The 55751-nt window shown below is 69.6% G+C and carries 56 protein-coding genes and 1 pseudogene (2 of these 57 cut by a window edge); 27 read left to right on the forward strand and 30 right to left on the reverse strand.

Annotated features, from left to right (window positions below; translation table 11 throughout):
- Positions 1-425 carry the 3' portion of a PH domain-containing protein gene (locus tag QSK31_RS14395; RefSeq protein ID WP_285684226.1) on the forward strand. Its footprint begins 163 nt before the window's first position, so only the last 425 of its 588 coding nucleotides appear in the window; the start codon falls outside the window, past its left edge; its stop codon occupies positions 423-425.
- Here QSK31_RS14395 and QSK31_RS14400 read toward each other — a convergent pair.
- The 3 genes from QSK31_RS14400 to QSK31_RS14410 all read right to left on the reverse strand — a co-directional run bounded on the left by QSK31_RS14400 (position 355) and on the right by QSK31_RS14410 (position 2332).
- The gene (locus QSK31_RS14400) at positions 355-945 is read right to left on the reverse strand and encodes a GtrA family protein (protein WP_285684228.1); all 591 of its coding nucleotides are present in this window, start codon (positions 943-945) and stop codon (positions 355-357) included. The two genes, QSK31_RS14395 and QSK31_RS14400, sit on opposite strands and share 71 nt — an antisense overlap.
- Positions 946-1008: 63 nt before the next feature.
- Positions 1009-1518 carry a GtrA family protein gene (locus QSK31_RS14405; protein ID WP_285684231.1) on the reverse strand — a complete coding sequence of 170 codons (510 nt, stop codon included), beginning with the start codon at positions 1516-1518 and terminating at the stop codon, positions 1009-1011.
- Positions 1519-1570: 52 nt separating this feature from the next.
- Positions 1571-2332, reverse strand: coding sequence for a sigma-70 family RNA polymerase sigma factor (locus QSK31_RS14410; protein ID WP_285684233.1), 762 nt, complete (start codon positions 2330-2332; stop codon positions 1571-1573).
- Positions 2333-2616: 284 nt separating this feature from the next.
- On the opposite strand from QSK31_RS14410, the gene QSK31_RS14415 reads away from it, so the two are divergent.
- Together QSK31_RS14415 and QSK31_RS14420 are read left to right on the forward strand one after the other, a co-directional pair.
- The gene (locus QSK31_RS14415) at positions 2617-4434 is read left to right on the forward strand and encodes a phosphoenolpyruvate carboxykinase (GTP) (RefSeq protein ID WP_285684234.1); all 1818 of its coding nucleotides are present in this window, start codon (positions 2617-2619) and stop codon (positions 4432-4434) included.
- A 71-nt stretch (positions 4435-4505) separates the two neighbouring features.
- Positions 4506-5336, forward strand: a complete 831-nt coding sequence (locus QSK31_RS14420) for a hypothetical protein (RefSeq protein ID WP_285684236.1) — start codon at positions 4506-4508, stop codon at positions 5334-5336.
- On the opposite strand, the gene QSK31_RS14425 is transcribed toward QSK31_RS14420, so the two are convergent.
- Positions 5326-6930, reverse strand: coding sequence for a methyl-accepting chemotaxis protein (locus QSK31_RS14425; RefSeq protein ID WP_285684238.1), 1605 nt, complete (start codon positions 6928-6930; stop codon positions 5326-5328). The genes QSK31_RS14420 and QSK31_RS14425 overlap by 11 nt on opposite strands.
- A 59-nt stretch (positions 6931-6989) precedes the next feature.
- Here QSK31_RS14425 and QSK31_RS14430 point away from each other — a divergent pair, with 59 nt between their 5' ends.
- Together QSK31_RS14430 and QSK31_RS14435 are read left to right on the forward strand one after the other, a co-directional pair.
- Positions 6990-8090: an NAD(P)/FAD-dependent oxidoreductase gene (locus QSK31_RS14430; protein WP_285684241.1), complete on the forward strand. Its 1101-nt coding sequence runs from the start codon at positions 6990-6992 to the stop codon at positions 8088-8090.
- 32 nt (positions 8091-8122) lie between these two features.
- Positions 8123-8893 carry an isoprenyl transferase gene (locus tag QSK31_RS14435; protein ID WP_285684243.1) on the forward strand — a complete coding sequence of 257 codons (771 nt, stop codon included), beginning with the start codon at positions 8123-8125 and terminating at the stop codon, positions 8891-8893.
- Positions 8894-8981: 88 nt separating this feature from the next.
- Here the strand turns inward: QSK31_RS14435 and otsB are convergent, their stop codons facing one another.
- A complete protein-coding gene (gene otsB, locus QSK31_RS14440) occupies positions 8982-9788 on the reverse strand; it encodes a trehalose-phosphatase (protein ID WP_285684244.1) in 807 nt (268 codons plus the stop codon).
- Between the two features lie 273 nt (positions 9789-10061).
- Between otsB and phoH2 the strand changes: the two genes are divergently transcribed.
- The 5 genes from phoH2 (at position 10062) to QSK31_RS14465 (ending at position 15590) form a co-directional block, all read left to right on the forward strand.
- Positions 10062-11477 carry an RNA 5'-3' helicase PhoH2 gene (gene phoH2, locus QSK31_RS14445; protein ID WP_285684245.1) on the forward strand — a complete coding sequence of 472 codons (1416 nt, stop codon included), beginning with the start codon at positions 10062-10064 and terminating at the stop codon, positions 11475-11477.
- Between the two features lie 292 nt (positions 11478-11769).
- Positions 11770-12492 carry an aggregation-promoting factor C-terminal-like domain-containing protein gene (locus QSK31_RS14450; RefSeq protein ID WP_285684246.1) on the forward strand — a complete coding sequence of 241 codons (723 nt, stop codon included), beginning with the start codon at positions 11770-11772 and terminating at the stop codon, positions 12490-12492.
- A gap of 74 nt (positions 12493-12566) precedes the next feature.
- Positions 12567-13322 (forward strand): serine protease, encoded by a 756-nt coding sequence (locus QSK31_RS14455; RefSeq protein ID WP_285684247.1) that lies wholly within the window; start codon positions 12567-12569, stop codon positions 13320-13322.
- A 40-nt stretch (positions 13323-13362) separates the two neighbouring features.
- Positions 13363-14028 carry a rhomboid family intramembrane serine protease gene (locus QSK31_RS14460; RefSeq protein WP_285684249.1) on the forward strand — a complete coding sequence of 222 codons (666 nt, stop codon included), beginning with the start codon at positions 13363-13365 and terminating at the stop codon, positions 14026-14028.
- Positions 14029-14081: 53 nt separating this feature from the next.
- Positions 14082-15590 carry a hypothetical protein gene (locus QSK31_RS14465; RefSeq protein ID WP_285684251.1) on the forward strand — a complete coding sequence of 503 codons (1509 nt, stop codon included), beginning with the start codon at positions 14082-14084 and terminating at the stop codon, positions 15588-15590.
- A 179-nt stretch (positions 15591-15769) separates the two neighbouring features.
- Here the strand turns inward: QSK31_RS14465 and QSK31_RS14470 are convergent, their stop codons facing one another.
- Complete coding sequence (locus QSK31_RS14470; protein ID WP_285684252.1) at positions 15770-16387, reverse strand: DUF4245 domain-containing protein; 618 nt, start codon at positions 16385-16387, stop codon at positions 15770-15772.
- Between the two features lie 100 nt (positions 16388-16487).
- Between QSK31_RS14470 and glpX the strand changes: the two genes are divergently transcribed.
- Entirely contained in the window at positions 16488-17534 is a 1047-nt protein-coding gene (glpX, locus tag QSK31_RS14475) for a class II fructose-bisphosphatase (RefSeq protein WP_285684254.1), read from the forward strand.
- Between the two features lie 254 nt (positions 17535-17788).
- Here glpX and QSK31_RS14480 read toward each other — a convergent pair whose 3' ends face one another.
- On the reverse strand, positions 17789-18001 hold the full coding sequence (locus QSK31_RS14480; RefSeq protein ID WP_285684256.1) for an exodeoxyribonuclease VII small subunit: 213 nt from the start codon (positions 17999-18001) through the stop codon (positions 17789-17791).
- Positions 17998-19218 (reverse strand): exodeoxyribonuclease VII large subunit, encoded by a 1221-nt coding sequence (xseA, locus tag QSK31_RS14485; RefSeq protein WP_285684257.1) that lies wholly within the window; start codon positions 19216-19218, stop codon positions 17998-18000. The genes QSK31_RS14480 and xseA overlap by 4 nt, the downstream gene beginning before the upstream one ends.
- Positions 19219-19293: 75 nt before the next feature.
- Here xseA and QSK31_RS14490 point away from each other — a divergent pair, with 75 nt between their 5' ends.
- From QSK31_RS14490 to QSK31_RS14500, 3 genes are read left to right on the forward strand one after another with little or no spacing between them, the layout of a single operon-like run.
- Positions 19294-19824, forward strand: coding sequence for a hypothetical protein (locus QSK31_RS14490; RefSeq protein WP_285684259.1), 531 nt, complete (start codon positions 19294-19296; stop codon positions 19822-19824).
- A 46-nt stretch (positions 19825-19870) separates the two neighbouring features.
- Positions 19871-20521, forward strand: coding sequence for a hypothetical protein (locus QSK31_RS14495; protein ID WP_285684260.1), 651 nt, complete (start codon positions 19871-19873; stop codon positions 20519-20521).
- A 52-nt stretch (positions 20522-20573) separates the two neighbouring features.
- Entirely contained in the window at positions 20574-21566 is a 993-nt protein-coding gene (locus QSK31_RS14500; protein WP_285684262.1) for a 4-hydroxy-3-methylbut-2-enyl diphosphate reductase, read from the forward strand.
- A gap of 81 nt (positions 21567-21647) precedes the next feature.
- On the opposite strand, the gene QSK31_RS14505 is transcribed toward QSK31_RS14500, so the two are convergent.
- Positions 21648-22754: a nucleotide disphospho-sugar-binding domain-containing protein gene (locus QSK31_RS14505; RefSeq protein ID WP_285684263.1), complete on the reverse strand. Its 1107-nt coding sequence runs from the start codon at positions 22752-22754 to the stop codon at positions 21648-21650.
- A 13-nt stretch (positions 22755-22767) separates the two neighbouring features.
- Entirely contained in the window at positions 22768-23946 is a 1179-nt protein-coding gene (locus QSK31_RS14510; RefSeq protein ID WP_285684265.1) for a DNA recombination protein RmuC, read from the reverse strand.
- A gap of 55 nt (positions 23947-24001) precedes the next feature.
- Between QSK31_RS14510 and QSK31_RS14515 the strand changes: the two genes are divergently transcribed.
- Positions 24002-24724 carry a hypothetical protein gene (locus tag QSK31_RS14515; protein ID WP_285684267.1) on the forward strand — a complete coding sequence of 241 codons (723 nt, stop codon included), beginning with the start codon at positions 24002-24004 and terminating at the stop codon, positions 24722-24724.
- A gap of 23 nt (positions 24725-24747) precedes the next feature.
- A complete protein-coding gene (locus QSK31_RS14520; RefSeq protein ID WP_285684269.1) occupies positions 24748-25284 on the forward strand; it encodes a hypothetical protein in 537 nt (178 codons plus the stop codon).
- A 38-nt stretch (positions 25285-25322) separates the two neighbouring features.
- Here the strand turns inward: QSK31_RS14520 and valS are convergent, their stop codons facing one another.
- Positions 25323-27848 (reverse strand): valine--tRNA ligase, encoded by a 2526-nt coding sequence (valS, locus tag QSK31_RS14525; RefSeq protein WP_285684271.1) that lies wholly within the window; start codon positions 27846-27848, stop codon positions 25323-25325.
- A 131-nt stretch (positions 27849-27979) separates the two neighbouring features.
- On the opposite strand from valS, the gene QSK31_RS14530 reads away from it, so the two are divergent.
- Positions 27980-28522: an RNA ligase 1 family protein gene (locus QSK31_RS14530; protein WP_285684272.1), complete on the forward strand. Its 543-nt coding sequence runs from the start codon at positions 27980-27982 to the stop codon at positions 28520-28522.
- Between the two features lie 64 nt (positions 28523-28586).
- On the opposite strand, the gene QSK31_RS14535 is transcribed toward QSK31_RS14530, so the two are convergent.
- From QSK31_RS14535 to QSK31_RS14545, 3 genes are all read right to left on the reverse strand, one after another.
- Positions 28587-29096: a hypothetical protein gene (locus tag QSK31_RS14535; RefSeq protein ID WP_285684273.1), complete on the reverse strand. Its 510-nt coding sequence runs from the start codon at positions 29094-29096 to the stop codon at positions 28587-28589.
- 266 nt (positions 29097-29362) lie between these two features.
- Positions 29363-29860, reverse strand: coding sequence for a methylated-DNA--[protein]-cysteine S-methyltransferase (locus tag QSK31_RS14540; RefSeq protein ID WP_285684274.1), 498 nt, complete (start codon positions 29858-29860; stop codon positions 29363-29365).
- A gap of 14 nt (positions 29861-29874) precedes the next feature.
- Complete coding sequence (locus tag QSK31_RS14545; protein WP_285684275.1) at positions 29875-31398, reverse strand: DNA-3-methyladenine glycosylase 2 family protein; 1524 nt, start codon at positions 31396-31398, stop codon at positions 29875-29877.
- Positions 31399-31601: 203 nt separating this feature from the next.
- Between QSK31_RS14545 and ychF the strand changes: the two genes are divergently transcribed.
- Positions 31602-32687 (forward strand): redox-regulated ATPase YchF, encoded by a 1086-nt coding sequence (ychF, locus tag QSK31_RS14550; protein WP_285684276.1) that lies wholly within the window; start codon positions 31602-31604, stop codon positions 32685-32687.
- Positions 32688-32689: 2 nt separating this feature from the next.
- Here the strand turns inward: ychF and QSK31_RS14555 are convergent, their stop codons facing one another.
- Positions 32690-33364: a PaeR7I family type II restriction endonuclease gene (locus QSK31_RS14555; protein ID WP_285684278.1), complete on the reverse strand. Its 675-nt coding sequence runs from the start codon at positions 33362-33364 to the stop codon at positions 32690-32692.
- Positions 33365-33754: 390 nt separating this feature from the next.
- Between QSK31_RS14555 and QSK31_RS14560 the strand changes: the two genes are divergently transcribed.
- Complete coding sequence (locus tag QSK31_RS14560; protein WP_285684280.1) at positions 33755-34615, forward strand: PaeR7I family type II restriction endonuclease; 861 nt, start codon at positions 33755-33757, stop codon at positions 34613-34615.
- 1 nt (position 34616) lies between these two features.
- Here QSK31_RS14560 and QSK31_RS14565 read toward each other — a convergent pair whose 3' ends face one another.
- Genes QSK31_RS14565 through QSK31_RS14580 form a run of 4 tightly spaced genes read right to left on the reverse strand, consistent with a single transcriptional unit; the run spans position 34617 to position 39318 of the window.
- Positions 34617-36374: an Eco57I restriction-modification methylase domain-containing protein gene (locus QSK31_RS14565; RefSeq protein WP_285684283.1), complete on the reverse strand. Its 1758-nt coding sequence runs from the start codon at positions 36372-36374 to the stop codon at positions 34617-34619.
- Positions 36375-36425: 51 nt separating this feature from the next.
- Positions 36426-37190, reverse strand: coding sequence for a carbohydrate ABC transporter permease (locus QSK31_RS14570; RefSeq protein WP_285684285.1), 765 nt, complete (start codon positions 37188-37190; stop codon positions 36426-36428).
- Positions 37187-38062, reverse strand: coding sequence for a carbohydrate ABC transporter permease (locus QSK31_RS14575; protein ID WP_285684287.1), 876 nt, complete (start codon positions 38060-38062; stop codon positions 37187-37189). The genes QSK31_RS14570 and QSK31_RS14575 overlap by 4 nt, the downstream gene beginning before the upstream one ends.
- On the reverse strand, positions 38059-39318 hold the full coding sequence (locus tag QSK31_RS14580) for an extracellular solute-binding protein (RefSeq protein ID WP_285684289.1): 1260 nt from the start codon (positions 39316-39318) through the stop codon (positions 38059-38061). Before QSK31_RS14580 ends, QSK31_RS14575 begins: the two co-directional genes overlap by 4 nt.
- Positions 39319-39435: 117 nt before the next feature.
- Between QSK31_RS14580 and QSK31_RS14585 the strand changes: the two genes are divergently transcribed.
- Positions 39436-40719 (forward strand): transcriptional regulator, encoded by a 1284-nt coding sequence (locus QSK31_RS14585; protein ID WP_285684292.1) that lies wholly within the window; start codon positions 39436-39438, stop codon positions 40717-40719.
- Between the two features lie 383 nt (positions 40720-41102).
- Here the strand turns inward: QSK31_RS14585 and QSK31_RS14590 are convergent, their stop codons facing one another.
- Together QSK31_RS14590 and QSK31_RS14595 are read right to left on the reverse strand one after the other, a co-directional pair.
- The gene (locus tag QSK31_RS14590) at positions 41103-41396 is read right to left on the reverse strand and encodes a DUF1905 domain-containing protein (protein ID WP_285684294.1); all 294 of its coding nucleotides are present in this window, start codon (positions 41394-41396) and stop codon (positions 41103-41105) included.
- Positions 41397-41445: 49 nt separating this feature from the next.
- Positions 41446-42132 carry a hypothetical protein gene (locus tag QSK31_RS14595; protein ID WP_285684295.1) on the reverse strand — a complete coding sequence of 229 codons (687 nt, stop codon included), beginning with the start codon at positions 42130-42132 and terminating at the stop codon, positions 41446-41448.
- A 351-nt stretch (positions 42133-42483) separates the two neighbouring features.
- Here QSK31_RS14595 and QSK31_RS14600 point away from each other — a divergent pair, with 351 nt between their 5' ends.
- A complete protein-coding gene (locus QSK31_RS14600) occupies positions 42484-42831 on the forward strand; it encodes an ArsR/SmtB family transcription factor (RefSeq protein ID WP_285684296.1) in 348 nt (115 codons plus the stop codon).
- On the forward strand, positions 42815-43309 hold the full coding sequence (locus tag QSK31_RS14605; protein ID WP_285684297.1) for an SRPBCC family protein: 495 nt from the start codon (positions 42815-42817) through the stop codon (positions 43307-43309). Before QSK31_RS14600 ends, QSK31_RS14605 begins: the two co-directional genes overlap by 17 nt.
- Here QSK31_RS14605 and QSK31_RS14610 read toward each other — a convergent pair.
- Both QSK31_RS14610 and QSK31_RS14615 read right to left on the reverse strand, forming a co-directional pair.
- On the reverse strand, positions 43276-44727 hold the full coding sequence (locus tag QSK31_RS14610; protein ID WP_285684298.1) for an MFS transporter: 1452 nt from the start codon (positions 44725-44727) through the stop codon (positions 43276-43278). The two genes, QSK31_RS14605 and QSK31_RS14610, sit on opposite strands and share 34 nt — an antisense overlap.
- 17 nt (positions 44728-44744) lie before the next feature.
- The gene (locus QSK31_RS14615) at positions 44745-45221 is read right to left on the reverse strand and encodes a hypothetical protein (protein WP_285684299.1); all 477 of its coding nucleotides are present in this window, start codon (positions 45219-45221) and stop codon (positions 44745-44747) included.
- Between the two features lie 68 nt (positions 45222-45289).
- On the opposite strand from QSK31_RS14615, the gene QSK31_RS14620 reads away from it, so the two are divergent.
- Together QSK31_RS14620 and QSK31_RS14625 are read left to right on the forward strand one after the other, a co-directional pair.
- Positions 45290-45487 (forward strand): MerR family DNA-binding transcriptional regulator, encoded by a 198-nt coding sequence (locus tag QSK31_RS14620; protein WP_285684300.1) that lies wholly within the window; start codon positions 45290-45292, stop codon positions 45485-45487.
- A gap of 58 nt (positions 45488-45545) precedes the next feature.
- Positions 45546-45677: pseudogene (locus tag QSK31_RS14625) on the forward strand (VOC family protein); the annotation flags it as partial.
- Here the strand turns inward: QSK31_RS14625 and QSK31_RS14630 are convergent.
- Complete coding sequence (locus QSK31_RS14630) at positions 45666-46115, reverse strand: MarR family winged helix-turn-helix transcriptional regulator (protein ID WP_285684301.1); 450 nt, start codon at positions 46113-46115, stop codon at positions 45666-45668. The pseudogene QSK31_RS14625 and the gene QSK31_RS14630 overlap by 12 nt on opposite strands.
- Before the next feature lie 233 nt (positions 46116-46348).
- Here QSK31_RS14630 and QSK31_RS14635 point away from each other — a divergent pair, with 233 nt between their 5' ends.
- Together QSK31_RS14635 and QSK31_RS14640 are read left to right on the forward strand one after the other, a co-directional pair.
- Complete coding sequence (locus tag QSK31_RS14635; protein WP_285684302.1) at positions 46349-47131, forward strand: G5 domain-containing protein; 783 nt, start codon at positions 46349-46351, stop codon at positions 47129-47131.
- Positions 47132-47139: 8 nt separating this feature from the next.
- Positions 47140-47904, forward strand: coding sequence for a Type 1 glutamine amidotransferase-like domain-containing protein (locus tag QSK31_RS14640; protein WP_285684303.1), 765 nt, complete (start codon positions 47140-47142; stop codon positions 47902-47904).
- A gap of 81 nt (positions 47905-47985) precedes the next feature.
- Here the strand turns inward: QSK31_RS14640 and QSK31_RS14645 are convergent, their stop codons facing one another.
- The 4 genes from QSK31_RS14645 to QSK31_RS14660 all read right to left on the reverse strand — a co-directional run bounded on the left by QSK31_RS14645 (position 47986) and on the right by QSK31_RS14660 (position 53328).
- Positions 47986-49665, reverse strand: a complete 1680-nt coding sequence (locus tag QSK31_RS14645) for a ThuA domain-containing protein (protein WP_285684304.1) — start codon at positions 49663-49665, stop codon at positions 47986-47988.
- Positions 49662-52475 carry a PQQ-dependent sugar dehydrogenase gene (locus QSK31_RS14650; protein ID WP_285684305.1) on the reverse strand — a complete coding sequence of 938 codons (2814 nt, stop codon included), beginning with the start codon at positions 52473-52475 and terminating at the stop codon, positions 49662-49664. Before QSK31_RS14650 ends, QSK31_RS14645 begins: the two co-directional genes overlap by 4 nt.
- A gap of 103 nt (positions 52476-52578) precedes the next feature.
- Positions 52579-52941 carry a PH domain-containing protein gene (locus QSK31_RS14655; RefSeq protein WP_285684306.1) on the reverse strand — a complete coding sequence of 121 codons (363 nt, stop codon included), beginning with the start codon at positions 52939-52941 and terminating at the stop codon, positions 52579-52581.
- 66 nt (positions 52942-53007) lie between these two features.
- On the reverse strand, positions 53008-53328 hold the full coding sequence (locus tag QSK31_RS14660) for a 4a-hydroxytetrahydrobiopterin dehydratase (protein WP_285684307.1): 321 nt from the start codon (positions 53326-53328) through the stop codon (positions 53008-53010).
- 225 nt (positions 53329-53553) lie between these two features.
- On the opposite strand from QSK31_RS14660, the gene QSK31_RS14665 reads away from it, so the two are divergent.
- Positions 53554-53949, forward strand: coding sequence for a (deoxy)nucleoside triphosphate pyrophosphohydrolase (locus QSK31_RS14665; protein WP_285684308.1), 396 nt, complete (start codon positions 53554-53556; stop codon positions 53947-53949).
- Here the strand turns inward: QSK31_RS14665 and QSK31_RS14670 are convergent.
- Together QSK31_RS14670 and QSK31_RS14675 are read right to left on the reverse strand one after the other, a co-directional pair.
- Positions 53926-55419: a long-chain-fatty-acid--CoA ligase gene (locus QSK31_RS14670; protein WP_285684310.1), complete on the reverse strand. Its 1494-nt coding sequence runs from the start codon at positions 55417-55419 to the stop codon at positions 53926-53928. The two genes, QSK31_RS14665 and QSK31_RS14670, sit on opposite strands and share 24 nt — an antisense overlap.
- An 85-nt stretch (positions 55420-55504) precedes the next feature.
- On the reverse strand, positions 55505-55751 hold the 3' end of the coding sequence (locus QSK31_RS14675) for an acyl-CoA dehydrogenase family protein (RefSeq protein ID WP_285684312.1). 926 nt of this gene lie beyond the right edge of the window; the window shows 247 of its 1173 coding nt (coding positions 927-1173); the start codon falls outside the window, past its right edge; it ends in the stop codon at positions 55505-55507.

The raw sequence follows: 55751 nt of genomic DNA on the forward strand, positions 1-55751 counted from the left end.
GGGTGTGCGTGGTCGGCGCGCTGGCGCTGTTCTTCGGGCTGACCCGGGGCGTGGCGCCGCTGGTGGTCTGGCGCTGCACGCACTACGTCTTCACCGACGAGCGGGTGCTGACGCAGGAGGGCGTGCTGACCCGGCTGCGGCGGGACGTGCCGCTGGCCCGGGTGAACGATCACTCGGTGCGGCAGTCGCTGTGGGACCGGATGTTCGGCTGCGGCACGATGACCGTCGACTCGATCGGCGACACCGCGCTGGTGCTGGCGTCGGTGCCCCGGGTCCAGGAGTTGCAGACCACCCTTTACCAGCTGATCGAGGACGATCACCTGAAGGAGGACGAGGAAGAGGAGAGCGAGGAGCTCAGCGACGCTCCGCCCGCTCCTTCTCCTCCAGCTCAGAAAGTTCCGCCTCGAAGGATCCTCCGGCGTTGAGCTCCGCGTCGAGGGATGCCTCGGCGCTGAGCTCGGCCAGGCCGGCCGCCACGTCCATCTCGGCGACCGCGGCCTCGTGACCGTCGACCGGCGGCTTCAGGAAGACGAAGGTGCGGTACGCCCAGAACCGGAACAGCGTCGCGACCCCTGCGGCGAACAGCGTCACGCCCATGATCAGCATCCGGTGGTCGGTCTCGGTCAGCCCGAAGCCGTACTTGGCGACCGCCACGGAGCCGGACTGGATGACCATGCCGACCAGATTGAAGCCGAAGAACAGCGTGTACTCCCGGCGCAGTGCCGTCTTCGTGTGGTTCCGGTAGGTCCAGTACCGGTTCGCGAAGTACGCCAGCGTCGTGGTCACCACGGTCGCGATGACGGTCGCCTTGACGGCGCCGATCGGCATCGCGACATAGGTGATGGCCAGGTACAGGGCGGCGTTGGCCGCGCCGATGATCCCGAAAGCGAAGGCTTCCGGAGCGAGACGGCGCAAGCGTTCCGTCAGCGTGCGGGCTGAAGGCATTCGGCAACCTTACGGGGAAGAGGGTGTGGGAGCGGGGTCACGAGAGGGCGAGTGACACCGACGTCACATCCTGGGAACGGGCTCCTGGGCGGCGGGTGCGGGCTCCGAGGCGTCATCCGCGGGGAAAACGAACCGGCGGTAGGACCAGAAACGGAACAACGTGCCCAGGGCGGTGCCGATCAGCTGGCCGGAGATGTTGTCGGCGGCCTGGGTCCGCAGCACCGGCCAGACGTCGCCGAGCAGGTTGTGGCTGATCGTGAGGCAGGCCAGGCTGATGCCCAGGCCGACGCCGTTGATGACGAAGAACAGGGTGTACTGCCGGGCCATGTGGGTGTGCCGGCTGTGCCGCCACGTCCAGAAGCGGTTGCCGAGGAAGGCGATGGTGGTCGCGATCACCATCGAGATCGTCTTGGCGACCCGGCTCTCCGTCCCGGTGCCGAGCAGGATGTTGAAGATCGCGAGGTCGACGAGGAACGCAACACCGCCAACAGCGCCGAACTTGCCCACCTCGCGGACCAGGGCGGACAGCCGTTGCCGCAGCGTGGGGTGCGGCTGCGGCGAGGTGTCAGGCACGGATCCGAGAGTACCGGCGCCCGTCACGGGTCGCCGTTCTCGTGCGCGACTCTTAACAGGTCGGTGCTGAATGGTGACGTTGCCTATACGTGGGGTAGCGGACCGTGTCCACCTCAGTCAGCTCGGCCGCCTTCGATCGGCACGTCGCGCAGCCGCTCAGATGCGCCGAAACGCGGACGGCGTCGCGGGGGGAGAGCCGGCCGCGGACGTGCCCGCTGAGCCGTTCGCCGGTGAACCGGCACTGCGGCTGATCCGTCACCGCGACGTGTTGTTGCAGGTAGAGGCTGCGTAAGCCTTCACGGGCCCGATGCGCGAGGACGGCCACCGCGTTCGGGGTCAGGCCCAGCCGGGGCGCGATCTCGGCCGGCCCGGCGCCCTCCACCTCGGTCATCCAGAGCACATCCCGCCAGCGTGCGGGGAGTTGCTGGAAGGCCCGGGCGGCGAAGGTGCGCTCCAGCCGCTCCAGGGTCGGGTCGAGGAACGGTTCGCCGGCGTCGTACCGGCTCAGGTCGTCGGTGAACTCGAGGCGGCGGTCGCGTCGGGCGCGGTGGTAGGAGACGTGCCGCAGGGTGGTGGCCAGGTAGGCGCGGAAGGCGGCGAGCGGGCCCCGGCCGGCGCGAAGGGTGGCGAACACCCGGGCGAAGGTCTCGGCGACCAGGTCGTCCGCCTCGGCCGGGTCGCGGGTCAGGGAGAAGGCGAGCTGCCGGGCCGCGGCGCGGTGGCGTTGATAGAGCGTCCCGTACGCCGCGGTGTCCCCGCTCCGCACCGCGGCGAGCAGATCGGAGTCGGTGTCGTCCACGCCCGCGATCGTCATTCCTGCCTCCTGAGCCGGGAGTGAGAGGAAAGCCCGATTACGGGACAGCTTAGGGTGTTAAGTCCTATTTGTGAAAGTAGCGAAAAGTCGGTGCGGTGCGCAGATCTGCAGCGTCCGGCGAAGGATCGATCGCCAATGCGCAGAGCGGCCGTAGATTGTGCGGTTATCCACAGCAACAGCCGATGAACTGAACGTGTTCGCGGCTTAGTCTGACGTGACTCCACTGACACGGCCGCCCACACGGCCTGTTTGGTCATTGGTCAGAGCCGACCGAAGGAGATCACATGCCCTCCGCGTCCGACGAGAAGCCGACCGCCCACAAACGACTCCTGAGCTGGATCGATGAGGTAGCCGCGAGAACCACCCCGGACCGCGTGGTCTGGTGCGACGGTTCCGACGCGGAATGGACCCGGATCACCGACGAGCTGGTCGAGAGCGGCGCGCTGGTGCGTCTCGACCCGGAGAAGCGCCCGCGGTCCTTCTGGGCGCGCACCGATCCCGGGGATGTCGCCCGGGTCGAGGAGCGCACGTTCATCTGCTCGGCCGACGAGGCGGACGCCGGACCCACCAACAACTGGATGGCGCCGGCCGAGATGAAGTCGGTCATGACCGAGCTCTACACCGGCTGCATGACGGGCCGGACGATGTACGTCGTCCCGTTCTGCATGGGCCCGCTGGACGCGCCGAACCCGATGTTCGGCGTCGAGCTCACCGACAGCCCGTACGTGGTCGCCTCGATGAAGATCATGACCCGGATGGGCAGCGCTGTGCTGGCGGCGATGGGCGACGACGCACCCTTCGTCCCGGCGCTGCACTCGGTCGGCGCGCCGTTGTCGGAGAACGACGAGGACGTGCCCTGGCCGTGCAACGAGACGAAGTACATCTCGCACTTCCCGGAGACCCGGGAGATCTGGTCGTACGGCTCCGGCTACGGCGGGAACTCGCTGCTCGGCAAGAAGTGCTATGCGTTGCGGATCGCCAGCGTGGCGGCCCGGGACGAGGGCTGGCTCGCCGAGCACATGCTGATCATGAAGCTGACCTCGCCCGAGGGCCGGGTCCGGTACATCGCGGGCGCGTTCCCGTCGGCGTGCGGCAAGACCAACCTGGCCATGCTCGAGCCGACGCTGCCGGGCTGGAAGGTGGAGACGGTCGGCGACGACATCGCCTGGATGCGGTTCGGCTCCGACGGCAGGCTGTGGGCCACCAACCCGGAGTACGGCCTGTTCGGCGTCGCCCCGGGCACCGATTTCCACACCAACCCGAACGCGATGCGGACGCTCGCCCAGGGCAACTCGGTCTTCACCAACGTCGCCCTGACCGACGACGGCGACGTCTGGTGGGAGGGCATGGGCGACCCGCCGGCGCACCTGACCGACTGGCGGGGCGAGGACTGGACGCCCGCCTCGGACACCCCGTCCAGCCACCCGAACAGCCGCTTCTGCACGCCCATCGAGCAGTGCCCGATCCTCGCGCCGGAGTACGACGATCCGCGTGGCGTACCCATCGACGCGATCCTTTTCGGCGGCCGCCGGCGCACCACGATCCCGCTGGTCAGCGAGGCTCGCGACTGGACGCACGGCGTCTATCTCGGTGCCACGCTCTCCTCCGAGACGACGGCCGCCGCGGTGGGGAAGACCGGGGTGGTTCGCCGCGACCCGATGGCCATGCTGCCGTTCATCGGCTACCACGCCGGCGACTACTTCCAGCACTGGCTGGACATGGCCAAGGGAGCGTCCGGCGACGAGGCGAAGCTGCCGAAGGTCTTCTACGTGAACTGGTTCCGGCGCGGCGACGACGGCCGTTTCCTGTGGCCCGGCTTCGGCGAGAACGCACGCGTCCTGAAGTGGATCTGCGAGCGGCTGGACGGCGGCGGCGAGGCGGTCGAGACCGCGGTCGGCCACGTGCCCACGCCCGAGGCGCTCGACCTCACCGGCCTGGACATCTCGCGCGCGGACGTGGCCGCCGTCCTGTCGGTCGACCGGGCCGAGTGGGAGGCCGAGCTGCCGCAGATCACCGAGTGGTTCGAGCGCTTCGGCGACAAGCTCCCGGCCGTCCTCTGGTCCGAGCTGGACGCGTTGCGCGCCCGGCTGGGAAGTGGATGAGCCAGTGGTAGGCCAGAGCGGTATTTGCTCCCGAGATGCCGCCGCGGTCTACCACTAAATACGCTGGCGGCATGACGACGGTCGAGAGCGGGGTGCGGCCGGTCGCGGTGCGTGCGCTGACCTTGCTGCTGGCCGCGACGGCGGCGGCCACGGTCGTGGTCGAGCTGCTCAATTACGTGTACGCCCCGGAGCCCGGCGCCGGGCTCTGGGTGCGTACCGGGTGGGCGCTGCTGCGTACCCTCGGATGGTTGATCTTGATCTCCCAGGTCCGCCGGGGACGTGCCGGCGCGCGGCCGGTCGGGCTGATCCTGGCCGTCACGACCGTCTTCGCGGTGGGCCGGCTGATCGTGCCGCAGAGTGGCGCACCCGCGATGGCCGGCGTCATCGGGTTCGGCGTCCTCGTGGTGCTCTGCACGAGCGTGGTCGTGCTGCTCTACCGGCACCCCGCGATCGGCGAGCATCTGGTGCGGCATCCGCGCCGGATCGGACTCGGCCCGGACGGCATCACCTTCCAGGAGACCGCGCCCAAGCGGGAGGTCGGCGTCTGGCTGATGACCGCGCGGGTGTCCGCGTTCACCTACAGCCCGCTGATGCTGGTGCCCTGCCTGATCTCGGTGGGCGAGCTCGGCGACAAGCCGGAGTACCTGCTGGCCGTGATCTTCTGGTTCGTGGCCGGGTTCGGTGTCAGCTACGTCGTGCTGCTGAGCACGTTCTTCCTGCTGCGCGGCAAGGCGTTCGCCCGGGTGCTGCTCGGCTGGATCGGGCTCGGCGTCCTGCTGATCGACCTGCCGCTCTGCTACCTGCTGCTGGGCGTGGACGGGCTGATCCGCGACGGCGCGCCGCTGGTCGTGGCGGTCGCGCTCACGTCGTACGCCCTGCTGAGGGCGCGCCCTAAACGCTGAACCGGCCGACCAGGGCCTGCAGGTCGTTGGACATCCGGGCCAGGTCCTCGGCGGCGGTCTGCGCCCCGGCGACGTTCTCCGTGGTGACCCGGGTCGTGGTGGCCAGGGTGTCGATGCCGGCGGCGATGTCGCCGACGCTGCCGGCCGCCTCGCCGACACCGCGGTTCATCTCGGCGGTCGTCGCGGTCTGTTCCTCCACCGCCGCCGCGATCGTGGTCTGGTAGTCGCTGATCTTCATGATCACCATGTCGATCTCGCCGATGGCGGTGATCGCGGTGCCGGTGTCCGCCTGGATCGCGTTGACCCGGGCGCCGATGTCCTCGGTCGCCCGCGCCGTCTCCTGAGCCAGATCCTTGACCTCCGACGCCACCACCGCGAACCCCTTACCCGCGTCACCCGCCCGAGCCGCCTCGATGGTCGCGTTCAGGGCCAGCAGGTTGGTCTGCTCGGCGATCGACGTGATCAACTTGATCACGTTGCCGATCTCGGCCGACGACTCACCTAGCTTGGTGACGGTCTGGTTGGTGGACTGCGCCATCTGCACGGCCTGACCGGCGATCGCGGCGGCCTGGTTGGCGTTCTCCGAGATCTCCCGGATCGACGCGCCCATCTCCTCGGCCCCGGTGGACACCGTGTCGACGTTGCGCCGGATCTCCTCGGCCGCCGTCGCGATCCGGGAGGCCTGGTCGCTGGACTGGTTCGCGCCACCGGCGATCTCGTTGTTCGAGGCGGAGAGCTGGGTCGCCGCGGCGGCCAGCGACTGCGACGCGGTGCCGAGGGTCTGCATCGCCTCCCGCATGCTGCCCGTGGCCCGGTTCAGTGAGCCCGCCATGGCACCCACCTCGTCGGTGGATTGCACGTCGACGGTGCCGGTCAGGTCGCCGTCGGCCACCCGCGCCAGGGTCTCGCTGACCTGCCCCAGCGGGCCGACGATGCGGCGGACGGTCAGCCAGCCGAGGGCGGCCGCGAGCACCAGGCCGACGATCAGGGCGGTGATCAGCAGGGTCCGGTTGGCGACGTAGGTCGAGTGGGCACCGCCGGCGGCCGAGGCGGCATTCTCGGCCTCGATCTTCCGGAGGTCGTCGAAGGCGTTGTTCGCGGCGTCCACCAGCGGCGCGGCGTTACCGTAGGCCTTCTCGAAACGCGCGTTGTCGCTGCCCAGGGCGGCCGGGAGGAGCTGGTCGTCGCGCTCCTGGCCGAAGGCTTCCAGCGCCAGCTTCAGCCGGTTGGCCGCGGACTGCTGCGCGGGCGTCATGCCGAGGCCCTCGTACCGCGCGATGCCGCTGTCCACCTCCTCGGCCGCGGCGTGGGCGGCGTCGCGGTACCGGCCGGTCGCCGCCGTGCTGCCCGCGATGTCGGCCATGGTCAGGGCGAACAGCTCGTCGTCGAAGTCGCCCTGCACGTCGGCGAGCTGCGACCCGGGCACCAGATTCTCCTGGAAGATGGCCGTCGCTCTGGTGTCGAGCTGGTTCAGCCCTAGGATGCCGAACGTCGTGGCGGTGAGCGCGGCCAGCAGCGCGACGCCCAGCGCCATGGTGATCTTGACTCCGACCCGGAGATTGCCGAACCAGCGAGCGCCAGTGAAAGAAGCCACCGATCCACTATCAGACAGATGCCGGGCGCGACGCGGCGATATCGGGGTATCCCGTGCGGGTGGACTTCGATGTGGTCGTGGTGGGTGGCGGGCCGGCCGGTTCCAGCGCCGCGCTCGCCGCCCGGCGGGCGGGCGGCCGCGTTCTCCTCCTGGACAAGGCGCGGTTCCCCCGCGACAAGCCGTGCGGCGACGGCATCGCGGCGGAGGCGCTCGACGTGCTCGCGGGCCTGGGCGTCACCGGCGTCACCGACGGCTACCCGCCGGTCGAGCGGCTGCGACTGGTCGGACCGGGCGGTGCGGCGATGGACCGGCCGTTGGCGCGGCCGGCGCACACCGTGCCGCGACGCGTGTTCGACGCCCGTCTGCTCGACGCGGCCCTGGCGGCGGGCGTCGAGTTCCGCCACCACACCGTGCGTTCGCTGCGCCACGGCGCCGAGCAGGTGACGATCGACGGACAGATCACGGCCGGCACGGTGATCGGGGCCGACGGCGCGGGCTCGATTGTCCGCCGGCTGAGCGGGCGCCGGCCCAACCCGTCCGGGCATGTGGCGATCGCGATCCGCGGGTACGCCGCCGCGACCGGCGCCGAGCAGCTGATCGTGACGACGAAGGCGCGCTGGCCGGCATACGCGTGGTCCTTCCCGATCGGGGACGGTACGGCCAACGTCGGGTACGGCGAAGTGCTGCGCGGGGCGCCGCTCAGCCGGGCGTACCTCCTGGATCGGATGGACCGGATGCTGAGCGCGACCGAACCGCGCGGCCTGCGTGCCCACCACCTGCCGTTGTCGACCCACCGGCCGCCGCCGGCGGCCGGCCGGGTGCTGCTCGCCGGCGACGCGCTCTCGCTGATCAACCCGCTGACCGGCGAGGGCATCTTCTACGCCGTGCTCTCCGGCGCGCTCGCCGGCGCGTCCGCGATGACCGCCGACCCGGGCGCGACCTACACCCGGGCGCTGCGGGGACGGCTCGGCCGGCACCTGCGCCATTCCGGCTTCGCGACCTTTCTCACACGACGGCCGTCGATGGTCGACGCGGCGGTGCGGGCGGCCGCGAGAGATCAGCCCGTTTTCGACCGCATGGCCGCTCTGGGCCTCGCTGACGGAATCTTCGACTTTCGCACGATCGGCCGCATCGGTCGCGAACTGTACCGCCGCTCTTGAGCGCTGGCGGGGGATGACTAGGCTTCAGGGCGATGAGTCTGCGGTCCCTGGTCTATCGGCTGTACGAGCGGCGGCTCGCCGGAAAACTGGTCGGCAAGCCGGTGCCCCAGCATGTCGGCGTCATTGTCGACGGCAACCGGCGCTGGGCGCGTGAGATGGGTTACGTCGACCCCAACGACGGCCACCGGGTCGGCGCCGCGCGGATCAAAGAGCTGCTGGCGTGGTGTGACCAGGCCGGCATCGGGCACGTGACGCTCTACCTGCTGGCCACCGACAACCTGCAACGCCCGGCGGCCGAGCTCGACCCGCTGCTGGCCATCATCGAGGACCTCGCCACAGAGCTCGCCGAGGAGGGCAACCCCTGGCGGCTGCGCATGGTCGGCGCGCTCGACCTGCTGCCCGCCGCCACGGCCACGGCGATGAAGGCGGCGCAGGAGAAGACTCGGGGCCGCACCGGTGGCGTCGAGGTGAACATGGCGGTCGGTTACGGCGGCCGGCGTGAGATCGCCGACGCCGTGCGGTCGTTGCTGCACGAGCAGGCGGCGGCCGGCCGGACCATCGAGGAGATGGCCGAGATCCTCGACGTCGAGCACATCGCCGAGCACCTCTACACCCGCGGTCAGCCCGACCCCGACCTGGTCATCCGGACCAGCGGCGAGCAGCGGCTCTCCGGTTTCCTGCTCTGGCAGTCGGCGCACTCGGAGTTCTACTTCCACGACGCCAACTGGCCCGATTTCCGCCGCATCGACTTCCTGCGGGCGCTGCGGTCGTACGGCAGCCGACAGCGCCGTTACGGCGCCTAAGGCCTGTCTCGTGGATCACCCAAGTGCGAGGCGGGCTCTGGACCCCTCCGCGGCCCTGGGCGATCCACGAGTCAGGACTGAGAGCTCCCTAGAAGTTCCGCAGCCCGTCGCGCAGGAAGTCGGACACCGCGGCTGGTGACTCCAGCGTCAGGTCGGCCGCGCTGGACACCTCGGCGCCGGTCTCCGGGTTGGCCACCGCCACACACATGCCGAAGAAGCCGGGATCGACCGCCTCGCGGGCGCGCAGCGCGTCGAAGGCCTTGATGTCGCTCATGTCGTCGCCGAAGTACCAGGCGCAGCCGGCCGATTTCACGCCCTCGCTGATCACCATGCCCTTGTCCTGGTCGACCGGCGGTTTCAGCTCGGACACCATGCGCCCGCCCTGAGTCCGCAGGCCCAGCGCCTCAGCCTGTTCGTGCGCCCAGCGCCCGACCGCGTCGGCCAGCTGCGGCGCGGTGCGGTAGTGCAGGGCGACCGAGAGTCGCTTGTACTCCACCAGGATCTGGGCGGGCAGCTCGGCGCGGGCGCGCTCGGCCAGGTCGGACATGGCCGGCACCCAGGGCAGCGCGGCGGGCTCGGTCACCACCTCGCCCTCGTGCCACACCTCCAGCCCGTACAGGCCGTAGAGGTCGACCTTGGCCAGCCGCTCGAAGCGGGACCTCAGGAAGCTCACCGGACGGGCGGACACGATCGCCACCCGGGACACCACGCCGGCCAGCTCGTCGAGCACCTCCAGAACGGAGGGCACCGGCTGGGAGGCGTCGGGGTCGTCGGTGACAGGGGAGAGGACACCGTCGAAGTCGAAGAAGAAGGTGGTGTCCTTGGCGCGCTCGGCGGTGAAGCGCCACGCTGCATCGGGGGCCGGTGGGTGAGAGGGGCGTGCGGTCTCTGCCACGAGCCTCAGATTACCCGTATCGGCGGGCAGTTCATGCACGGGAAGTTCTCAACCATCACCGAGCGGTGCGGCGTGTGACCGTGCCACTACCGCGCATGGCGGATGAACGCTAGCGTTTGTCGTATGGCCGGGGGTCAACCCCAGCCAGCCGGCCGCCCGGACCTGCGACAGAGAGCGCCACGGGGCCCGCATCCCGACCCCGTGCATTGGCGATGGGCGCCGGAGGTGGCGGACCGCGGGCGTACCGGGTTGCACGCTCGCTGGAGCAGGCCTGTGACATCTAGCCGATCTGACGCCGGGGCCCCTTCACCAGACCCGGCCGCCAAAGTCTCCAGCACTCGAGCCGCAGCGGGCCGTCGCCGGTCCCGCGATCGGCACACCGATCAGGAACCCGCCCCGGCCGGGCGGGTTTTTGTGCTGGACACCTCGGTCCTGCTGTCCGACCCGGCGGCGTTCCGCCGGTTCACGGACCACGAGGTGATCGTCCCCCTCGTGGTGATCTCCGAACTGGAGGGCAAACGCCACCATCCCGAGCTCGGCTGGTTCGCCCGGCAGGCGCTGCGCATGCTCGACGAGCTGCGCATCAAGCACGGCCGGCTGGACCAGCCGGTGCTCTGCAACGACGAGGGCGGCACGGTGCGGGTGGAGCTGAACCACGCCGACCAGAGCGTTCTCCCGCAGGGCTTCCGGAACGACTCGAACGACACCCGGATCCTCTCGGTGGCGCTCGGCCTGGCCGCGGAGGGCCGCGAGGTCACCCTGGTCAGCAAGGACATGCCGCTGCGGGTGAAGGCCGCCTCGGTGGGCCTGACCGCGGACGAGTACCTGCACGGCCAGGCCAGCGACCCGACCTGGACGGGCATGGCCGACCTGACGCTCTCCGAGGAGGAGGTCAGCCGGCTCTACGCGGGCGAGGAGCTCGAGCTGGAGGAGGCCGGAAGCCTCCCGAGCCATACCGGTCTGGTCATCCACTCGCCCAAGGGATCGGCGCTCGGGCGGGTCAACCCCGACAAGACCGTCAAATTGGTACGCGGGGACCGCGACGCGTTCGGCCTTCGTGGCCGTAGCGCCGAGCAGCGGGTGGCTCTGGACCTGCTGCTCGACGAGTCGATCGGGATCGTGTCGCTCGGCGGCCGGGCCGGCACCGGCAAGTCCGCGCTGGCGCTCTGCGCCGGCCTGGAGGCGACGATGGAGCGCAACCGCCACAAGAAGGTGGTCGTGTTCCGCCCCCTGTACGCAGTCGGCGGCCAGGAACTCGGCTACCTGCCCGGCAGCGAGGCCGAGAAGATGTCGCCCTGGGCGCAGGCGGTCTTCGACACGCTGGGCGCGGTGGTGCACGCGAACGTCATGGAGGAGGTCATGGGGCGCGGGCTGCTGGAGGTGCTGCCCCTGACCCACATCCGCGGCCGGAGCCTGCACGACGCCTTCGTGATCGTGGACGAGGCGCAGTCGCTCGAACGGAACGTCCTGCTGACCGTGTTGTCCCGGATCGGCCAAGGGTCACGCGTTGTGCTCACCCACGACGTCGCGCAGCGGGACAACCTCCGGGTCGGCCGGCACGACGGTGTGACCGCGGTCATCGAGGCGCTGAAGGGGCACCCGATCTTCGCCCACGTGACGCTGACCCGGTCCGAGCGATCTCCGATCGCCGAGGTGGTCACCGACCTGTTGGAGGAGATCCCACTGTAGGGGGCACCCGGTCGGGGGAATTCGACCGGGTTTGAGGCGAAAGGCCATGTGAGCTATTTCACAACAGCGTGCCGTCGTTTCACAACGACTTCACGTTGCGCAATGGTGTCTGGCGAGCGCCATCGCGTGGCCCACCTGGTTGAGATCGACTTCGTGGCCACCGCCTCGATCGAATCCGGTCGAGGCGACGGCCCCGGAGGGGGTCGCGGTGCTCGCGGCACGGTCCGCCACCGACGTGTTCAGTTGGTGACTCTCCGTGTCGCGTCATTGCCCCCTACGAAGGGATCACTTCGTGAATCGGCTCTGGAGCCGGGTCGGAGTTCGCGTCACCTCGGTCGGACTGCTCGTACTGGGCATCGTCGGTGGCGTTTACCTCGGACAAAGCCGGGCGACCCAGCAGCAGGGTGCCGAAGCGAAACTCGTCGTCCAGGCGGACGCTGATGAGCTGCAACTGCTGAAACAACGTCAGTCCCTGCACGCCGCCGCCCGCGCGTGGCAGCGCCAGGCGGAGAGCGACGCGGCCGCGAAGGCCGCCGCCGAGGCCAAGGCCGCCGCCGGCAAAGCGCGGACGCTGGAGAAGAAGGCGATCGACAAGAAGGTCGCCGACAAGAAGGCCGCCGAGGCCAAGGCGAAGGAGAAGGCCGAGGAGTCCTCCTCCGGCGGCGGTGCCGACGTGCCGTTCACCGGCGACATCCCGGCGTCCTGCGACGAGTTCTCCGGCAACCGCGCGATCGGCTGCGCCATCATGCTCGACAAGGGCTTCAAGATCGACCAGTTCCCCTGCCTGAACAAGCTGTTCGACAAGGAGAGCAGCTGGAGCACCAAGGCGGAGAACAAGTCCTCCGGTGCGTACGGCATCCCGCAGGCTCTGCCGGGCAGCAAGATGGCATCCGAGGGATCCGACTGGAAGACCAACCCGGCCACCCAGATCAAGTGGGGCATCGGCTACATCAAGGGCCGGTACAGCACGCCGTGCGGCGCCTGGTCGCACTCGCAGAACACCGGCTGGTACTAGCAAGCACACGGCGAGGGGGGTACGCCCGGCGCGTACCTCCCTTTTTCGTATCCGAGCGGTGGTCAAATGTCCACATGGTCCGGAAAGCAAGCTTGCTCCTCATCGCCGCGGTCCTCGTGCTCACCGCGCTCCCCGCGCGAGCTGCCGACGTCGTGGTCGGCGGCGACCTCGCCCCGCAGGGCACCTTCCCCTGGCTCGTCCGGCTCTCCATGGGCTGCGGCGGCACCCTGATCGCGCCGAAGGTGGTGCTGACCGCCGGGCACTGCGTCAAGGGAACCGGCCGCGACAAGAGCATCGAGGTCACCGCCGGCGTGACCGACCTCAAGTCGGCCGAGAAGATCACCGCCCGTTCGGTGAAGGTGATCCGGGCCGCCGACTTCGTGGGCGAGACCAAAGGCGACGACTGGGCCGTGGTGAAGCTGGACCAGAAACTGGACCTGCCGACGCTCGAGCTGGCCGGCGAAACGGTGCCGGACGGCCCGTACACCATCATGGGTTGGGGTTTGACCAGCGAATATGCCGAGAAGCAAGAGCGGCGGCTGCGCTATGCGACCGTGCCCGTCGTCGCGGACGCGGTCTGCGCCAAGGCCTACGAGAAGGCCGACGTCGAGCTGGTCGAGGACGAGTCGATCTGTGCCGGCCGCAAGGGCGTGGACACCTGTCAGGGTGACTCCGGCGGGCCGATGGTCGCCGAGGCCGACGGCGAATGGGTGCAGGTGGGCATCGTCAGCTGGGGCCTCGGCTGCGCCCGGGAGAACTATCCGGGCGTCTACACGCAGGTCGGGACCTTCCGAGAGGCGATCCAGAAGGCCGTCCACAAGCTGACCTGAGCGGTGGCCGGTCGTGCACCGGCCTGTCACCATGGGTTGCATGGCTATCGGTTTCGGCGACACGACGGACGACACCGCCGCGACCAGGTTCGGCACCGTGCCGTTCTACGCGTCGCTGGGCCGCGCGTTCGTCACCATGTGCGCGGTGATTCCCGTCCTCTTTCTCGTCGAGGTGCTGGACATCGGCGTCGACGGCCGGCTCGACGTGGCCGGCGGCATCATCCCGCACCGCATCGACGGCCTCGACGGCGTGCTGTTCAGCCCGTTCCTGCACGCCGGCTGGGACCACCTCTACGGCAACGCGGTCCCGCTCATCCTGGTCGGCACGTTCGCCCTGGCCGGCGGCGCCAAACGGTTCATCTGGTCGACCTTCCTGATCATGCTGATCAGCGGCCTGGGCGTCTGGCTCATCGGCGACCCCGACAGCGTGGTGGTCGGCGCCAGCGGCGTGATCTTCGGCTACCTCGGCCTGCTCGTCGCCCGCGGCTTCGTCGAGCGCAGCTGGTGGAACCTCGGCGTGGCCGCGTTCATCGGCCTGCTGTACTGGTACCAGCTCTACAACGTGCTGCCCACCGACCAGCCGATCTCCTGGCAAGGCCACCTGCTCGGCCTGCTCGCCGGCGCGATCGCCGCGATCATCTTCCGCCGCCGTCGCCCCCGCGCGCAGCAGCCCCTGATCGGCGGCCCCAACCTCTACGGCGACTGACTCTCCACAGTCCCGCGATCATCGTGTGATCTGACACACGGATCGTGAGCGCTGTGAATACACGGGGGAATCGTCTCGGAGCGTGGCTGGGTCATCCGGCGACGCTGATCGCGCTGCTGGTCCTGGTGGTCAACGACCACGTCCTCAAATCTCTCTGGCCCGGCCCGGTCACCGGCAAGCTCAGCGACGCCGCCGGCCTGGTCCTGGCGCCGCCGCTGCTCGCGGTGCTGATCCGGCGCCCCGCCGCCGCGCTGTGGTCCGTCGGGGTGGGCTTCTTCCTGGTCAAGGCTTTCCCGTACGCAGCCGAGCTCGCCTCCGCGGCCTGGAGCGTCGTGCACGGCCCGTCCCTCATCCGCGCGGACCCCACCGACCTGCTGATGCTGCCGTTCCTGGCCGTGGCCTGGTGGGCGTCCATTTCCACGACTTTCGCCGCCGCCCCGCGCTGGCTGCGCGCCCTCCGCATGGCGGTCGTGCTGCCGCTGGCCCTCGTCGGGGTGGCCGCGACCAGCGCCGTCCAGTACCCCTTCGCCACCAACGTGATCAGCACCCCCGACGCCATCTACCTGTACGGCGACAAGTCCTACGACTCGCCGGAAATCAGCCGTGACAACGGCGTGACCTGGGAATCCATCTCTCCCTCGCCGGCCCCCTCGGCTGCTCCCACCCCTTCCCCTTCCCCTTCACCCATTCGCCGGGCCTGCTCCGGGACCGAGCCGCTGATCTGCTACCGGATCGTCCCGAAGGCGCTCGGCGTCGAACGCAGCGTCGACGGCGGCACCACCTGGACCACCGACTGGCACGTCAACGACTCCGACCGGAAGCAGCTGAGCAGGCACTACGCCGAAATCGGCGACCTCGACGAAGACCTGGCGACACTGGCGGTCGCCGTCCACGACCGCCGATCCGGCGGCCACGTGGTCCTGGCCGCCAACGGCCGCGACGGATACGCGAAGCGCGACCCCGACGGCCGCTGGCAGCGCATCGGCTTCCCGCCCAGCGACACCACCCCACCCGAGCTGGGCGTGCACACCCGCACCCAGAATCGCTTCGAGCTGGGCATGATGATCAGCGTCATCACCCTCCTCGGCGGGCTGGTGATCATCGCGGGCGGAGCATCCGCGGCCACCCGCGCCCGCAACCGCCGAAGCCGCTGGTGGCTGGCGCCGTGGCTCCTCCCGGCGGGCGCCCTGCTTTTGCTGGCCTTCGCCTACGGAGGCGTGGACGACTGGATCCTCCGGGTCTTCCTGCTGATCAGCCCCGCAGTGATCATCCTGGTGACGCTGGGCCTCTCGATCACCGTGACGGCCAACGTCCACCAGGACGGCGCGGGGCATACCCGATGGGCCTGGATGACTTGGGCGGCCGGTGCGGTGACGGTGCTGCTGACGCTCGGGGTCTGGCTGGTGCCGGGCTCGCCGGGGATGCATCTGCTCTTCTCTGTTGTGTGCTGCCTGCCTGGTGGTCTGCTGGCTTGGCGGGCGGCGCGGCGCATCCAGCCCACACCGAGGATGACCGCGCCGCCGATTCCGTACAGCGACTGGTCGGGACGTTCGTCACTCTGATCGTCCTGTGGACAACCGCGAAAGCGGCCGTGGAGCGAGCTAGATTGACGCCCACCCAGTGCCGGGGTGGGGGTGGCGGCGGGGGCCGCGCCGCGTCAAAAATTCGCGGCGTGCGGCGTGCGGCGTGCGGCGTGCGGCGTGCGGCGTGCGGCGTGCGGCGTGCGGCGTTCTCGGCCGATTCAGACGAGCGCGGCGGCCAGGGTTTGCAGGTGTTCGGGGGCGGCGGTTCCCACGACGATGATGGTGCGTTGCTGGTCGTTCAGGACCAGGGCCAACTCGCCGGGCCGGGCCAGGTAGCTGCGCCATGCGGCTTCGCCGGCTCGGACGGTGCCGCGGGGCTTGGCTTCCTTGCCCAGTTCGGCGGGGAGGAGTTGCTCCGGGGGGACGTTGCTCTCGATCACCAGGGCCGAGTCGTCGTCCGGGGCCACGTAGCCGAGGCGGAGGGTCGAGCCGTCCACGGTCTTGCGCCAGGTCGCCGAGGTGGTGTGCCAGTCGTCGCCGAGGTCGCCGGGCACGGCGATAGGGAAGGCGGCGGCCGCCTGGGCTTCCTGGATCGTCGCCGCGGGGTCGACGGTGATCGGGGCGTCGCCGCTGAGCACGACGCGGTAGAAGGTCAGCAGCAGCGCGATCGGGATCAGCAGCACGAGCAGGGAGATGACCATGTCGCGCGGGGAACGGCCCTCGCTGCGGCGCAGCCTGACCGGCGCGGCGGCGGCAGGCGGCGCGGCATCGGGCGACGACGACTCCGGACGGTCTCGGCCGGGTCGAGCCTCATTGTCTGCTGCGTCGTCTCCCACCGCACCATTGTTAACCATGTCGCGTGCACGGGACTTTGCGGCTCGGCTCGTGTGAGGATCGGGACATCCACAATCGCAGAGTCGCGAGGAGGCCCTTCGTATGCCCGGCGCCCGTGTTCCCCAGGACCTCGACCGCAACATCGCCCTCGATCTGGTTCGGGTGACCGAGGCCGCGGCCATGGCCGCCGGACGCTGGGTCGGCCGCGGCGACAAGGAAGGCGGCGACGGTGCGGCCGTCGACGCCATGCGCAAGTTGATCAACTCGATTCAGATGCGCGGCGTCGTGGTGATCGGCGAGGGGGAGAAGGACAACGCCCCGATGCTCTTCAACGGGGAGCAGGTGGGCGACGGCACCGGGCCCGAGGTGGACGTGGCGGTGGACCCGGTGGACGGCACCACGCTGATGTCCAAGGGCATGCCGGGGGCGGTGGCGGTGCTCGCGGTCGCCGAGCGGGGTGCGATGTTCGATCCGAGCGCCGTCTTCTACATGGAGAAGATCGCGGTCGGCCCGGACTGCGCCGACGTGGTCGACATCAACGCGGGCGCGACCGAGAACCTGCGCCGGATCGCCCGGGCCAAGCGGTCCAGCATCGCCGACGTGACCGTCTGCATCCTCGACCGGCCGCGGCACGCCGACCTGGTCAAGGAGGTGCGCGACGCGGGGGCGAACATCAAGTTCATCTCCGACGGCGACATCGCGGGTGCGATCTCGGCGGCCCGGTCGGAGTCCGACGTCGACGTCCTGATGGGCATCGGCGGCACCCCGGAGGGCATCACCGCGGCCTGCGCGCTGAAGTGTCTCGGCGGCATGATCCAGGCGAAGCTGTGGCCGCTGGACGATTCGGAGCGGGAGAAGGCGATCGCCGGCGGCCACGACCTGGACCGGGTGCTGACCACGGACGACCTGGTGACCGGGGACAACTGCTTCTTCGTGGCGACCGGCGTGACCTCGGGCGACCTGCTGAAGGGCGTCCGCTACCGGGCCGGTGGCGCGCACACCCAGTCGATCGTGATGCGCTCGAAGTCGGGCACGATCCGTGTCATCGACTCGTGGCACCGCCTGGAGAAGCTCGCGCTCTACTCCGCGGTCGACTTCGACGGCCACCTGCCGACGGTCGGCGCCGAGGGCGAGTCCGAAATTCCCTGAGTTCAAAACCGTTCAGGGGTACGTGCACAGCACGGTCACGTCATCAGTGGCCCGGGCCGTCGTCGGTCCGGGCCGCTTCTCGCTTCCGCGCTGTCCCGGTGGGTCGCGCCAGAAAGGCCCAGGTGGCTCGTGCCAGAGAGCGCTGACGCCGAAAAGCGCCTGTCCGACGCGGAGGTGCGGGCAGCGCGGTCGTCTCTGGCGGGTCGCGCTAGACGCGGGGGTGCGGCCACCGCGGGCGTCCCTGGCGAGTCGCGCTAGTCCGACGCCGAGGTGCGGGCAGCGCGCGCCTCCTCGATGCGGGCGCGGGCCCCGTCGAGCCACGTCTGGCAGACGTCGGCCAGTTTCTCGCCGCGTTCCCAGAGGGACAGCGACTCCTCGAGGGAGCTGCCGCCGGTCTCGAGGCGTTCCACCACCCCGGCGAGCTCGGTGCGGGCCTGCTCGTAGGTCAGTTTCTGGTCGTCGGTCACTCGGGCTCTCCCACCGTCACTCGCAGGTCGCCTTCGGCTAGGCGTACGCGAAGCTGGTCGTCGGTCTTGACCTCGTCCGCCGCGCGGACCACATGGCCGTCGGCACGCTGCACGATGGCGTAACCGCGCTGCAGCGTCGATTTCGGGGACAGCGCGCGCAGGCGGGCCACGGTGTGGCGGAGGTCGTCGTCGGCGCGGCGCAGGCGATTTTCCAGGCTGCGGACGGCGCGGTCGCGCAACGCCGTGACCTCGGTGGCGCGCTGGTCGATCAGGGTCTCGGGGCGGGCCAGCGACGGGCGGGAGCGCCACGCGTCGAGCCGGTGCTGCTCGCGGTCGAGCAGGGTGAGCACGGCGCGGTCGAGGCGGCGCCGGGCCGAGTCGATGAGCTGGCGTTCCTCGGTGAGGTCGGGCACCAGGCGCTTGGCGGCGTCGGTCGGGGTGGACGCGCGCACGTCGGCCACGTAGTCGAGGAGTGGCGCGTCCGTCTCGTGGCCGATCGCGCTGACCACGGGCGTCCGCGCGCCGAACACCGCCCGGCACAGCGCCTCGTCGGAGAAGGGCAGCAGGTCCTCCACGCTGCCGCCGCCCCGGGCGATGACGATCACCTCGACGGTGTCGTCGCCGTCCAGCACCTTGAGCGCGTCGATGATCTGCGGCACCGCGGTCGGGCCCTGCACCGGCACGTTGATCACCCGGAAGTCGACCGCGGGCCAGCGCCGCCGGGTATTCATCAGCACGTCGCGCTCGGCGGCCGACGCGCGGCCGGTGATCAGCCCGATGCGCTGCGGCAGGAACGGCAGCCGGCGTTTGCGCTCCCGGGCGAAGAGCCCCTCGGCGCCGAGCAGCTTTTTCAGCTTTTCCAGCCGGGCCAGCAGCTCACCGAGCCCGACCTGGCGGATCTCGTCGGCGCGCAGGCTCAGGGTGCCGCGGGCCGGGTAGAACTCGGGCTTGGCGTGCATCGTGACCCGGGCGCCCTCGGCGAGCTCGGGCGCGCCCGCGTCGAGCACGTCGCGGTGGGCGGTGACGGTCAGGCTGAGGTCGGCGGACGGGTCGCGCAGGGTGAGGAAGACCACCGTGGACCCGGGCCGGCGGCTGATCTGGGCGACCTGGCCGTCGACCCACACCCAGCCGAGCTTGGCCACCCACGCCCCCACCTTCTGACTGACGACGCGGACGGGCCACGGCTCGTCGGGGGTGCTCTTGGGCTCCTGGGTCACGGGCATCAGGGTACGGAAGTGGTCCGACAGTTCCGCGCGCCCGGGCGCTCGATCGGCGTAGGTCATACTTCATCGATGGCTGACGCGGTACCGGACGAAGCGCAACAATCCGGCGATATCGAGCCGGACGCGGGCAGGGGCGGCCGGTTCTGGGCCTGGGTGCTGGGCGCGATCAGCCTGGTCGGCGGCCTCACCTGGATCCTTCTCAACCTGAGCCCGCCGGTCCCGGCGGTGGACATCGCGGTCGGTGCGGTGGTCGCGCTGGGCGGTCTGGTCCTGCTCATGCCCCATCGGGTACGCCTGCCGCGCCGTCCCGCCTGGCTGGTGGCGCTGGGCACCGGCGTGGCCGGGACGGGGGCCGGCCTGCTGGTGTCGTCCGCGGCGGTGTGCTGCATGTTCGCGTACGTCGAGGGGCGCGGTTTCCCGTTCAAGTGGCTGTCCCGCGGCGCGGCGGCCGACTCGCCGGACGTCGCCCGCCGGGTCACCGAGAGCCTCGGCTGGGACGTGGACGTGGCCTCGCTGCTGCTGAGCGTCTTCGTCTGGGCGTACCTCGGCATCTTGATCTTGACCGTGGTGACGCTGGTGCGCCGCAGGCCCGAGCGGTAAGTCCGTTTCGCCCCGCGAGCGGGGTCTTCGGCGCGATACTCGGGCCGTGAGCAGCACGGGGAAAGCCCAGGTGAACGACGTCGAGGACGAGGCACCCGGACTCTGGACCTCGTTCGGCACCGCGCTGCGGCTGATCGTCGGCTGGTTCTGCGTCGCGATCGGGGTGCTCAACCTGCTGGTCGAGGTGGACCGGAACCGCGGGGATCCGCCGGACACACCGTTCTTCCTCTTCCACGTGATGCTCTTCGTGGGCGGGATCACCCTGCTGGCGGTCAGCTGGCTGGGCCGCGGCCCGGGACTGCCCGGATACCTCGCCGGCGCCCTGGTCACCACGGCCGGCATGGTGGTCAGCGGGATCCCGGTCACGCCGTCGGTGTGCTGCAGGACCGCCTTCGACGTCCGGCACGGCTGGCCGTTCACGTTCGTGGCTCGCAACGAGGGCGTGGGCGAGGCGGCCCGCTGGCACATCGACAGCCAGCACCTGCTCGCCGACCTGCTCTTCTGGGGGTACGCCGGGCTGATCGCCCTGGTCATCGTGGCCATGGTCCGCCGAGCCGTGACACCGCGGGCGGAGCCGTCCGAGGAGCCGGCCGAGCCTGAACCGGGCCCGCTGGGCGCCGTCCACGCCGAGCAGCGAGCGCTGGCCGCCGAGGAGAAGACCGGCGAACGGGCGAACGTACCTGGGGAGACCGTGTGAAGGCCTGTGGACAACCGGGCTGCGGACGACCAGGTCTGGCTACCATGGTCGAGTGACCGAATCTCGTAAGCGTGTGCTTCTGGCCAAGCCCCGGGGCTACTGCGCCGGCGTCGACCGGGCCGTGCAGACGGTCGAGGAGGCGCTCAAGCTCTACGGCGCCCCGGTCTACGTGCGCAAGCAGATCGTGCACAACAAGCATGTGGTGAGCACGCTCGAGGCGAGCGGGGCGATCTTCGTGGAGGAGAACGAGGAGGTCCCCGAGGGGTCGACCGTCGTGTTCTCCGCCCACGGGGTGGCGCCCGAGGTGCACGAGCAGGCCCGGCAGCGCAACCTCAAGGCGATCGACGCGACCTGCCCCCTGGTGACGAAGGTGCATCAGGAGGCGAAACGGTATGCGGCCGACGACTACGACATCCTGCTCATCGGTCACGAGGGCCATGAGGAGGTCGTCGGCACGTCGGGTGAGGCGCCGGCGCACATCCAGCTCGTCGACGGGCCGGACGGCGCCGACACCGTGACCGTGCGTGACCCGTCCAAAGTCGTCTGGCTGTCGCAGACCACGCTGTCGGTCGACGAGACGCTGGAGACCGTCGCCCGGCTGAAGACCCGGCTGCCGCTGCTGCAGTCGCCGCCGAGCGACGACATCTGCTACGCGACGTCGAACAGGCAGCACGTGGTCAAGGAGATCGCGCCGGAGTGCGACGTGGTGATCGTCGTCGGCTCGACCAACTCGTCGAACTCCGTGCGCCTCGTCGAGGTTGCCCTGGGTGCGGGCGCGAGGGCCGGCCACCTGGTGGACTACGCGTCGGAGATCCAGGACGAGTGGCTGGAGGGCGCGACCACGGTCGGGGTGTCCTCCGGCGCGAGTGTGCCGGAGGACCTGGTGATGGAGGTGCTGGCGCACCTGGCCGACCGCGGGTTCGGCGAGGTCACCGAGTTCACGACGGCCGAGGAGCGGCTGACCTTCTCGCTGCCCCCGGAGCTGCGCCGCGACATGAAGGCCGCGGCCGCACGCCGCGACATGACGGCCGCGCTCAACAGCTGACGGCTGCGGGCGCACGCCGCGCTCAATAGCTGACGGCTGCGGGCACACGCCGCGCTCGGGAGCTGACGGCCGGGGCCGCGCTCAGGAGCTGACGAGCTTTTCCAGTGCGGGCACCAGCGAGTCCGGCGCCGGCATGGCGGCGATCTCGGCCGCCACCTCCTGGGCGGCCGCGCGCAGGGACGAGTCGGTGAGCAGTCGCCGCAGGTCGGCGGGGGTGATGGACTTGGCGGCGACGGCCAGGCCGGCCCCGCGCCGTGCCAGCATCTCGGCGTTGTGCTTCCGGTCGCCCGCCCCGGGCGTCGCCAGCTGCGGCACGCCCGCCGCGAGCCCGCCGAGCACGCTGCCCGCGCCGGAGTGGTGGATGAAGGCCGCCGCGTGCGGCAGGAGCTCGTTGAGCGGTACTCGGTCCACGGCCCGGACGTTCGGTGGCAGGCCGCGCGTGGTCGCGGGCCGCACCAGCACGAACTCGGCGTCGACCTGCTCGGCCGCGGCGATGATCGCGGGGCCGGGGTCGCCGTCGTTCGGTCCCTTCAGGGTGCTGCGGCTGACCAGGACCCGAGGACGGTCGGAGGGCGCCAGCAGCCAGTCCGGGACCGTGCCGCCACCGGAGTACGGGACCGGCCGCATCGGCACGGCGCCCGCGTCCATCGGCCGCAGCGACGGCGGGATCACCCCGATCGTCAGCTCCGGCGCGGGGATGTCCACGTCTCTCAACGAGGAGCTGGTCGTCACCGCGTGAAAAAGCTCGGCCGCCGACCACAACGTGTTCTCCTGCAGGACCGACGGGACCGCGAGGCGGCCGGCGACGATCGCCCCGGCCTCGCTGAGCGGCTCGAAGACGATCAGGTCGGGTCGCTCCCGCTCGGCCAGCGCCATCAGCGGGTCGACCAGGGCCAGGTTGGCCCGCCCGAAGAGTTCGCCGACGAAGCCGTGCCCGGCCACGCCGCGCATCTCCGCCCGGGCGGTGCCGGGATGGCGGAGGGCGGCGCGGAGGGCGGCGCGCGGGAGGCTGAACGATGCGCCGATGTCGGCCGTGCGCAGACCCCTCACCTCAGGCGGGCTGTGCTTACCCACGAAGTTACCGCTGGCCAGGATCACCTCGTGCCCAGCCTCGTGGCAGGCCGCGGCCAGGGGGATCAGGGGCAGGAGGTGGCCTTGGAGCGGTGCCGCGACGAACACGATGCGCATGCCCCGCGTTGTATCACGGCGAGACTGTGCGGCCGCTGAGGTCGGTGCCGGTGAAGTCGGGGACCAGCTCCGGCGCCTGAGGCTGCCGCGGCGTCAGCTCGACCTGCGCGGGCGTCACCAGCTCGCGCTCGGCAACCCCCATCTCGGCCAGCTTGCGCGCGCTGACCAGCACGCGGGACTCCAGCGAGCCGACCGCCTTGTTGTAGGACGTCACCGCGGTGCCCAGCGCCGCGCCGAGCTTGCCGACGTGATCGCCCAGAGTGGACAGCCGGCCGTAGAGCTCGCGGGCCAGTCCGTGCACGGCCACGGCGTTGCGGGCCAGCGACTCCTGCCGCCAGCTGAAGGCGACGGTGCGCAACAGAGCCACCAGCGTCGCCGGGGTGGCCAGCACGACGTTGCGCCGGAAGGCGTGCTCCATCAGCATCGCGTCGCGTTGCAGGGCCGCATCCAGGAAAGTGTCGGCGGGCACGAACAGCACCACGAAGTCCGGAGTGGACTCGAACGCCGTCCAGTACCGCTTGCCGGCCAGCTGGTCGACGTGCGAGCGGAGATGGCGGGCGTGCTGGTCGAGGTGGTGGTCGCGGGTGCGCTCGTCGCGGGCCTCCATCGCCGACAGGTACCCGTCGAAGGGCGCCTTCGCGTCCACGACCAGGGTGCGGCCGCCGTGCATGGTGACGACCAGGTCCGGGCGTACGCCCTGATCGTCGGTCGTGGCCGTGACCTGCTCGGCGAAGTCGCAGTGCTCGAGCAGCCCGGCCGCCTCCACGATGCGGCGCAGCTGATGCTCACCCCAGCGGCCGCGGACCTGCGGCGCGCGCAGGGCGGCGACGAGCTGGCGGGTCTCGGTCCGCAGCTCACCCGAGACCGCGCCCATCGCGCGCACCTGCTCGCGCAACTCGGCGTAGGCGTCGACCCGGTCGTGTTCCAGCTCGGCGACCCGCTGCTCGTAGCGCCGCAGGGCGTCGTGCAACGGTGCGACCGCCCGCGAGACAGCCTCCTGCGACTGCGCGGTCGACTCGTAGGTGAGCGCCCGCATCGACTGCTCGAGACGTGCCTCGCCGTCCCGCCCGGCCTGCACGGTCGCCTCCAGCCGCGCGATGTCAGCGGCGGCGCGCAACCGGGCGGCGAGCCACCCGAGCGCGGCGCCCACCGCGAGGCAGATCACCACCACGGCCAGCGTCGGGAATGTCACGTATAGCACTTTGCCACACGTGTACGACAAGAATCGCACGGGTACCGTGGAAGACATGAAGGCGTTTCTGCTGGTCATCGTCATCCTGATCGCTGTCGGGCTGTATTTCACCTGGCGGCGGGGGGTGGCCGGGCAGGCCCGCCGGCTCGACGACGCGAAGGCCGAGGCCCAGCGGTGGTACGAGCGCCTCGGCGGCCAGGTGCTCAACCTGCACGCCGACGACGCGGCCGCCCGGCAGGCACTGGCCGACGCGAGCGAGCGGTACAACGCCGCGGGCGGGCAGCTCCAGCAGGCGCAGTCGATCCGGCAGTACGAGCTGGCCCGCGAGACCGCGCTGGAGGGTCTGGCGTACGTGCGCGCGGCCCGGCTGGCGATGGGCATCGACCCGGGCCCGGACGTCCCGCCGCCGAGCAGCGCACAGGGCGTCGGGCAGCTCACCGTCCAGCGCGAGGTGGACGTGCAGGGCGGCCACTACAAGGCGGGCCCGCAGCCGGGCTCGGACACGCCGTACTACTACCCGGGCGGGCGCGTGCAGGGCCGGCCGGTGCCCGCGGGTTGGTATTCACAGCCGATCTGGCGGACCGCGCTCGGCGTGGGAGCCGGCGCTCTGGCCGGCATGCTGGTCTTCGATGCGCTCTTCTCGCCCAGCTTCGGCGACATGGGCTACGCCGACGGCGGCATGGGCGACATGGGCGGCGGCGATCCCGGTGGCGACGCCGGCGGCGGGGACTTCGGCGGCGGTGGCGGGGACTTCGGCGATTTCGGCGGCGACTTCTAGGCCGGGCGGCCACGATGGGTGACATGTCGGTTGAGCCGGAGGAGGTCGCTGCCCCGGCGGACGACACGGTCCTGTTCCACTCGTCCCCGATGCGCACCTTCCTGGTGATGGCGGCCGCGATCGTGGTGGCCTACGTGGCCGTGTCACCCCTGGTCGACGCGCTGCTGGACAGTGCCGACGACCCGTGGTGGCTGACCCTGGTCCAGGCGGTCGTGATCGGCGGCCTGGTGGCGGGCGCCTTCGCCTTCTCCGCCCGCTCCTCGCTGTCCACCTGGGTCCGCGTCTCCAGTGCCGGCCTCGAGCTCGCCGCCCAGGGCAGCGAGCCGGTCTGGCTGGCCTGGGCGGACATCGAGCACGTGGTGGTACGCCGGTCCGGCGCCCGCACGCTGCTCGAGGTGACCCCGGTCGACCTGGACCGTGTCCACGCGATCGAGGGGACGAACGCGGGCGGACCGGCGATGAACGGCACAGCGTTCACCGCCGACCTCACCCAGCTGTGGCCCGGCCCGCGCAAACTACGCCGCGAGCTCGAGCGCCGGATGCATCAGGAGCCGCGCTAGAGCCGCGAGCTCGAGCGCCGCATGCACCAGGAACCGTGCTAGAAAGCGCAGGCGATCACGAGCTCCGCCGTCCGTTCCGGCAGGTAGTCCAGCTTGGTGATCTTCCCGGCCGACCTCAGGTCGGCCTCGATCAGCTGGAGCCGGTCCAGCACGGCCGCGGGGCCCAGAGCCTCGGCCAGCGGCACCTCCGCCCTCATCGACAGCTTCCGGTCCGACTTGGCCCGCCGGACCTGCCGCAACGCCTCACCGGCCAGGTCCAGCAGCCCGGCGTCACCCTCCGGCGCGACGCGGGTCAGCTCGTACGTGGTCGGCCAGGTCGCCCGGTGCACCGACCCGTACCGCCACCACGACCAGACCTCCTCCGTCACGTACGGCAGGAACGGCGCGAACAGCCGCAACTGCACGGACAGCCCGGCGGCCAGTGCGGCCCGTGCCGACTCACCGGCCGGCCCGGCGCCGTACGCCCGGTCCTTGACCAGCTCGATGTAGTCGTCGCAGAACGTCCAGAAGAACGCCTCGGCCGCCTGCAGCGCGTCGGTGTGGTTGTAGTTCTCCAGCGCCTTGGTGGCCGTGTCGACGACCGTGGCGAGCCTGTTCAGCACCGCACGGTCCAGCGGCTCGGTCACCGGCAGCCGCAACGCGTCCTGCGCGCCCAGCCCGAGCGCGAACCTCGACGCGTTCAGCAGCTTGGTCGCCAGCCGCCGCCCGACCTTGATCTGCGCCGGGTCGAAGGCCAGGTCGGTGCCCGGCCGCCCGTTCGCCGACCAGTAGCGGACCGCGTCGGCGCCGTTGTCCACCAGCAGACCCATCGGGGTGACCACGTTGCCCTTGGACTTGGACATCTTCTTGCGGTCCGGGTCGAGGATCCACCCCGAGAGGATCGCCGTACGCCAGGGCAGGATCCCGCGGCGCAGATGGCTGCGGACCACCGAGGCGAACAGCCAGGTCCGGATGATCTCCTGACCCTGTGGCCGCAGGTCCATCGGGAACACCTTGTCGAACAGTTCCGGATCGGTGCCCCACCCGCCGACGATCTGCGGGGTGAGCGACGACGTGGCCCAGGTGTCCATGACGTCCGGGTCGGCGGTGAAGCCGCCCGGCTGGTCGCGCTGGGACTCGTCGTAGCCCGGCGGGCACTCCGAGGACGGGTCGACCGGTAGCGCCGATCGGTCCGGGATGAGCGGCTCGTCGTGGATCGGCTCGCCGGCGTCGTCGAGCCGGTACCAGATCGGGATCGGGACGCCGAAGAACCGCTGCCGGCTGACCAGCCAGTCCCCGGTCAGGCCGTTCACCCAGTGCTCGTACCGGTGCCGCATGTGTTCCGGCACCCAGCGCAGCTCGCGGCCCTTCGCCAGCAGCGCCTCGCGCAGCTCGGGGTCGCGGCCGCCGTTCTTCAGGAACCACTGCCGGCTGGTGACGATCTCCAGCGGGGTGTCGCCGTTCTCGTAGAACTTGACCGGGTGCGTGATCGGTTTCGGCTCGCCGAGCATGCCGCCGCCCTCGGTGAGCAGCCGGACCATCTCCCGCCGGGCGGCGTTGACGGTCTTGCCGGCCAGCTCGGCGTAGAGCCCCGCGGGAACGCCGGCCGGCGCCTCCGGCAGGAAGCGGCCGTCCCGCCCGATCACCACGCGCGCGGGCAGGTCCAGGTCACGCCACCAGATGACGTCGGTCAGGTCGCCGAACGTGCAGACCATCGCGATGCCCGTACCTTTGTCCTTCTCGGCGGCCGGGTGGGCGTACACCGGAACCTCGACCCCGAAGACCGGCGTGCGCACCGAGCCCAGGCCGGCGAATCGCTCGTCCTCCGGGTGATGGACCAGCGCGACGCAGGCGGGCAGCAGCTCGGGCCGGGTGGTGTCCACTTCGATCGGTCCCGAGGGGCCCTCGAAGACCAGCCGGTGGTACGCGCCGGGCCGCTCGCGGTCCTCCAGCTCGGCCTGCGCGACCGCGGTCCGGAAGCCGACGTCCCACAGGGTCGGCGCCTCGGCCGTGTACGCCTCGCCGCGCAGCAGGTTGTCCAGGAAAGCGCGCTGCGAGACGAGCTGCGACTTGCGGCCGATCGTGGTGTACGTCATGGCCCAGTCGACGGACAGCCCGAGCCGCCGCCACAGGTCCTCGAACGCCTTCTCGTCCTCGGTGGTCAGCCGCCCGCACAACTCGACGAAGTTCCGCCGCGAGATGCTGACTGTCTCCTTGCCCTTGGGCGCGGGTTCCCAGGACGGGTCGTACGGCAGCGAGGGGTCACACCGGACCCCGTAGACGTTCTGCACCCGGCGCTCGGTGGGCAGCCCGTTGTCGTCCCAGCCCATCGGGTAGAAGACGGTCTTGCCGCGCATCCGCTGGAAGCGCGCGACGAGGTCGGTGTGCGTGTAGGAGAAGACGTGACCCATGTGCAGTTCGCCGGATACGGTGGGCGGCGGCGTGTCGATGCTGAATACACTCGCCCGCTCGGCCTGCCGGTCGAACTCGTAGGTTCGCTCCGCCTCCCACCGTGAGCCCCATTTGATCTCGAGGCCGTCCAGGGAGGGGCGATCCGGCATGCGGCCACGCCCTTGGTCAGTCATGCGCCTCAGAGTAGGGCCGCGGCGGTCCGCCGGGCACCCGAAAATGCGTGCGGCGGCGACCATAGTCTCCGTGTCGCCCACGCTTCCGGCATCGCGCCTATCTCGCTTGCCTGAGCTGCGACGATGTCCCTGTGAACAAGATTCCCACCGTCTTCCTGCGCGACCCCGACGACCGGAAGCGGACGCTGCCCGAGGTCAACCCGGTCTGCCAGTGGGTCGTCGACGGTGAAGGCGTGCCCACCCGCAAGTACGACGGGACCTGCGTGATGCTCGACGAGGCCGGCGCCTGGTGGGCGCGGCGCGAGGTGCGTCCCGGCCGCACCCGTCCGCCCGGCTACCAGCCCGTCATGACCGACGAGGTCACCGGCAAGACGGTCGGCTGGGAGCCGATGGCCAACTCCGCCTACGCCCGGTACCACGCCGAGGCCGTCGCCGGCGGTGGCCCGGGCGCGCCCGGCACCTACGAGCTCATCGGCGAGAAGGTCAACGGCAACCCCGAGCGGGTCACCGGCCACACCCTGGTCCGGCACGCCGAAGCCGACACCTTCGACGTGCCGCGGGACTTCGCCGGCCTGCGCGACTGGCTGCTGGCCCACCCGCAGTACGAGGGCATCGTCTGGCACCACCCCGACGGCCGCCGGGCAAAGCTGAAGCACCGCGACTTCGCCCCCTAGCCCGGGCCGGTGCGCCGCTCGCCGACGCATGCCGCCGCGGCGCCAGACACACCGCGACTCGCTCCTAGCCTCGTCGCCGTCGCAGGACCATCGCGACGGCCACGAGAGCCACCAGCGCCACCCCGCCCGTCCCGGCGACGAGCCACCACGAGCGTTGGTCCGGCCGCTGGGCGACGGGCGGCGGCTCGGCCGCCGCGGCCGTCGTCGACGGTGTGGTGACGGCCGGGGAGTCGTCGATGCCGGAGCACAGCCCGGTCTTGCCCAGGTGTGAGTTGACGCGGTACCGCACCCCGAGCCGGAACTCGTAACCGCAGGCGACCTCGCTGCGGCTCCACACGCCGAGCCGGACCGTCTCGCCCGGCACCGCCGTCCCCTTCTCGACCGACTCCACTGCCAGCGCGACGTCCTTGTCGGTCACCTCGGTGACCTCGCCGACGACGATCAGATCGGCCTTCTCCCTCTCCTGCGCCTTGCTGAGGGCGCAGGAACAGGCCCAGGCCGGCGCCGCCGGCGAAACGATCACGACAAGCCCCGCAACGATCAGGGCGATCAGAACCCCCGCACGAATCCGCATACCGCTACCGACGTGCGGGGCGCCCCAGGGGTTCCGCCCGGCTGGTCACGCCACGGCGGTCACGCGCCGGCCGGTCACGCGTCGCCGGGTCACGCGTCGGCCTGTTACGCCACGGCGGTCACGCGTCCGCCGGTCACGCGTCGCCGGGTCACGCGTCGGCCTGTTACGCCACGGCGGTCACGCGTCCGCCGGTCACGCGTCGCCGGGTCACGCGTCGGCCTGTTACGCCACGGCGGTCACGCGCCGGCCCGTCACGCGCCGGCCCGTCACGCGGTGAACTCGTGGTTGAGGAGCCACTGCTTGACCGGCAGCCCCCAGCGGTAGCCGCCCAGCGAGCCGTCCTTGCGCTGCACCCGGTGGCACGGGACGAACAGGGCCGCCGCGTTGGACGCACACGCCTGGGCCGCGCCACGGATCGCCAGTGGCCGCCCGGCCAGTCCGGCGAAATCCGAGTAGTCGATCGGCGAGCCCGGCTTGATGTCGCGCATCACCCGCCACGCGTGGGTGATGAACGAGCCACCGCTGCGCTGCAGAACCGGAACGTCGTCGATCGCCGCGACATCACCATCCAGATAGGACTTGACCGCGTCGGTCGCCGGGCCGAGATCGGGCGACGGTGTCAGCTCGTCCATCAGGTCGCGATGGATCAGGGGTATCAGCTTGGCCGCCTCGGACGTGAAACCGGACGCCAGCACGGCGCCGTCGGCGTTGACCACCAGGGTGAACGCGCCGGCGGGAGTGGGCAGGGTCGTGTATCGCAACATCAGGATCTCCTCGGTCACCGGTCGGGGGTTTCAGAGTGCCGCTTTTCGGATGCCGCCGGAGCGGCCTGTGGATAACCGCGCCAGAGGCGGATCAGCGCATACGAGCGCCACGGGCGCCAGCGTTCGGCGTGCTGCTCCAACGCTTTCGGCTTGCCGGGCAGCCCCATTAGCTCGGCTCCACGTTGGACGGCAACATCCGTGGGGAGGAACACATCAGGATCGCCGATCGCTCTCATCGCGACGTAACCTGCCGTCCATGCCCCGATGCCCGGTATCTCCATGAGCCGCGCGACCGACTCGGCGCGGTCGGCGCCCGGCTCCAGATCCACCTTGCCGTCCGCCACCGCCTCGGCCAGCGCACGGATCGTCGCGCGCCTCGCCGCCGGCATCCGGAAAGCCGCCTCCGGCATCCGGGCCACCGTCTCCGCGCTCGGAAAACCGGCCAGGTCGCCGGCGCCGCGGTCGCCGAAGTCTTCGGGAGTGGGGTCGCCGGGAGTGAGTTCGCCGGGAGTGCCGTGTTCGAGCATGCGGGTCAGCGTCGTCCGCGCGCTCGCCACACTCACCTGCTGGCCGACGACCGCCCGGACCGCCATCTCGAACCCGTCGACCGAACGCGGCACCCGTACCCCAGGCTCCGCGGTGACCAGCGCGCTCAGCGCGGGATCCGCACCCAGCGTGCCATCGACGGCGATCGGGTCCGCGTCGAGGTCGAAAAGGCGGCGGCAGCGCGCGACCGCCGGCGCCAGGTCGCGCACGTCGGCGAGCCGCAGCGCGGCGGAGACCCAGCGATCACCCGGCCGCAGCGTGACGGTCGCGCTTCCGTGCGGGAGATTCAAACCTCTCCGGTACGCGGTGCCGGAGCACTCCTCGACGCCGGGCAGGGCGCGGGCAGCCAGGAACCCGAGCAGCGACGGGGCGTGCAGCGGCGCCCGGAACGCCAGCCGCAGCGAGATCGTGCCGGCCTCCGCGGTCGCCTTCGGCCGCCGTTCCCGCAGCTGGCCCGGCGGACGCGCGTACACCTCGAGGATCGTGTCGTTGAACTGCCGCACGCTGCCGAAACCGGCGGCGAACGCGATCTCCGCCAGCCCGAGGTCGGTGGTCTCGACGAGGATCCGGGCGGTCTGAGCCCGCTGCGCCCGGGCCAGCGCCAGCGGTCCGGCGCCCAGCTCGGCGGTGAGCATGCGGTGCAGGTGACGCTCGGTGTATCCGAGACGGCTCGCCAGCCCGGGCACGCCCTCGCGGTCGACCACGCCGTCGCCGATCAGGCGCATCGCGCGGCCGACCACGTCCGCTCGCACGTCCCACTCCGGGGATCCGGGCGCGGCGTCCGGGCGGCAGCGGCGGCAGGCACGGAACCCGGCCCGCTGCGCGGCGGCGGCGCTGGGGTGGAACTCGACGTTCCGGGCTTTCGGCGTGACGGCCGGGCAGGACGGCCGGCAGTAGATGCCGGTGGTCCGCACGGCCGTGTAGAACCAGCCGTCGAACCGCTGGTCGCGGCTGCTGACGGCGCGGTAACAGCGCTCGAAGTCCAACTCCATGCCACCGAGTCTGCTCCCGCCGCGGGTCGCATGGCTGGCGGGATTCGGACATGACCTTCAGTGATAGTTGAGGACGCCGGCCACGGCGCGTCGCTGCGGAGGGTTGCCGTGGTGAACCGGATCATCCTGGACTTTCCGGCCGATCCGGACCCGGGGTGGACGATCGCGTTGGGCTCGCCGGCGGACACGTAGACTGGACCGTTGTGAGCCTCACCATCGGGATCGTCGGCCTGCCCAACGTCGGCAAGAGCACGCTGTTCAACGCCCTGACCAAGAACGACGTTCTCGCCGCGAACTACCCGTTCGCGACCATCGAGCCCAACGTCGGCGTGGTCGGCCTGCCCGACGACCGGCTGGAAAAGCTCGCCGAGCTGTTCAGCAGCGAAAAGATCATCCCCGCGCCGGTGTCGTTCGTCGACATCGCCGGCCTGGTCCGCGGCGCGTCCAAGGGCCAGGGCCGCGGCAACGCGTTCCTCGCCAACATCCGCGACGCCTCGGCCATCTGCCAGGTCGTCCGCGCGTTCTCCGACCCGAACGTGCTGCACGTCGACGGCAAGGTCTCGCCCGCCGACGACATCGAGACGATCAACACCGAGCTGATCCTCGCCGACCTGCAGACCGTCGAGAAGGCGATCCCGCGCCTGCAGAAAGAGGCGAAGCTCAAGAAGGACCGGGCGCCCGTCGCCGCCGCGGCGGAGGCCGCGTTCAAGCTGCTCGACGAGGGTGTGACGCTCCACAAGGGCGCGGCCGCCGCCGGCATCGACATCGCGCTGCTCAGCGAGCTGCACCTGCTCACCATCAAGCCGTTCATCTACGTCTTCAACGTCGACGAGGAAGAGCTCAACAACGAGGCCTTCCTCGCCGAGATGCGCGCGCTCGTCGCCCCCGCCGACGCGGTGTTCATGGACGCGAAGATCGAGTCCGAGCTGATCGACCTGCCGCCGGACGAGGCGCAGGAGCTCCTCGAGTCGACCGGCCAGACCGAGCCCGGCCTCGACCAGCTGATCCGCGTCGGCTTCGAGACGCTCGGCCTGCAGACCTACCTGACGGCCGGCCCGAAGGAGGCCCGCGCCTGGGTGATCTCGAAGGGCGCGACCGCCCCGGAGGCGGCCGGCGTGATCCACTCCGACTTCCAGCGCGGCTTCATCAAGGCCGAGATCGTCAGCTTCGACGACCTGATGGCCGCGGGTTCCATGTCGGCGGCCAAGTCAGCCGGCAAGGTCCGCATGGAGGGCAAGGACTACACCATGAAGGACGGCGACGTCGTCGAGTTCCGCTTCAACGTGTGAATTTAGCTGGTCTCCGGGTTGGGCTGCGGTGATCCGTGCTTGAACGCGCCGTGCAAGTCTGCGGCGAACCGCAGCCAGCCCACCTCCGGGTCTGGCTCGCTCCAGGAGAACGGCGATTCCTTCACGGCCACTGCCCAAGCCATGTGGAAGAGCCCGGTATCCCGCATTCGCTTGCACATAATTGCCATACGCTCAAGGTATGTAGCCATGTAGAAGACGGGGTCGACACGGCCGAGCCGGACGCCGGACTGGACTGCCTTGGTGCTATCTGTATTGTCGCCCATGACGAATACATAGGCGCGCCGCATCCTCGGTGGTAGCAGGCGGTTGAGCTCGGCCTGCCTGGCGTCTTCAGCCATGCCGAGGATCTCGTCGGCCCGATTATTCAAGTTCTTACCCTCGCTGCCACTCATGGACTTATATTCCACGGCAAGAATGGGGTTTCCTGCTTGTAGTACCACCAGGTCCCAGGACTTACTAGCGCGGTAATAGCCCGGCAGGGTTGCCCTTCGATTGGTGCGCATGTCTAGATCTACTGCGCCAGTGGCACGGATCTCGTCGACGACGAGCTGATTGATGGCGTTCAGATGGAGTCCGCCGGTGACCGAGCTCCGGCGTCCTTGCTGTGCGGACCCTTTTGCGGCCGACCTTGCTGCCTGGTCCTCGCGAACGCTCACCCAGTCCCTCAGTGCTGCACTTACGCGGTCATGAGTTTCGCTGTACATGCCACCTCGCTGCTGGAGTACTCCGAGGTGGACAACCTACACGGCCCGAGTGGAGCGAGGTCTGTGTGTATCGGCGGTATGGGTAACCCATAGCCGTGCTGAGAACTCACTGGCGGGAGCTCACGTTGGTGGTTCCCGATCGATCTCCCCGCTCGACCTGGCCCAGTTGTTAGGTGTCGGCCCGCAGATCTGCTGAGAGGGGCCCGATCGTCTCAACCCGAAGGATGTAACGGTTCGTGAGGTGTAGCAGGCGTGGCTTGCATGAAGGACCGCAGCGTCGTCGCGCTCCCCTCCAACGTCTAGGGTCGAGTTCCATCGATTGTGGACCCTGAGGAGGAACGAGTGACGCCTGAGCAAAGCCGCGACCTTGACAACGCATTGCTGGCTTACTGGACGAGCAGGGATGAGGCTGCCGTCAAGCAGCAAGCGAGTAATGCCCCGGACGTTGGTGGGCGAGCTGGGGTTACGAGCGGGGGACACCTGGATCGGGTTGCGCAATTGCTCGGAAAGGTGTGCATCGCGGCTGGCGCCCCGGCCGAGCAGGTGTATTACAAAGCGCCGAAAGGCGATCCGTACAGACGCCCCAAGGTAAAGAAGGGGTATACGTTGCCCGGCTATTTTCGGCCGACCAAGGAGTGGGACGTGGTGGTCTACCACGAGGGTGTGCCGATCGCAGTGATCGAGCTCAAGAGCCAGAACGGTCCCTCGTACGGGAACAACGCGAACAACCGCGCCGAGGAGGCGATAGGGAACGCGGTTGACCTTGCTCGCGCCGCGGAGGCGGGTCTGGTGCAGGGCCGCCCTTGGATCGGCTACGCCTTTGTCATCGAGGACGACGAACGATCCCGTGCCATGGATGGCAGAAAGACGGGATCCCTTCTTCACCAGGATCGGTATTTCGACGACTGGTCCTATGTGGGGCGCATATGCCTGCTCTGCAGTCGACTGACGGAGGAGCGCTTCTACGATTCTGCGTGGGTCGTCGCGACGAGTCGCCCCACTTGTCCGGCACCCGTCGGTAAGCTTCACAAGTGTCCGCAAATCGCGAAGGGCATCAGTCCGCACCTGCACAAATTCGGTCGACGCGAGCCGGATGTAAATTTGGGGTACGTTTCGTTCATTACTGGATTGTCGAAGCAGATCGAGAAATATTATTCTTCCGGGCCTGCCACCGGCGATCCAAAACTGAGCCTGGCGGGCTGACTCAAGAGGGGATTTCGGCCACGCCGTAAAGTCTTAGTGCGACTTTCGTTGCAGCGTTGACGTCTCGCTTGCGGAAGGCGTCCTTCAGCTCCTCCCGAGCGGCTTCGTCGATATCGGCGAATCGTGGCACTCGGATCCGGCGAAGGTACTGCGCTTGGAAACGGAGCGTGCCGCCGCGCATGCGGACGCAGTAGGTTGAGATGAACAGCTCCGCGACGTCGCTCAGCAGTAGACCGGCCAGAACATCGAGGTTCCAGTCGCTCTCGCCCTCGTGGATCCAATATAGATTGTGGTGCGGGTAGTACTGGCCTTCGTCCATGACAGGCCAAATGCGCTGACTCATATCGGGGAGCAATATCTTACGCCGCAGCCGGAGCCCTTCAATGACTCTGTCAATGGTTCGGTGTTCTCGACCGGGACTTCGGCGTCCGACGTTGCGATCAGACAGCGTTTGCCAGTGTCGGCGGAAATAACCAGCCAGCCGAGGCCACTCATCAAGATCGACTAGGCCGGTCGAGCTCCACGGGTTCACCAGGTAGTGCTCTGACCAGTTGATCCTTCCTGAACTGAGGTCACTGCGCACGACCATCGGCAGCAGCCGCTCCTCCTCGGCGACGCTGCTGTCCTTGGTCACATAGATCTGGTCGGCGCCGGAGGCGAGTCCGATGCCCACCTTGGCTCCCGTCTCCTCCAGGAGGGGAAAACGTTCCTCCAGGTCGGCGACGAGAGCGAGACGGTCCGGACTACCCGTCGGCCAGCCTGCCTGCGTGGTGAACCAGTGGCTCAGCCAAGCCGCAGAGATGCCTGTCGAGTGCAGCGCGCCGCCGCGCCCGCGCTGGTACCACTCGCGCAGGTCGGCAGCGGACGCCTCGGTAAAGTCAGCGGTCGTGTCGGCGATGACCGCCGGTCCTTGAGTGCCGGCGCGGATGACTGTGATCGCTGGGTACGCCGACACCTGGGTCTCGAACGCGTCGACGTCATGCATTGTTATCGCTGCTTCGACTGAGTAGTCACTGGCGACAAGGCTGCGTAACGCCTTGCCATAGGCATTTCGCATCCACCGATCAGCACAGATAAAACCTAGATGCCCGCCGTCTCGCAACGTCTCGAGGCCACGTTCGTAAAAACCGATGAAGATGTCGGCCCGCCCGCCCATGGTCGGGCATGCCTTTCGATATGCGTTCGACCGCGCCTCAGGAATGTCTTCAAGTCGGATGTACGGGGGGTTGCCAATTACGAAGTCGGCCGCGATCTCGTTGCGCTTGCCGAGCAAAAAGTCGTCCTGGAAAATCCATTCATGGGTCAGCTTGTCGGCTGTCTCCGGTTCAACACCATTTCGCATCAGAAGGTCTTCAACGGCGGTCCGAGCGGCGGACACATTTGCCGCAAGCAGGTCACAAGCGCGAATGGCGCCGCTAGCAGCCGAGATGGGTTTTTGGTGAAGTGCGCAACTCTGAACAAGCCGTTCGACCATGGGGATGAGGAAGGCGCCATGTCCGCAGGCTGGCTCGATCGCCACCAAGTTTGCCAGGTCTCGATGCGGGTCATAGCCGACGAGGTCAAGGATCAGATCGACGACCCACCGGCGGGTGAAGACTTCGCCGTGGTTGTCGGACGGATCGTGTGACGGCGCGTGTGACAGCGGAGACTCCGTGTTGTTGAACAGGACAAGTTGTCTCTGGTTCCGAGCCGATCGAGTGTACGGCGTTCGGGTCTGAGGTTGCGTAGTCGATAGGGCGGTGTTGTCCTGTTCGAACATACGTACATCTTTGCATCGGGTTGATGCATGGTCCAGTTCCCACATCAGGATTCAGTCTTTCACCGCCCCGCCGAGGCCGGTGGACAAGTGGCGGCGGACCAGGAGGAAGAAGATCAGGACCGGGATGGTCATCAAGGTTGAGGCGGCCATGATGGCGCCCCAGTCGTTCTCGTCGGGCTTGAAGAAGATCAGCAGTGCCAGCGGCAACGTCTGGTTGTCGGTCGCGCTGATGATGAGCGTGCGGGCGAACAAGAAGTCGTTCCACGCCGTGATGAAGGAGAAGACGCTGGTCGCGGCCAGGCCCGGCGCCACCAGCGGGAACAGGACGCGGTAGAGGATCGTGAGGCGGCTCGCGCCGTCCAGGGCCGCGGCCTCCTCGATCTCGACCGGTACGGCGGCCACGAAACCGCGCATCATCCAGATCGCGAACGGCAGGGTGAACGCCGTGTGGACCAGCATCAGGGAACCCAGCGTGTTCAGGGCGCCCAGATCGCGGACCAGGAAGAACAGAGGGATGGTCAGGGCCTCGATGGGCGCCATCTGAGCGATCAGGAACAGCACCAGGATCGTCGTACGGAAGCGGAAGTTGAATCTGGTGAGGGCGACCGCGGACAGGAACGCGATCAGGCCTGATGCGATCACCACGACGAGCGCGACCACGACGCTGTTCGCGAAGTACAGGGCGAAGTTCTCGACCGTGAGGACGCGGCGGAAGTTGCCGACCGGCAGCGCCGAGACGACCATCCAGAGGATCGGGAAGGCGACGGCCACCGCCACCAGGACGGCCAGCGTGTTCGGGACGAGGCGGGGCTTCACAGCGGGTCACCGGAGCGGCGCAGAGTTCGCAGGTAGAGCAGGGTGACGACCAGCAGGATCACCATCATCACCATCCCGATCGCGGAGCCCAGGCCGTACTCGCCGGCGGCGAACGCCTGCTGGTAGGCCCAGACGTTCAGGGTGAGGTTCTGGCCGGCGATGCCCCCGCCGGCCGTCATCACGTAGATCTGGGTGAAGACCTTGAAGTCCCAGATGATCGACTGGATCACCACGATGGCCAGCAGCGGTCGCAGGATCGGCACCATGATCTGCCAGAACGCGCGCCAGGCGCCGGCGCCGTCGATCGCCGCGGCCTCCAGCACCGAGCCGGGGATGGCCTCGATGCCGGCGTACAGGGTGACCATCACGAACGGGAACGAGTGCCAGACGACCACGGCGCCGACCAGCGCGAACGCGGTCATCCGGTCGTACGTCCAGTTGTAGGCGCCGAGCCGGAGCACCTGATTGACCAGCCCCAGGTTGGTGTCGAAGAGGAACATCCACACCGTGGAGCCGGAGATCGCCGGCACCGCCCAGGCGGCCATCGCGGCCAGCGACAGCAGCAGCCGGGGCAGGCGGCCGACCTTCGTGAGCAGCACCGCGAGGCCGGCGCCGACCGCCAGCGTGGCGAGCACGCAGGCGGCGGCGAACACGACCGTCGCACCCAGCACCGACCAGAACTGCTCGTCGCCGAACAGGGCGACGTAGTTGGCGAAGCCGACGTAACGCGTGGGCTGCCCGCCGCTGACCTGCGCCTGGCGGAGATCCAGGGCGGAGATCAACCCCAACTGCCAGATGGGGTACACGAACAGCGGCACCAGCACCGCCGCCGCAGGGAGCAGGAGCCAGAGCGGCGTGAACCGCCTCGTCATTGTTTCAGTGCCGCGTCGATCTGTTTGGCCGCCTCGTCGGTGGCCTGGTCGACCGTGGACTTGCCGGTGACCACCTTCTGGATCATCGTGGGCAGCACACCCTGCGCGTCGATCTTGCCCCAGCCGGGGTTCAACGGCACGAACCGTGTGCCCGACTTGATCGTGTCGGTGAACGGCTTCAGGAACGGGTCCTTCGCCGCCGCCTGCTCCAACGCCGGCGTCAGGGTGGGCAGGTTGCCCATCGCGTCGAACATCTTGCCCTGGTATTCGGCGCTCGCCAGCAGGGTGAGGAAGTCGGCGCCGAGCGCCGGACGTTTGCTGTTCTTCATGATGCCGAGGTTGTTGCCGCCGGCGAAGGCGGGCGCGATCGAGCCGGGCTTGCCGCCGGGCAGCGGAACGACCGCGTACTTGCCCTTGACCGGCCCGGCGTCGACGGCGCCGCGGTTGAAATTGCCGAGGATCGCCATGCCGGCTTTGCCGGCGGCGAAGAGCTCGACGGTTTTCCCGCCGGTGAGGTCCGCGCACTGCGGTGCGGGGCAGATCTCCGGTCCGATCAGGCTGGTGTACGCCGTCAGCCCGGCTCGCGAGGGCGCCGAGTTGATCTGCGGGATGTCGCCACCGGCATCCCAGACGTAGGGCAGGGCGGCGAACGTGTACTTGCCGCCGGCGGCCACCCCGACCAGGTCCGGCTTCCGCGCGTGGATGGCCTTGCCGGCCGCGGCGACGTCGGCCTGCGAGGTCGGCGCCGCCAGGCCGAGCTCGGTGAAGACGTCGGTGCGGTAGTAGAGCGCGCGCACCCCGACGTACCAGGGGACGCCGAGCAGCGTGTTCTGGTAGGTGGCGCTGGCCTTCGCGTCGGCGCCGAGGTCCTTGCCCTCCGGCCACGCGGTCACGGCCGGGCCGAGGTCGGCCAGGCCACCGGCGGCCGCGTACTCGGCGAGGTCGGTGTTGCCGTACTCGACGACGTCCGGCGCACTGGCCGGGTCGTTGAAGGCGCCCTTGAACCGTGCGCCGCGCGTCTCCACCGGTATGTACTGCACGTCTACAGTGACCCCGGCGTTCTTGGCGGTGAACTCGGCGATCGCCTCCTGGACGACCTTCTCCTTCGGTGCCCGGTTGGGCTCGTCGAAGAGCCACACCTTGAGCGTGCCGGTGCGATCGCCACCGCCCGAGGGGGTGTCCGCGGGCACGGAGGTGGAAGGGGCACAGGCGCCGAGCAGCAGACCGGCGGTGACGAGCGGGACGAGAAGCTTCATGGGCGGAGCCCTCCCAGTACGATTACAGGACCAGGTTCGTAAGTGGCTCGTTGATTCGGTTACTGTCCTCAATGGCCAAGCCATCGTCAAGTCTCGATCAGGCAACGGGGGGTTCCCATGCTCATCGGAGTGGTCCTGCATTCCGGGCATCGGGCACGCTTCACCGAGGCGGCGGCCATGCTCGGCGGGGTGACGCTGGCCTGGGCCACGTACGACCACGAGGACGAGATCCGCGATCGGGTCGCCACACTGCTCGCCGACCGCCATCCGGACGGCGTGCTGCTCGGCCTCGTACCCCATGCCCGTGCCCGTGATCTGCTCCCCGACGACCTGCCGGTGACGGTCACCAGGCCGGCCGCGCTCGACCTGGCCCTGGCGTGGGCGCGAGCGCGCGGCGAGGGCTGGCCGGCCACCCCGGTCAGCGTGGACACCTTCACCGACGAGACAGTCGACGAGGTCGCCGCGGCGCTCGGGCTGCCCGCCGACGAGATCGCGCGGCTGCCGTTCGACCCGTCCCAGGGCATCGACGACGTGGTCGAGTTCCACCGTTCGCACGCAACGCCCTACGTGATCAGCGTGCGCACCGCCGTCAGCGCGGCCCTCGACGGTACGGTGCCCGTGCTGAACGCGCTGGCCACGCCCGGAACCATCCGCGCCGACCTGCACGAACTGGTCCTGCGCATCCGGTCGCTGCGCGCCGACCGGGGCCGGTTCGCAGCCGGCCTCTTCCTCGCGTCCGCCCCCGGCGGCGACTCCGACCGTGCCCGCATCGGACTGTTGAACCTGCTGGTCAACGCGCCCGAGTTCGCCGACGCGTGGACCGGCGAGCGCGGCCGCCGAGGCGTCGTGGTGTTCGCGCCGGCGTCCCTCTTCGAAGCGGTCACCCACCAGTGGACCGGGCTGCCGGTGCTGGCCGAGGCGCACGAACGTCTCGGCGTACGCGTCGCAGCGGGTTTTGGGATCGGCGCCTCGGCCCGCTCCTGCGTGGCGCTGGCCGAGAAGGCCGCGTCCTTCGCCGAACGCGACCCGGAGCCGCGGGCCTACCTGATGACCGAGGAGGGCGTGGTGCTCGGCCCGATGGACACGTCGTCGTCCCGCCTCGCCTACACCTACCGTGACCACGGCGGCCTCGAGGACCTGGCGGCGCGGGTCGGCCTGAGCGCGGCCACGCTGTCCCGGCTCGCCGCACTGGAACGCTCCCTGGGCGACCGCACGCTGTCACCCAGCGACCTGGCGCGCTCCCTCGGCATCACCGACCCGAGCGGCCGCCGCCTGATGCGCAAGCTTGCCGAGTCCCGCCTCGCGGTCGGCGAGGGCAGCACCCAGCCGCACCCCAAGGGGAGACCCGCCCGCCTCTACCGGCTGGCCATCGCGGCGGCCCTCAACTCCCGCCCCCGCTGACCCGCCCTGCGCGGAGTGCGAGACCGGACTCGAGCCAAGGAACCGGACCAGGTACCAGTCGACGAACACGTTCGAACGCGCCGGATGACCCACGAAGCCCAGCAACGCCTCCAGTCAGGCGCGATATTCGGTCATCGCGTCGGCTGGCTCACAGGGTTCCAGCCGGCACGCGAGCTAGGCGTCCGGTCGCGACTCCCACCAGGCCATCGTTCTCTGGTCCTGGACCGCGTATGGCAGGTAGGCCAGGTGGTGGCGAACGTGCCGAGCATGGCGCCGCCGCGAAACTTCGCGGAGGCCATGCTCAGCAACGAGTAGCGGCTGGTTATCGGCCTGCCCGTCTCGATATCGGCGCTCACGTAGGTCTTAGCCGTGCTCGATCCGACTCAGTCGCGTCGGCGGGCGGGGGTCACCACGACCGACACGATGTCGCCCTCGCCGATGTCCTCGGCCTTGCGGACGGCGTCCTTGAGTGGAACCAGGTAGCGGCCGTCCTTGGGGAAGATCGCCGTGCTGAACTCGGTCTCGCCCACGACGACCCGCACCGGGACCTGGCCCCAGTAGATCAGGGACTGCGCCGCCTCCTTGAGGTCGGCGCTGTCGGACTCGGACATGGCCACGAAGAAGTACGGCGCCGGGCCGCGCCACTCGATGATCTCGCCGTCGAAGGACCACTCCACGGTGAACCATTGAACCAGCCGGGTCCGGCGTCCGCTCGCCGTTCGGGGCTCAGAAGTCCAGCGTCTGCCCCTTGGCCAGCACCGCCTCGATCCTGGCCAGCTGGCCGTCCGGGCCCGACGGCAGGTTCTCCGCCGTCTGCGCCTCGACCGGCAGGCCGAGCGCGAACCGGAGCACCTGAACGGCGTTGTTGCGGTTGGTCCGGTCGCCGGCGGTCGCGTCCGCGTCGCCGCGCGCCGCCTTGGCCGCACTCGCAAAGAACTCCGCAGCGTCCATTCCGTCCTCCTCGTCGAGCAGCCCCCAGGGCCGCGTGTCGGACTCCTCGCCGGTGGTGTACCTCGAGGAGAAGTGCGCGTGCTTGTCGTGCGGGTTGGAGCCGGTGTACTCGCGTTCCGTCCAGCCCCAGCTGCGGGACCACACGCGACGGTTGTAGATCACGTTCTGCAGCCGGTCGTCCACACCGACGCGGTGCCGGCCGACGATGATCTGCACGGCCCGCTCCATCGACCAGCCGGACGTGCGCAGGTTGACGTCCACATCGATGGCGTGGACCTCGTTGGTGCTGTCCGCGTCCTCATAAGGCGTGGCGCCGGTCTCGTCCGGGTTGTGGTCGCTCGACGAGGACGCGTGGGCCTCGTCGCCGATCGAACCGTCCGAGGACTTGTCGCGGTCGGGCGCGAGCGCGTTGAACTCGTTGCGCAGCGAGACCAGGCAGGCCACCAGGATCCAGTCGGCCATCAGCGGGGCTCACCCCGCTCCGCCACCCCGATCAACTGCCGTTCCTTGCTGAGATTCATGTGGACTCCTAGGTCAGCCACCGGCCTGACGCCGAGATTGCCCGCCTTCGCGGCCATCTATGCCCGGCGATCTCGGGCCGCGGGCCAGGGTAGCGCCGAATATCAAACTCCGAGGGTCACCCTCTGTGGACAGATCGCGAGGTGAGCGAGAGGCCAGGTACGTTGGAGGGGTCGCTGACCTGGGGCGTTGTCACCGGCGCCTCCCGCGATCTCACTTTCCGTCAACAGGCCGATACGGAATTTCCTGGCACACCCTCTTGACGTATGCCCGTATGGGAATATGATTCTGAGCATGGCACGAGCAGCAACCACCACTGACGCGTTCAATGCGGTCGCGGAGCCTCGGCGGCGGCAGATTCTTGATCTGCTGGCTCGGGGGGAACGGCCCGTCAACGATCTGGTCGAGCTGCTCGGGCTGGCTCAGCCGCAGGTGTCCAAGCACCTACGTGTCCTGCGGGAGGTGGACCTGGTGAGGGTTCGCGACGAGGGGCGGCAGCGGATGTACCGGCTGAACGCGGGACCGCTCCGGTCGATCCATGACTGGCTCCAGATCTACGAACAGATGTGGAGCGAGCGGTTCGACCTTCTGGATGAAGTGCTTGACGAGCTCAAGGAGGACGACGATGGCAACGACGACTAGTGGGACCGCGAGGGTTTCGCTCCCGGCCGACAACCAGATCCTGATCACGCGCGAGTTCAACGCGCCGCGGGCCCTGGTGTGGAAGGCGTACACCACGCCGGACCTGGTCAAGCGGTGGTGGGCGGGGCAGCGCGGGAGCGTGACCAGCGCCGAGATCGATCTGCGGGTCGGCGGATCCTGGCGGTACGTGATGGGCGCCGACGGCGGCTTCGAGGTGGCGTTCCGCGGGGTCTACCGGGAGATCGAGGCGCCTGCGCGGCTGGTCAACACCGAGGTGTTCGAGGGGCTGCCCGAGCCGGACGAGCACACCGGCCTGGTCACGGTGACGTTCACCGAGAAGGACGGGCGCACCTACATGGAGATGCTCTGCGAGTACAAGGACGTCGCCGATCGGGACGCGGTGATCGCCTCCGGGATGGAGGGTGGGATGCAGGAGTCGATGGATCAGCTGGAGATCGTGGCTGACTCCCTCTCCTGAGCGCCGGCCCGTCCGGCCAGCGCCACCACGGTCAGCGCGATGATGCTGGTGAAGACGAGGACGCCCACGAACGGCGCCCTCGTCACCGTGGCGAAGATCAGCCCGGTGAGGGCGAGGCTGGTGCTTCCGCCCGCCGCGTCGGTGATGCTCTTCGCGGAGGTGTTGAAACCCTCACGACCCGGTTCCGAGTACGCCAGGACGAGTGTGCTGATCTGCGGATAGAGGGTGCCCATCCCGAACCCGGCGAGGAACCAGCCGGCCGCCACCACGAGCGGTGGCAGGAGCAGAGTGGCGGCGATGAGCTCGGTGACGGCACCGGCGGCGAGCAGGGTTGCGCCCGTACGCAGAGCAGTCACCGGGCGCAACCGATCGCCCAGCCGGGCCTGCACCGCGGAGGCCAGTGCCCAGGAGACCGCCGCGGCGGTCAGGGTGACGCCGGAGAGCCAGGCCGCGAGGCCGTAGCGATCCTGCAGCAGTAACGGCAGGTAGACCTCGGTGCCGAAGAACACCGCGCCGGCCGCGCCGCAGAGCAGGACGGCGGCGGGCAGCCCGCGCCGCGCCCGGTAGGTCCCGGGCGGGACGAGGCGTTTGGTGGCGACCGCGATGATGATCACGGCTACGGGGGCGAATGCCCAGGCGAGCCGCTGGTCGAGGTCGGCGGTGTAGCTGAGGGCGACCACCGCGGCGGCCAGCAGAACGGCGCCGCTGACCCGGCCGGCGTCGAGAAACGGTTCGGGGCCGGGCCCGGCGTGCGGGGGCGGATCGGCGCGCGGGGCCGGGTGTGACGCGGCCGGCGGGGCGGGACGCGCGGCGGGCGGGTCGAGACGTGGATCGACATGCGCGGCAGGCGGGCCGGGGCGCGGCTGGCGCAGGGACGGGAGGACCAGGGCGGTGGCGGCCGCGACCAGGACGAGCACGCCGAGGAAGACCCAGTGCCAGCTGAGCGCGTCGGCGATCACGCCGGCGGCGAACGGGCCGACGATCGACGGAAGTACCCACGCCGAGGCGAAGGCACCGAAGATCTTGATGTGCAGGTCGGCGGGGTAGAGCTTGGCGATCAGCACGTACAGGGACACGGTGATGCCGCCGGCGCCGAGGCCCTGCAGGAAACGGCCGCCGATGAACACGCTCATGACCGGCGCCAGGCCGGCGACGGCCAGCCCGGCCGCGAACAGGGCGATGGCGGTGAGCAGCGGTTTCGCCGGGCCGCGGCCGTCCGCCCAGGCGCCGGCGATGACCATGGCGATCACCGACGCGGCCAGCGTCGCCGAGAACGCCAGGGAGTACAGGGCGCGCCCGTCCAGGTCGGCGGTGACCACCGGCATGATCGTGGTGACCGCCAGCGACTCGAAGGCGGCCAGGAAGACCAGGCTCCACGAGCCGATCGTGGTCAGGGCGTACGGGCGGCGGAGAATCACCTCCCGACGCTAGAACCTCAACCTCGATCGAGGTCAACCGCCTTGCGCTGAGCGTCCCGGGCGGCCTGCAGGCGGCCGGGCAGCGTCGTCGCCACCGTGAGCAGGCCGAGCCGCAGCGCCAGCGCCCGGTGCGGGTGCTCGTGGCCCTTCTCCTCGAGCCGCGCGAGCCACCGCTTCTCCAACTGCCGTCGCCCGACCAGCATGCCGATGCTCAGCCCGCCGAGCATCAGGCTCACCGCGACCCGGCGCGCGTCCAGCGGCTGTGGGGTGTCGTCCGGCGTCGCCTTCACGGTCACGCCCTCACCGGCCGTCCAGTCGATCGAGCGTTCGTCGCTCGCGGAGGAGAACCACCCGACCGCGGCGATCGACACGGTCGCACCGGCGCGGACGAGGCGGCGCTGCCGGGTGGGGAGCTCACGCGCGGCGATCCAGGAGGCGGTCAGCGCCCCCTGCGCGAGGGCTGATCCGATGGCACGCACATAGGTCAGGGCCATGGATGCACGGTAGTGAACGCGGACAACTGCTTGACCCTCCGGCTGCCGGAGGGTGCACAGTGTTGGCCATGCCCGCGACGATCACGATCGGTGAGTTCAGCCGCCTCACCCATCTGCCGGTCAAGACGCTGCACCGTTACCACGAGGTGGGGGTGCTGGTGCCGGGCGGAGGGCCCGATCCGCGAGGTCTATCTGGTGACACCCGCCGACACGGGAGATTCGTCCCGGTGGCGTACCGAGGTCTACTGGCCGATCAAGGGAGCTGAGTGATGCTGTCCATCGAACAGATCGTCATCGACTGCGCGAACGCGGCCGGATTGGCGTGTCGGGGCGGACCGGCTGATGGGGCTGGGTGCGGTGAAGCAGTCGGAGCACGCCGAGTACGGGACCGAGTGGATCACCTTCACCGACCCGGAGGGTAATGAGTTCGACCTGGGCGCGGGCCTATCCGCCTGAGTCGCTGATCCGGTCGAGCGCGCCGGCCAGCTTGGCCAGGTCGAGCTCGGTGAGGTGGTCGAAGATGTGCCGGCGCACGCTTTCCAGGTGCGTCGGCCAGGCCGCCCTTAGCCGCGCCAGGCCCTTGTCGGTGAGCACCGCCTCCAGCCCGCGCGCGTCCCGGTCGCACCGGACCCGCTCCACGTGACCGTCCCGTTCGAGCTTGCCGGCCAGCCGGGTCATCCCGCTCAGCGACATGTCGCACGCCCCGGCCAGCTCGCTCATCCGCAGCCGGCGCCCGGGTGTCTCGGAGAGGTGGCGCAGCGCCGAGTACTCGCTGAGCGACATCCGCTCGCCGTGTGCCAGGTCGGCGTCCAGCTGGCGGGGCAGGACCATCATCACCCGGCCCAGGGCGCGCATGACCGCTTCCTCGTCGGCGGTCAGTGGCTCGGGCGGCATGATTGGCGATCCTACGGCCTGGTCAGGACCGTTTGCCCGGATAGTTGACGTGGCAAGTAAATGGCGCATACATGCGCGCCAGGGTCGGCTAACGGATCGGCGGCCGCTGGGTGACGCGCCGAGGGGTCCGTCGATCGGGGGACCGCCGAAGTGGTTGCAAGCGCGTCGGAACCCTGCACAATGCTCTGGTGCAAAACCAGACAACTAGTGACTCATGGCAGCATCTGCTCGAAATGCCACGAAAGTCTTGGTGGGCCCGGCTGCCGTTCGGCGTACGGATGACTGCCGGGGCCAGCGCCGTCCTCATGGTGATCGCCGGCGGCGCCGCCGGGATCGCCCAGTTGACCAAGCAGGAGCCGCGGTTCGTCACGCAGGTCGGCGAAGGGCGGACGGTCGTCGCGGCGCCGGTCGTGCCGGGGCCGGTCGCGGCGCCCGCGGACACGAGAAGCACCACCGGCACGGGTGGGCACGCCGGTCCCGTCGGCGAGGCGCAGAAACGGGCCGAGCCGGTCCGGCGTACCCATGAGCGGGTCGACCGGACCGCCCCGCGTACCCCGGCGAAACAGAACGAGGCACCGCCGCGCGCCGCTGCACCTCGCGTGCCGGCCGCCGAGCCCGCGGCCACCGCGCCGCCGCAGGTCACCACCCGGACCGAGACCGAACGCCGGGCCATCCCGTTCCGGACCCGGCTGGTCCGCGACCCGTCGCTGCCGCGTGGCGCCAAGCGGATCCAGACGCCGGGCGTGCCGGGCGAGGAACTGCTGCGCTACGTGATCACGATGACCGACGGCCGGCCGGGCGAGCGGCGTCTGCTGGACTCGCGGGTCACCCGGGAGCCGCAGCACCGCGTGGTGGCGTTCGGCACCCGTCGCAAGCACTGCCGGCACGACCGCTGCGGGCCGATGTGGCGCAATGCCGCCTGCGAGAAGTCCATCGAGAGCACCGAGGATCTGTCCGCCATCCTCTCCGCGGAGGACGTCAGGGCGCTGGAGCTGGAGCCCGGCCTGCTCTGTTAAATGGGACGGTGACCGCTGACGCACCCACCATCCTCGCGACCAGTGCTTCGGCACGGCCGGGCAGCTACGGCCCGATGTCGATGCGGCCGGGGCCGATCCACTACTTCGCCGCCGAGCTCGCGAACGCCTCGGCGCCGCGGATCTGCTTCCTCAACCAGGCGACCGGCGACCCGGAGAGCCGCATCGGCGCGACGTACGCCGCGTTCGCCGGCACCGAGTTCACCGTGTCGCATCTGGCGCTCTTCCCGATGCCGAACGTCGAGAACATCCGCGAGCACCTGCTGGCCCAGGACGTGATCTGGGTCGGCGGCGGCAGCGTGGCGAACCTGTGCGCGGTGTGGCGGGTGCACGGGCTACCGGACATCCTGCACGAGGCGTGGCAGGCCGGAGTGGTGCTCGGCGGCGTCTCGGCCGGCTCGATCTGCTGGCACACCGGCGGCAGCACGGACAGTTTCACGTACGAGCTGAGCGCGTTCACCGACGGGCTGGGCTTCCTGCCGTACAGCAACGGTGTGCACTACGACGCCGAGGAGCGGCGCCGGCCGCGGATGCACGAGTTCATCGGGAACGGCACGCTGCCGGACGGCTACGCCACCGACGACGGCGCGGGGCTGGTCTACCGGGGTACCGAACTGTCCGAGGTGGTCGCGGACCGGGAAGGCCCTCGGGGGTACGAGCTGAGACGTACCCCCGAGGGCCTGGTGAGCGAGACATCCTTGCCGACCCGGGTGCTGCCCGACCCATGGCCGGGCCGCTGGGGACAACCCACCTAGTCAATCGGGACGAGGGTGCCCGGTTCCACATTCACTTCCGAGGCGACTGCACCCGGGGCGAATGTGGAACTGGGCATTTGACTAGGGCAGTCTCCAGATCTGGTTCGCGGCTGCGGTGCACGTCCAGATGTGGATCTGCTGACGGTCGGCGGGGTTGTTCTCGCTCACGTCGAGACACTTGCCGGACTGCGGGTTGACGATGGTGCCGTTGGATTGCGGCGTCCAGTTCTGGGCGCCGCTGTTGTTGCACGTGTAGAGCTGCACCTTGGTGCCGTCGGCGCTCGCGCCGCCGGAGATGTCCAGGCACTTGCCGAGCGCGCGGAACGTGTTCCCGGTCCGGGTCCAGCTCTGCGCACTGCTGTTGTTGCAGGTGTAGAGCTGGATCTTGGTGCCGTCGGCGGTCTTTCCACCGTCCACGTCGAGGCACTTGTTGGCCAGGCCGACGATCGGCCCGACTCCGGTCGGCGGCGTGGTGCCGCCCAGCTCCTTGATGCGGACGTTGCGGAATGACACGTCGTCACCTGTCCCGTGGTTCTGGAGACCAATGTGGCCGGCGAGCGACCGCACCGGGTTGGTGTTGGTGAAGTCGTTGATCTTGACCCCGTTCAGGAAGATCTGCAGGCGCTCGCCCTCGACGAGCAGTTCGTAGGCGTTCCACTCGCCGGCCGGGTTGAGCGCGGCGTCGCGGGCGGCCAGGTCGGCGGACTTGAACGTGTACACCGAGCCGGTGGTGCGGTCGTTCGCGTCGGTCGGGTCGATCTGGATCTCATACCCGTTGTCCACCGCCGACCACGGGTCGGTCGAGGGCGGGAAGCCGATGAACACGCCGCTGTTGTCGTCGCCGGCCATCTTCCAGTCCAGCTTCAACGAGTAGCTGGTGTACTGCTTCGCCTGGTACCAGAACAGGCCCATGCCGCCGGTCGAGGTGAGCGTGGCGTCGGTGTTGGTGAACGACCCCGGCCCGGCCTGGCTCCAGCCGGCGGTCGATCCGTTGTAGATGGCGGTGTAGCCGGTCTCCGGGCGGCAGTCGGCGTTGGCCTGCTTGGCCGCGTACCGGATGCCGCCGAGCAGTTCCTGACGGAAGAGCGGGTCGGCGTACGACTCCTGCGTGTGGCCGAGGCCGGTGTAGAACGAGCGGCCACCGGTCAGCGTCTTGCACCACGTGATCGGGTGGTCGGCGCCCATCCCGCCACCGCTGTAGGTGGACTCGTCCAGCGTGCTCAGCACGTGCGCGGTGGACCGCGGGTTGGTGCGGTAGTTGTACCACTCGTCGGTGCGGTTCCAGGCCTGCGGCAGGTGCGCGGTGGCGGCGTGCCCCCGGTCCTCGGTGCGGACGGTGGCCTGCTGGATCGCCGGGTGCGAGTTGAACCAGGCGCCGACCAGTTCGCCGTAGAACGGCCAGTCGTACTCGGTGTCGGCGGCCGCGTGCACGCCCACGTAGCCGCCGCCCCCGCGGATGTACGACTCGAAGGCGGTCTGCTGGCCGGCGTTCAGCACGTCGCCGGTCGTGCTCATGAAGACGACGGCCTCGTAGTTCGCGAGGTTCGCGGCGGTGAACGCGCCGGCGTCCTCGGTGGCGGTCACCGTGAACCCGTTGGCGGCGCCCAGATCGCGGACCGTCTGGATCCCGGCCGGGATGGAGTCGTGCCGGAACCCGGCCGTCTTGGAGAAGACCAGCACGTCGTACGGATCGTCGGCGATCGCCGGTGCCGGCGCCGCGGCCGGGATCAACATCATCGCCGCGAGGATCTGACCGATCATGGCAACACCCACTTCTGGCTGGCCGCGCCCAGGCAGTCCCAGATGTGGATCTGCTGGCCGTCGGCGGGGTTGTTCTCGAGCACGTCCAGGCAGCGGCCGGACTGGGGGTTCTTCAGCGTGCCGTCGGCCTGCGGCGACCAGACCTGCGCGGCCGAGTTGTTGCAGGTGTAGAGCTGGGCCTTGGTCCCGTTGACGGTCGCGCCGCCGGCCACGTCCAGGCACTTGCCCAGCGCCTGCAGCGAGCCGTTGGTGGCCACCGTCCAGTTCTGCGCGGTGCTGTTGTTGCAGGTGTAGAGCTGGATCTTGGTGCCGTCCGCGGTCTTGGCACCGTCCACGTCGAGGCACTTGCTCGACAGGCCGCGGACCGGGCCGGTGCGGGTGGCCGACCCGGTGTTCAGGGTGAAGGCGTCCAGGTCGTACAGCGCCGCGGTGCCGGAACCGGCGAACGTCAGGTAGAGCGTGGTGGTGGCCGCCGGGGCTCCGCTGATCGTGCCGGTGACGTTGGCGAACGTCTCCCACGACCCGGTCACCGGGACGGTGGCCGAACCGAGCACCGTGCCGGTCGGTGAGCCGGCCCGGATCTGCAGCGTCCCGCCGGTGCCGCCGGAGGAGGCCCGCGCGGTGAACGAGGTGACGCCGGAGAGGCGGTAGGGGGTGAACGCGATCCAGTCGCCGTTGTTGATGTCGCCGACCGTCTTGCCGCCCTCGGCCGCCGTCTTGTCGAACGTGTTGATGCCGGACGAGGTCTTGAAGTGCTCGGCCTGCCGGCGTCGCGGCTGCAGGATGTGCTGCTTGTGCGTGGTCAGGCCGCCGGCGTCGGTGTACTCGGCGTCGAACACCGCGAAGATGTTCGCCGCGCTGTCGTGCTCACCGTCGACCGGGATGGTGATCTGCCCGGAGCAGCCGTTGACCGACGTGATCTGGTGGCCGTGGCTGTCGTGGCCCAGCACGTAGGTCATCTTGGCCCGGGCGCAGTTGATCGAGCCGTCCTCCGGATCGGTGACCGTGAAGGAGAACGGGACCGTGTCGCCGTACGAGAACAGCGATCCGTCCGGCGGGGACGTGATGGTGATCGACGGCGCCGTGTTGCCGACGCCGACCTGGACGCTCGCGGTGCCGGTGGCGCCTGACGGATCCCGGGCGGTGAGCGTCACGTTGTAGGTGCCGTTCGCGGTGTAGGTCTTCGTCGGGTTCGCCGCCGTGGAGGAGGTGCCGTCGCCGAAGTTCCACGAGTAGGTGAGCGCGTCACCGTCCGGATCGGACGACCCGGCGGACGAGAACGCCACGGTGAGCGGCGCCTGGCCGGAGGTCGGGGTCGCGGACGCCACCGGGATCGGCGCCCGGTTCTGTCCGGAGATGTAGTCGAAGCGGTACAGCGCCGAGTTGGCGTCGCCGTTGAAGTAGCCGGTGCCGTAGTCGAGCACGTAGAGCGCGCCCTCCGGGCCGAAGGCCATGTCCATGACCTGCTTGCCTGCCCACGGGAAGGCGTCGATCGTGCCTCGGGAGCCGTCGCTGTTGAGGTGGATCGGCTTGATCCACCCGCGTCCGAGCTCGCCGGCGAAGAACTGGTTGTCCATGGCGGCCGGGAACTTCGTCGGCGAGTTCAGGTTCGGGTCGAAGTGGTAGACCGGGCCGGCCATCGGTGATTCGGAGCCGCCGCCGAACTCGGCCGGGGTGCCGGCGTCGCCGCCGTACCGGATCCAGGCCGGGCGGGCCGGTGGCAGCGTGGTCTGCCCGGTGTTACGGAACGAGTTGTTGGTCGGACCGCCGGCGCAGTTGAACTTCGGGCCGGTGGAGTTGGTCGCGAAATTCCACTCGTTGTAGGTCTCGGTCGTGGTGTTGGTGCCGGTGCAGTACGGCCAGCCGTAGTTGCCCGGGCTGGTGATCCGGTTGAACTCGACCTGGCCGCTGGGCCCGCGCGCGGAGTCGGTGGCGCCCGAGTCCGGTCCGTAGTCGCCGAGGTAGACGACGCCGGTCTGCTTGTCGACGCTCATCCGGAACGGGTTGCGGAAGCCCATCGCGTAGATCTCGGGACGGGTGTTCGCGGTACCCGGGGCGAAGAGGTTGCCCGCCGGGATCGTGTACGTGCCGTTCGGCTGCACCTTGATCCGCAACACCTTGCCGCGCAGGTCGTTGGTGTTGCCGGCGCTGCGCTGCGCGTCGTACGCGGGGTTGCGGTTGGTGCGCTCGTCGATCGGCGAGAACCCGGCCGAGTCGAACGGGTTGCTGTCGTCCCCGGTGGACAGATAGAGGTTGCCGGCGGCGTCGAAGTCGATGTCGCCGCCGACGTGGCAGCAGAGGCCGCGGTCGGCCTTCACGTCGAGCACGTCCACCTTGCTGGCCGTGTTCAGCGTGAAGTTGGCGTTCAGCGTGAAGCGGGACAGCCGGTTGACGCCCTGCCAGGCGGACCAGTCGCTGCCGGTGGGGGGAGCGTCCCCGGCCGGGGTGCTCAGCGGCGGCGCGTAGTAGAGGTAGATGAACCGGTTGGTGGCGAAGCCCGGGTCGACCCCGACGCCCTGCAAACCCTCTTCGTCATGGTTGTAGACGGGCAGCGTCCCGGCCACCGAGGTGGTGCCACTGGCGTCGGTGCGGCGCAGTGTGCCGTCCCGGGCGGTGTGCAGGACCGAGCGGTCGGGGAGCACCGCGATGGCCATCGGCTCGCCCACTTCGGCGACGCCTCGGGCCAGGGTGACCTGCTGGAAGTCGGCCGGATCGATGCTGTGCGCGGTGGCCGGCGCGGGGACGCCCAGTAAGCCTGCGACCAGCAGTGACGATCCAAGCGTGTAGATAAATCGATGCCTGCGACGCATGGCTCCGCCTTAGGGGGATTATTACCGGCGTGTGAACGCGACCCTAGGGCACTTTGCGTCGAGCTGTAAATACTTCTGCGTTCCGGAACAAAAGTCCCACGGCCTACGAGGCGTAATGCAAGATCACGTTGTGAACGTGGTGGGTCTTCTCCGAGCCTCGGAACTCGACCTCGTAGACGTGCTGGCCCACGGTGATGGCGATGTTGCCGGTCGAGAAGTACTGGCCGGCGATGCTCTTGTTGCTCACCACGCTGACGCTGCTGATCTTCGAGTACGGGATGCTCGTGATCGCGAAGCGCTTACCCATGAAGGACTTGTCCTGGATGATCACCCGGCGCGTCGTCAGCCCGATGAAGCCGGTGCCGACGCCGACCGCGTCGTATACCGCGATGATCTGCTCGCCGTCCAGCAGACCGCTCTCGATCTGCTTGTACTGGGCCTTGTTGTCGAACACCGGCTCGGTCATGCACTCCAGATTATTCCTGGCTTCAAAATCGCGTCCGGGGCATGACCCTCGCGAGGCGACTTGGAACTAGGAACTCGAGGCGTTGACCACCGTGCGGTACGCGTCCTCGATACGAGCGGCCAAGGTGACCTGGCCGTCGGTGATCGTGTCTGCTTCGCCCGCACTGAGGCTGATCTGGGTGTGACCGTCCGTACGCCGGATTGCGGGGCGTATGCGCAGTGTGTCGGCCGCTACCTTGATCCGCTCGGTCAGCGCGGCATGCTGGCTGTCGTCACAGACGAGCTCGCGCCGCAACTCGAGACCGTCGCGCTCCCAGCCCTCCAGGAGTCCGAGCGCGTCGGTGAGATAGTCGGAAGAGTTAGCCCCGCGCCGCCGTCTGGCCCGCATCGCCGCACCCCCTTGGCGTCGTTGCCGGCTTGTGGCCAAACTGTCGCCGTGTCGTCATGGTCGGTCCTGACAGTCTTGTCTGCCGCGTCAACTATGTCCACGCCCACATATCCGTGTTCTCCCGACGATCGGGACGGCTCGGGGCAACCTGAACGGTGACTTTTTGTGGCAAGGTCTCACCCCATGCGTCCGGAACGCCCAGTCAGCTCACAGTCGTCACGCAGAGTGATTGTGGCGGCGGTGATCATCATGGGCGGCCGGGTGCTCGCCTGTGAGCGGTCCGCCCCGCCCGAGGTCGCCGGGCGCTGGGAGTTCCCGGGCGGCAAAGTGGAACCGGGGGAGACCGACGCCGAGGCGCTGGCCCGCGAGTGCGCCGAGGAGCTGGGCGTGCGCGTCGAGGTGGGCGCACGGGTCGGCCCGGACGTGCCACTCGCGCACGGCCGGGCCGTTCTCCGGGTCTTCGCGGTCACCCTGCTCGGCGGCGACGTACCGCGCGCCCTGGAACACACCTCGATGCGCTGGCTCGGCCCGGACGAGCTGACCAGCGTGCGGTGGCTCCCGGCGGACAAGCCGATCGTCGCCGAACTGCCTCGATTACTACTGGGAGAAGGTCTTTCGTAGCTCCCTCTTGAGGACCTTGAAGCTGGGGCCGAGCGGCAGCGACTCGACGAACCGGACCTGCCGCGGGTACTTGTGCCGGCCCAGCTTCTCCTTGCTCCACTCGATCAGCTCGTCGGCGGTGATCCCGCCGGGCTCGGGCACCACCACCGCGCAGATCTCCTCACCGAGCGTCGCGTCCGGGATGCCGATCACGGCCACCTGCTGCACCGCCGGATGCCGGGCCAGCGCCTCCTCCACCTCGCGCGGATAGACGTTGAAGCCGCCGCGGATCACCAGGTCCTTCTTGCGGTCGACGATGGTGATGAAGCCCAGCTCGTCCTTGCGGCCCAGGTCGCCGGTGCGGAACCAGCCGTCGACCAGCGCCTCGGCCGTCGCCTCCGGCCGGTTGTGGTAGCCGGCGAAGACACAGTGCCCGCGGACCACGATCTCGCCGAGCTCGCCGGTCGGCAGGAACTCGATGCGCTCGTCGACCTCGGCCCGGGCGATCTCCGCCTCGACGCCCCAGATCGGGTGGCCGATGGTGCCGGGCCGGGTGCCGAACGCCGGCTGGTTGGTGGTCGCCGTCGGCGAGGTCTCGGACAGGCCGTAGCCCTCGTAGATCGGCGAGTGGAAGACCTCGGAGAACTTCTCCAGCACGGCGACCGGGAGCGAGGCGCCGCCGGAGAAGCAGAGCCGCAGGTCGGGCAGCCGGTCCGCCTTCGGCGCCGCTTCCAGCAGGCCGATGAACATGGTCGGCACGCCGTAGAAGATGGTCGCGCCCTCGCGGACCATCAGCTCGATCGCCGCCTCGCCGGTGAACCGGGGCAGCAGGACGAGGGTGCCGCCGGCCCGGAAGGTGCCGTTCATCGCGACGCTCTGCCCGAAGGTGTGGAACAGCGGCAGGCAGCCCATCGAGATGTCGTCGGAATGCGGGTCGTGCACGTCGAACGTGTTCACGGTCGCGTTCATGACCAGGTTCAGGTGGGTCAGCAGCGCGCCCTTCGGCTGCCCGGTCGTGCCGCTGGGGTAGAAGATGACCGCGGTGTCCTCGGCCTCGCGGGTCACGTAGGTGACCAGCGGCTCGGCGGCCGGGATGTCGGCCGTGCTCACCACCCGGATGCCGGCCAGCTCCGAGGCCCGGGTGGCGGTCTCGGTCTGGCTCGGGTGGGCGATCAGCATCGTGGCGCCGCTGTCCTTCAGGACGTACGCCATCTCGTCCGGTGTCAGCAGCAGGTGCACGGGGACGATGACCGCACCGGCGGCCAGGGCGCCGTAGTAGGCGCGGGGGAAGTCGATGACGTTGGGGATCTGCAGGGCGATCACGTCGCCCGGCTGGACCCCGAGCTCGCGCAGGCCGGCGGCGAAGGAGCGGGCCTCCTGCCAGAGCTCGGAGTACGTCAGGCGGGTGCCCGCGTGGTCGATCACCGCCACCTTGTCCGGCCGCCGGCGCGCCGCCTCGGCCAGGATCGTCGCGAGCGAGAGAACGGTCATTCTGAGCCCTCCTTCGGCATGCCCTTCTGGCCCTCGCGGGAGCGGCCGTTCTTGGCCTCCGCCGAGTGTCGCTCGGTGCAGGCGGTCATGCCAGGTGCCCTCCGATCTTGGTGTACCCCCGCAGCAGGTCGCGGGAGATGATCAGGCGCTGCATCTCGTCGGTGCCCTCGTAGATGCGGATCAGGCGGACCGCGCGGTACCAGCGCTCGATCGGCAGCTCGCGGGTGTACCCCATGCCGCCGTGGATCTGCATGACCCGGTCGATCACCCGGTTGACCATGCCGCCGCCGTAGAGCTTGGCCATCGAGGACGCGTGCCGCGGGTCGAGATCC

The sequence above is a fragment of the Actinoplanes sp. NBRC 103695 genome (assembly GCF_030269485.1).
In the GTDB taxonomy this organism is placed as follows: Bacteria; Actinomycetota; Actinomycetes; order Mycobacteriales; family Micromonosporaceae; genus Actinoplanes.

Coding starts and splice junctions, on each gene's coding strand:
- QSK31_RS14400 (WP_285684228.1), bottom strand. CDS start 945: ATGCCTTCAGCCCGCACGCTGACGGAACGCTTGCGCCGTCTCGCTCCG.
- QSK31_RS14410 (WP_285684233.1), bottom strand. CDS start 2,332: ATGACGATCGCGGGCGTGGACGACACCGACTCCGATCTGCTCGCCGCG.
- QSK31_RS14415 (WP_285684234.1), top strand. CDS start 2,617: ATGCCCTCCGCGTCCGACGAGAAGCCGACCGCCCACAAACGACTCCTG.
- QSK31_RS14420 (WP_285684236.1), top strand. CDS start 4,506: ATGACGACGGTCGAGAGCGGGGTGCGGCCGGTCGCGGTGCGTGCGCTG.
- QSK31_RS14435 (WP_285684243.1), top strand. CDS start 8,123: ATGAGTCTGCGGTCCCTGGTCTATCGGCTGTACGAGCGGCGGCTCGCC.
- QSK31_RS14455 (WP_285684247.1), top strand. CDS start 12,567: ATGGTCCGGAAAGCAAGCTTGCTCCTCATCGCCGCGGTCCTCGTGCTC.
- QSK31_RS14460 (WP_285684249.1), top strand. CDS start 13,363: ATGGCTATCGGTTTCGGCGACACGACGGACGACACCGCCGCGACCAGG.
- glpX (WP_285684254.1), top strand. CDS start 16,488: ATGCCCGGCGCCCGTGTTCCCCAGGACCTCGACCGCAACATCGCCCTC.
- QSK31_RS14490 (WP_285684259.1), top strand. CDS start 19,294: ATGGCTGACGCGGTACCGGACGAAGCGCAACAATCCGGCGATATCGAG.
- QSK31_RS14505 (WP_285684263.1), bottom strand. CDS start 22,754: ATGCGCATCGTGTTCGTCGCGGCACCGCTCCAAGGCCACCTCCTGCCC.
- QSK31_RS14515 (WP_285684267.1), top strand. CDS start 24,002: ATGAAGGCGTTTCTGCTGGTCATCGTCATCCTGATCGCTGTCGGGCTG.
- QSK31_RS14520 (WP_285684269.1), top strand. CDS start 24,748: ATGTCGGTTGAGCCGGAGGAGGTCGCTGCCCCGGCGGACGACACGGTC.
- valS (WP_285684271.1), bottom strand. CDS start 27,848: ATGACTGACCAAGGGCGTGGCCGCATGCCGGATCGCCCCTCCCTGGAC.
- QSK31_RS14535 (WP_285684273.1), bottom strand. CDS start 29,096: ATGCGGATTCGTGCGGGGGTTCTGATCGCCCTGATCGTTGCGGGGCTT.
- QSK31_RS14540 (WP_285684274.1), bottom strand. CDS start 29,860: ATGTTGCGATACACGACCCTGCCCACTCCCGCCGGCGCGTTCACCCTG.
- QSK31_RS14545 (WP_285684275.1), bottom strand. CDS start 31,398: ATGGAGTTGGACTTCGAGCGCTGTTACCGCGCCGTCAGCAGCCGCGAC.
- QSK31_RS14565 (WP_285684283.1), bottom strand. CDS start 36,374: ATGTTCGAACAGGACAACACCGCCCTATCGACTACGCAACCTCAGACC.
- QSK31_RS14575 (WP_285684287.1), bottom strand. CDS start 38,062: ATGACGAGGCGGTTCACGCCGCTCTGGCTCCTGCTCCCTGCGGCGGCG.
- QSK31_RS14580 (WP_285684289.1), bottom strand. CDS start 39,318: ATGAAGCTTCTCGTCCCGCTCGTCACCGCCGGTCTGCTGCTCGGCGCC.
- QSK31_RS14585 (WP_285684292.1), top strand. CDS start 39,436: ATGCTCATCGGAGTGGTCCTGCATTCCGGGCATCGGGCACGCTTCACC.
- QSK31_RS14595 (WP_285684295.1), bottom strand. CDS start 42,132: ATGGCCGACTGGATCCTGGTGGCCTGCCTGGTCTCGCTGCGCAACGAG.
- QSK31_RS14600 (WP_285684296.1), top strand. CDS start 42,484: ATGGCACGAGCAGCAACCACCACTGACGCGTTCAATGCGGTCGCGGAG.
- QSK31_RS14605 (WP_285684297.1), top strand. CDS start 42,815: ATGGCAACGACGACTAGTGGGACCGCGAGGGTTTCGCTCCCGGCCGAC.
- QSK31_RS14615 (WP_285684299.1), bottom strand. CDS start 45,221: ATGGCCCTGACCTATGTGCGTGCCATCGGATCAGCCCTCGCGCAGGGG.
- QSK31_RS14620 (WP_285684300.1), top strand. CDS start 45,290: ATGCCCGCGACGATCACGATCGGTGAGTTCAGCCGCCTCACCCATCTG.
- QSK31_RS14630 (WP_285684301.1), bottom strand. CDS start 46,115: ATGCCGCCCGAGCCACTGACCGCCGACGAGGAAGCGGTCATGCGCGCC.
- QSK31_RS14635 (WP_285684302.1), top strand. CDS start 46,349: ATGCCACGAAAGTCTTGGTGGGCCCGGCTGCCGTTCGGCGTACGGATG.
- QSK31_RS14645 (WP_285684304.1), bottom strand. CDS start 49,665: ATGATCGGTCAGATCCTCGCGGCGATGATGTTGATCCCGGCCGCGGCG.
- QSK31_RS14650 (WP_285684305.1), bottom strand. CDS start 52,475: ATGCGTCGCAGGCATCGATTTATCTACACGCTTGGATCGTCACTGCTG.
- QSK31_RS14655 (WP_285684306.1), bottom strand. CDS start 52,941: ATGACCGAGCCGGTGTTCGACAACAAGGCCCAGTACAAGCAGATCGAG.
- QSK31_RS14660 (WP_285684307.1), bottom strand. CDS start 53,328: ATGCGGGCCAGACGGCGGCGCGGGGCTAACTCTTCCGACTATCTCACC.
- QSK31_RS14670 (WP_285684310.1), bottom strand. CDS start 55,419: ATGACCGTTCTCTCGCTCGCGACGATCCTGGCCGAGGCGGCGCGCCGG.